52 protein-coding genes, 7 tRNA genes and 1 pseudogene (1 of these 60 running past the window's edge) are annotated in these 57671 nt (G+C 28.5%); 32 read left to right on the forward strand and 28 right to left on the reverse strand.

Features of this window, described 5'->3' with window-relative positions:
• Positions 1-313 precede the first annotated feature (313 nt).
• From NL43_RS01030 to sucC, 5 genes are read left to right on the forward strand one after another with little or no spacing between them, the layout of a single operon-like run.
• Positions 314-514: a ferredoxin family protein gene (locus NL43_RS01030; protein WP_069592124.1), complete on the forward strand. Its 201-nt coding sequence runs from the start codon at positions 314-316 to the stop codon at positions 512-514.
• 1 nt (position 515) lies between these two features.
• Positions 516-1643, forward strand: a complete 1128-nt coding sequence (locus NL43_RS01035) for a 2-oxoacid:acceptor oxidoreductase subunit alpha (protein WP_069592125.1) — start codon at positions 516-518, stop codon at positions 1641-1643.
• A gap of 3 nt (positions 1644-1646) precedes the next feature.
• Positions 1647-2516 (forward strand): 2-oxoacid:ferredoxin oxidoreductase subunit beta, encoded by an 870-nt coding sequence (locus tag NL43_RS01040; RefSeq protein WP_069592126.1) that lies wholly within the window; start codon positions 1647-1649, stop codon positions 2514-2516.
• Position 2517: 1 nt separating this feature from the next.
• On the forward strand, positions 2518-3075 hold the full coding sequence (locus NL43_RS01045) for a 2-oxoacid:ferredoxin oxidoreductase subunit gamma (RefSeq protein WP_069592127.1): 558 nt from the start codon (positions 2518-2520) through the stop codon (positions 3073-3075).
• Positions 3076-3086: 11 nt separating this feature from the next.
• On the forward strand, positions 3087-4196 hold the full coding sequence (gene sucC, locus NL43_RS01050; protein WP_069592128.1) for an ADP-forming succinate--CoA ligase subunit beta: 1110 nt from the start codon (positions 3087-3089) through the stop codon (positions 4194-4196).
• A gap of 189 nt (positions 4197-4385) precedes the next feature.
• On the opposite strand, the gene NL43_RS01055 is transcribed toward sucC, so the two are convergent.
• Positions 4386-5273, reverse strand: coding sequence for a DUF1002 domain-containing protein (locus NL43_RS01055; protein ID WP_069592129.1), 888 nt, complete (start codon positions 5271-5273; stop codon positions 4386-4388).
• Between the two features lie 29 nt (positions 5274-5302).
• The gene (twy1, locus tag NL43_RS01060; protein WP_069592130.1) at positions 5303-6250 is read right to left on the reverse strand and encodes a 4-demethylwyosine synthase TYW1; all 948 of its coding nucleotides are present in this window, start codon (positions 6248-6250) and stop codon (positions 5303-5305) included.
• A gap of 152 nt (positions 6251-6402) precedes the next feature.
• Between twy1 and tpiA the strand changes: the two genes are divergently transcribed.
• From tpiA to NL43_RS01165, 21 genes are all read left to right on the forward strand, one after another.
• Complete coding sequence (tpiA, locus tag NL43_RS01065; protein WP_069592132.1) at positions 6403-7080, forward strand: triose-phosphate isomerase; 678 nt, start codon at positions 6403-6405, stop codon at positions 7078-7080.
• Between the two features lie 32 nt (positions 7081-7112).
• A complete protein-coding gene (locus NL43_RS01070) occupies positions 7113-8336 on the forward strand; it encodes a phosphoglycerate kinase (RefSeq protein WP_069592134.1) in 1224 nt (407 codons plus the stop codon).
• Positions 8337-8509: 173 nt separating this feature from the next.
• Positions 8510-8583 (forward strand) — tRNA-Thr (locus NL43_RS01075).
• 21 nt (positions 8584-8604) lie between these two features.
• A tRNA-Pro gene (locus NL43_RS01080) sits at positions 8605-8679 on the forward strand.
• A 6-nt stretch (positions 8680-8685) separates the two neighbouring features.
• Positions 8686-8759: transfer RNA gene (locus tag NL43_RS01085), tRNA-Tyr, on the forward strand.
• 142 nt (positions 8760-8901) lie between these two features.
• Positions 8902-8973 (forward strand) — tRNA-Asp (locus tag NL43_RS01090).
• An 18-nt stretch (positions 8974-8991) separates the two neighbouring features.
• Positions 8992-9065: transfer RNA gene (locus tag NL43_RS01095), tRNA-Lys, on the forward strand.
• Positions 9066-9139: 74 nt separating this feature from the next.
• Positions 9140-9213, forward strand: a tRNA-Lys gene (locus NL43_RS01100).
• A 112-nt stretch (positions 9214-9325) separates the two neighbouring features.
• On the forward strand, positions 9326-9559 hold the full coding sequence (locus tag NL43_RS01105) for a DNA-directed RNA polymerase subunit H (protein WP_084790319.1): 234 nt from the start codon (positions 9326-9328) through the stop codon (positions 9557-9559).
• A 974-nt stretch (positions 9560-10533) separates the two neighbouring features.
• On the forward strand, positions 10534-12045 hold the full coding sequence (locus NL43_RS01110) for a DNA-directed RNA polymerase subunit B'' (protein ID WP_069592138.1): 1512 nt from the start codon (positions 10534-10536) through the stop codon (positions 12043-12045).
• Positions 12046-12060: 15 nt separating this feature from the next.
• On the forward strand, positions 12061-13872 hold the full coding sequence (gene rpoB / locus NL43_RS01115) for a DNA-directed RNA polymerase subunit B (RefSeq protein WP_069592139.1): 1812 nt from the start codon (positions 12061-12063) through the stop codon (positions 13870-13872).
• 22 nt (positions 13873-13894) lie between these two features.
• Positions 13895-16516, forward strand: a complete 2622-nt coding sequence (locus NL43_RS01120; RefSeq protein WP_069592141.1) for a DNA-directed RNA polymerase subunit A' — start codon at positions 13895-13897, stop codon at positions 16514-16516.
• 14 nt (positions 16517-16530) lie between these two features.
• Positions 16531-17700 carry a DNA-directed RNA polymerase subunit A'' gene (gene rpoA2 / locus NL43_RS01125; protein ID WP_069592143.1) on the forward strand — a complete coding sequence of 390 codons (1170 nt, stop codon included), beginning with the start codon at positions 16531-16533 and terminating at the stop codon, positions 17698-17700.
• Positions 17701-17710: 10 nt separating this feature from the next.
• Complete coding sequence (locus NL43_RS01130) at positions 17711-18007, forward strand: 50S ribosomal protein L30e (protein WP_069592145.1); 297 nt, start codon at positions 17711-17713, stop codon at positions 18005-18007.
• 9 nt (positions 18008-18016) lie between these two features.
• Positions 18017-18448, forward strand: a complete 432-nt coding sequence (locus tag NL43_RS01135; RefSeq protein ID WP_069592147.1) for a NusA-like transcription termination signal-binding factor — start codon at positions 18017-18019, stop codon at positions 18446-18448.
• 256 nt (positions 18449-18704) lie between these two features.
• On the forward strand, positions 18705-19130 hold the full coding sequence (locus NL43_RS01140; protein ID WP_011406944.1) for a 30S ribosomal protein S12: 426 nt from the start codon (positions 18705-18707) through the stop codon (positions 19128-19130).
• 29 nt (positions 19131-19159) lie between these two features.
• The gene (locus tag NL43_RS01145; RefSeq protein ID WP_069592149.1) at positions 19160-19723 is read left to right on the forward strand and encodes a 30S ribosomal protein S7; all 564 of its coding nucleotides are present in this window, start codon (positions 19160-19162) and stop codon (positions 19721-19723) included.
• 174 nt (positions 19724-19897) lie between these two features.
• Positions 19898-22090 (forward strand): elongation factor EF-2, encoded by a 2193-nt coding sequence (locus tag NL43_RS01150; RefSeq protein WP_069592151.1) that lies wholly within the window; start codon positions 19898-19900, stop codon positions 22088-22090.
• Positions 22091-22475: 385 nt separating this feature from the next.
• Positions 22476-23717, forward strand: a complete 1242-nt coding sequence (tuf, locus tag NL43_RS01155) for a translation elongation factor EF-1 subunit alpha (protein WP_069592153.1) — start codon at positions 22476-22478, stop codon at positions 23715-23717.
• A gap of 180 nt (positions 23718-23897) precedes the next feature.
• Complete coding sequence (gene rpsJ / locus NL43_RS01160; RefSeq protein ID WP_069592154.1) at positions 23898-24206, forward strand: 30S ribosomal protein S10; 309 nt, start codon at positions 23898-23900, stop codon at positions 24204-24206.
• A gap of 90 nt (positions 24207-24296) precedes the next feature.
• Positions 24297-24379: transfer RNA gene (locus tag NL43_RS01165), tRNA-Ser, on the forward strand.
• A 313-nt stretch (positions 24380-24692) separates the two neighbouring features.
• Here the strand turns inward: NL43_RS01165 and prf1 are convergent.
• Positions 24693-25928 (reverse strand): peptide chain release factor aRF-1, encoded by a 1236-nt coding sequence (gene prf1 / locus NL43_RS01170; protein ID WP_069592156.1) that lies wholly within the window; start codon positions 25926-25928, stop codon positions 24693-24695.
• A gap of 418 nt (positions 25929-26346) precedes the next feature.
• On the opposite strand from prf1, the gene pyrH reads away from it, so the two are divergent.
• Both pyrH and NL43_RS01180 read left to right on the forward strand, forming a co-directional pair.
• Positions 26347-27018, forward strand: a complete 672-nt coding sequence (gene pyrH, locus NL43_RS01175) for a UMP kinase (RefSeq protein WP_069592158.1) — start codon at positions 26347-26349, stop codon at positions 27016-27018.
• 16 nt (positions 27019-27034) lie between these two features.
• Positions 27035-27229: a DUF2116 family Zn-ribbon domain-containing protein gene (locus NL43_RS01180; RefSeq protein ID WP_069592160.1), complete on the forward strand. Its 195-nt coding sequence runs from the start codon at positions 27035-27037 to the stop codon at positions 27227-27229.
• A gap of 238 nt (positions 27230-27467) precedes the next feature.
• Here NL43_RS01180 and NL43_RS01185 read toward each other — a convergent pair whose 3' ends face one another.
• Entirely contained in the window at positions 27468-28403 is a 936-nt protein-coding gene (locus NL43_RS01185) for a transcription initiation factor IIB (protein WP_069592366.1), read from the reverse strand.
• Between the two features lie 271 nt (positions 28404-28674).
• On the opposite strand from NL43_RS01185, the gene NL43_RS08215 reads away from it, so the two are divergent.
• On the forward strand, positions 28675-29223 hold the full coding sequence (locus NL43_RS08215) for a hypothetical protein (protein ID WP_158005533.1): 549 nt from the start codon (positions 28675-28677) through the stop codon (positions 29221-29223).
• Here the strand turns inward: NL43_RS08215 and NL43_RS08120 are convergent.
• From NL43_RS08120 to NL43_RS01205, 3 genes are all read right to left on the reverse strand, one after another.
• Complete coding sequence (locus NL43_RS08120; protein WP_084790321.1) at positions 29173-29457, reverse strand: H/ACA ribonucleoprotein complex subunit GAR1; 285 nt, start codon at positions 29455-29457, stop codon at positions 29173-29175. The two genes, NL43_RS08215 and NL43_RS08120, sit on opposite strands and share 51 nt — an antisense overlap.
• A gap of 472 nt (positions 29458-29929) precedes the next feature.
• Positions 29930-30604, reverse strand: a complete 675-nt coding sequence (locus NL43_RS01200) for an RraA family protein (protein WP_158005534.1) — start codon at positions 30602-30604, stop codon at positions 29930-29932.
• An 80-nt stretch (positions 30605-30684) separates the two neighbouring features.
• Positions 30685-30975, reverse strand: a complete 291-nt coding sequence (locus tag NL43_RS01205; protein ID WP_069592167.1) for a DUF211 domain-containing protein — start codon at positions 30973-30975, stop codon at positions 30685-30687.
• A gap of 407 nt (positions 30976-31382) precedes the next feature.
• Here NL43_RS01205 and dnaG point away from each other — a divergent pair, with 407 nt between their 5' ends.
• Together dnaG and xerA are read left to right on the forward strand one after the other, a co-directional pair.
• A complete protein-coding gene (gene dnaG, locus NL43_RS01210; protein ID WP_069592367.1) occupies positions 31383-32765 on the forward strand; it encodes a DNA primase DnaG in 1383 nt (460 codons plus the stop codon).
• Positions 32766-32852: 87 nt separating this feature from the next.
• Positions 32853-33806, forward strand: coding sequence for a site-specific tyrosine recombinase/integron integrase (xerA, locus tag NL43_RS01215; RefSeq protein WP_069592168.1), 954 nt, complete (start codon positions 32853-32855; stop codon positions 33804-33806).
• A 98-nt stretch (positions 33807-33904) separates the two neighbouring features.
• Here the strand turns inward: xerA and NL43_RS01220 are convergent, their stop codons facing one another.
• On the reverse strand, positions 33905-34522 hold the full coding sequence (locus NL43_RS01220; protein WP_084790322.1) for a biotin transporter BioY: 618 nt from the start codon (positions 34520-34522) through the stop codon (positions 33905-33907).
• A gap of 1229 nt (positions 34523-35751) precedes the next feature.
• Here NL43_RS01220 and NL43_RS01225 point away from each other — a divergent pair.
• Positions 35752-36150, forward strand: coding sequence for a translation initiation factor IF-5A (locus NL43_RS01225; RefSeq protein WP_069592172.1), 399 nt, complete (start codon positions 35752-35754; stop codon positions 36148-36150).
• Positions 36151-36727: 577 nt separating this feature from the next.
• Here the strand turns inward: NL43_RS01225 and NL43_RS01230 are convergent.
• From NL43_RS01230 to lon, 20 genes and pseudogenes are all read right to left on the reverse strand, one after another.
• Positions 36728-37222 carry a GyrI-like domain-containing protein gene (locus NL43_RS01230; protein WP_241776193.1) on the reverse strand — a complete coding sequence of 165 codons (495 nt, stop codon included), beginning with the start codon at positions 37220-37222 and terminating at the stop codon, positions 36728-36730.
• A 288-nt stretch (positions 37223-37510) separates the two neighbouring features.
• The gene (locus NL43_RS01235) at positions 37511-40204 is read right to left on the reverse strand and encodes a hypothetical protein (RefSeq protein WP_069592173.1); all 2694 of its coding nucleotides are present in this window, start codon (positions 40202-40204) and stop codon (positions 37511-37513) included.
• Positions 40205-40389: 185 nt separating this feature from the next.
• Positions 40390-41322, reverse strand: a complete 933-nt coding sequence (locus tag NL43_RS01240) for a sodium:calcium antiporter (RefSeq protein WP_198923174.1) — start codon at positions 41320-41322, stop codon at positions 40390-40392.
• Positions 41323-41352: 30 nt separating this feature from the next.
• Complete coding sequence (locus NL43_RS01245) at positions 41353-42579, reverse strand: TIGR00300 family protein (RefSeq protein ID WP_069592176.1); 1227 nt, start codon at positions 42577-42579, stop codon at positions 41353-41355.
• A 293-nt stretch (positions 42580-42872) separates the two neighbouring features.
• Positions 42873-43886, reverse strand: coding sequence for a phosphorylating glyceraldehyde-3-phosphate dehydrogenase (locus NL43_RS01250; RefSeq protein WP_069592177.1), 1014 nt, complete (start codon positions 43884-43886; stop codon positions 42873-42875).
• A gap of 222 nt (positions 43887-44108) precedes the next feature.
• On the reverse strand, positions 44109-44471 hold the full coding sequence (locus NL43_RS01255) for a DUF5518 domain-containing protein (RefSeq protein WP_069592178.1): 363 nt from the start codon (positions 44469-44471) through the stop codon (positions 44109-44111).
• Between the two features lie 33 nt (positions 44472-44504).
• Positions 44505-44813 (reverse strand): hypothetical protein, encoded by a 309-nt coding sequence (locus NL43_RS01260; RefSeq protein ID WP_143741302.1) that lies wholly within the window; start codon positions 44811-44813, stop codon positions 44505-44507.
• A 110-nt stretch (positions 44814-44923) separates the two neighbouring features.
• Positions 44924-45994, reverse strand: coding sequence for a DNA topoisomerase IV subunit A (locus NL43_RS01265; protein ID WP_069592180.1), 1071 nt, complete (start codon positions 45992-45994; stop codon positions 44924-44926).
• A 26-nt stretch (positions 45995-46020) separates the two neighbouring features.
• Positions 46021-47685, reverse strand: coding sequence for a DNA topoisomerase VI subunit B (gene top6B / locus NL43_RS01270; protein WP_069592181.1), 1665 nt, complete (start codon positions 47683-47685; stop codon positions 46021-46023).
• Positions 47686-48313: 628 nt separating this feature from the next.
• Positions 48314-48925 (reverse strand): annotated as a pseudogene (locus tag NL43_RS01275) (KH domain-containing protein); the annotation flags it as partial.
• Positions 48926-49299: 374 nt separating this feature from the next.
• On the reverse strand, positions 49300-50079 hold the full coding sequence (locus NL43_RS01280; RefSeq protein WP_069592183.1) for a serine protein kinase RIO: 780 nt from the start codon (positions 50077-50079) through the stop codon (positions 49300-49302).
• Positions 50080-50358: 279 nt separating this feature from the next.
• Positions 50359-50694, reverse strand: a complete 336-nt coding sequence (gene eif1A, locus NL43_RS01285) for a translation initiation factor eIF-1A (protein WP_084790323.1) — start codon at positions 50692-50694, stop codon at positions 50359-50361.
• A gap of 448 nt (positions 50695-51142) precedes the next feature.
• Positions 51143-51733, reverse strand: coding sequence for an orotate phosphoribosyltransferase-like protein (locus tag NL43_RS01290; protein WP_069592185.1), 591 nt, complete (start codon positions 51731-51733; stop codon positions 51143-51145).
• Positions 51734-51741: 8 nt separating this feature from the next.
• On the reverse strand, positions 51742-52692 hold the full coding sequence (locus tag NL43_RS01295) for a Gfo/Idh/MocA family protein (protein WP_069592186.1): 951 nt from the start codon (positions 52690-52692) through the stop codon (positions 51742-51744).
• Positions 52689-53561 (reverse strand): hydroxymethylbilane synthase, encoded by an 873-nt coding sequence (gene hemC / locus NL43_RS01300; RefSeq protein ID WP_069592187.1) that lies wholly within the window; start codon positions 53559-53561, stop codon positions 52689-52691. Before hemC ends, NL43_RS01295 begins: the two co-directional genes overlap by 4 nt.
• 248 nt (positions 53562-53809) lie before the next feature.
• Positions 53810-54478, reverse strand: a complete 669-nt coding sequence (locus NL43_RS01305; protein ID WP_158005535.1) for a hypothetical protein — start codon at positions 54476-54478, stop codon at positions 53810-53812.
• A gap of 10 nt (positions 54479-54488) precedes the next feature.
• Complete coding sequence (locus NL43_RS01310) at positions 54489-55154, reverse strand: Mur ligase family protein (protein WP_069592189.1); 666 nt, start codon at positions 55152-55154, stop codon at positions 54489-54491.
• Between the two features lie 34 nt (positions 55155-55188).
• The gene (locus tag NL43_RS01315) at positions 55189-56016 is read right to left on the reverse strand and encodes an NAD(+) kinase (protein ID WP_069592190.1); all 828 of its coding nucleotides are present in this window, start codon (positions 56014-56016) and stop codon (positions 55189-55191) included.
• Between the two features lie 11 nt (positions 56017-56027).
• Positions 56028-56861, reverse strand: a complete 834-nt coding sequence (locus NL43_RS01320; RefSeq protein ID WP_069592192.1) for a bifunctional fructose-bisphosphatase/inositol-phosphate phosphatase — start codon at positions 56859-56861, stop codon at positions 56028-56030.
• A 110-nt stretch (positions 56862-56971) separates the two neighbouring features.
• A protein-coding gene (gene lon, locus NL43_RS01325; RefSeq protein ID WP_084790324.1) for an endopeptidase La crosses the window boundary here: on the reverse strand, positions 56972-57671 show its final stretch. It continues 1766 nt past the right edge of the window; 700 of the gene's 2466 nt are visible here — the last part of the coding sequence; the start codon falls outside the window, past its right edge; the stop codon is at positions 56972-56974.

Below are 57671 nucleotides of genomic sequence, written 5' to 3' on the forward strand. Positions count from 1 at the left end.
TATATTTATTTATAGTTAATATTAAATTATTTTGTATTTTTTCTTATTTTATAAGGATATATTATGTATATTCTAACATTATTATTAATAAGATAACAAACAAATATAATTAATATAGAATATGAGAAGCATGATGTTTAAGAAAATATTTTTTTTTCTTTATATTGGATCATGAATATTATGAAAATTATTTGATTATTATATTTAAGACTCACAAGTTAAGATATGATTATTTGATGGAATAATCTATGCTTTTTATGTTACAATATTTAAAATTGTAATTTTCTATTCAACAAGTTATAAAGGTAATATTATGTTATACTTAAATGAAGAATTATGTAAAGGATGCTATATTTGTGTTGACATTTGTCCATGTGGTGTATATACTCCTTCAGAAGAATTAAATTATAAAGGAATATGTATACCTATACCAGATAACACAAAATGTGTAAAATGTCAACTATGTACTTTAATGTGTCCTGATCAAGCAATTACTATAGAGGATGATGATTAATATGGCTGATAAAGAATATTTTGTACAAGGAAATGAAGCTTGTGCTCTAGGAGCATTAGCTGCTGGATGCCGATTTTTTGCAGGATATCCTATTACCCCATCAACTGAAATTGCTGAAATAATGTCTAAAAAATTACCTACATTGGGAGGTCATTTTATTCAAATGGAGGATGAAATCTCAGCTATAGGTGCAATAATAGGGGCAGCATGGGGAGGACAAAAAGTTGTTACTGCAACAAGTGGTCCTGGAATTTCTTTAATGCAAGAGAATATTGGATATGCTGCAATGACTGAAACACCCATTGTAATTATAAATATGCAAAGAGGTTCTCCTTCAACAGGTCAACCTACAAGATCTGCTCAAGCGGATATGATGCAAGCTAGATGGGGATCACATGGAGATTATGAAACAATTGCATTAACACCATCTTCAGTACAAGAATGTTTTGATTTCACAGTTCAAGCATTTAATTTAGCAGAAAAATATAGATGTCCTGTATTTGTGATGGCCGATGAAATTGTAGGACATATGAGAGAAAAAATAATAATACCTGAAAAAGTAGACATTATTCCAAGACAAATGCCTGAAAAAACAGATGATATTTATTTACCATATGATGCTCCTAAAAATGGAACAACGGATATGCCTTCATTTGGACAAGGATTCAATATTCATGTAACTGGATTAACTCATGATAAAAGGGGTTATCCAAGTACTGATGATCCTGAAGTACATAGTGATTTAGTCACACGATTATGTGATAAAATTCTTAAAAACAGTACTGAAATGTCAATGATAGAAACAGAATACTTGGATGATGCTGAAACTATTGTCTTGTCTTATGGAATACCTACACGTTCTGCATTAACTGCAGTTAAAAAAGCAAGAAATCATGGATTAAAAGTAGGTTATATTAAATTAGGTTTAGTATGGCCATTCCCTGAAGAAAAATTATTAGAATTAACCAAAAATGCTAAAAAAATAATAGTTCCTGAATTAAATTTAGGTCAAATATATTATGAAGTAGATCGTGTCTTAGGAAAACATGCAAAAGTAGAACTACTTTCAAAAATTGGTGGTGCATTACATACACCAACAGAAATATTAGATAAAATCATGGAGGACTAACTTATGAGTATTGAAAACAAGCCCAGTAGATTTATAAAATATTTACGTGAAGAAAGATTACCTCATATATTCTGTCCTGGTTGTGGAAATGGTATTGTTATGAATACATTTTTCAATGCTATAGAACAATCTGGAAAATCCTTAGACAATTTAAACATGGTTTCAGGTATAGGTTGTTCTTCAAGAATACCTGGATATGTAAAATGTGATTCATTACATACAACACATGGACGAGCAATAGCTTTTGCAACTGGACTTAAAATAGCTAATCCTCATAGGGATGTTGTTGTAGTAACAGGAGATGGTGATGCAACATCAATTGGTGGAAATCATTTAATTCATGCAGCACGAAGAAATATTAATTTAACAGTTATTTGTATAAATAATGATATATATGGGATGACTGGTGGACAAATAAGTCCAACAAGTCCTGAAGGAAGTTTTGCAACAACAGCTCCCTATGGATCAACAGATAAACCATTTAATATCTCTGAAGTTGTTAAAGCAGCGGGAGCATCATATGTTGCAAAGTACACGACTACTCAACCAATACAAGTAACAAATGCGATAAAAGAAGGATTAGAAAATAAAGGCTTTTCTTTTATAGAAGTTGTATCTCAATGTCCAACATATTATGGACGTAAAAATAAAATAAAATCACCTGTAGCTATGTTGGACTGGTTTAAGAAAAATATAGTTTCAATAGAATCTGCAAAAGAAATGTCTAATGAAGAATTACAAGGAAAAATCGTCACAGGAGTTTATGTGAACAAACCAAGAAAAGAATTTATAGAATCAATGGAAACTGTAATTAGAGAACATTCTGAAATTGATTGTGATGATAATATAAATAATGCATATAAGGTGAATTAAAATGAGAACTGATATAAGAATAGCTGGATTTGGAGGTCAGGGAGTAATAACCTGTGGTATAGTTCTTGCTAAAGCTGCATCATTATATGATCATATATATGCAGTACAAACCCAATCTTATGGTCCTGAAGCAAGAGGGGGTGCATCACGTACAGAGGTAGTAATAAGTGATGAAGAGATAGATTATCCTAAAGTAGAAAGTCCTGAAATATTTGTAGCAATGTCTCATGAAGCATTAGTAAAATATATTGGTGATATACAAGAAAAATCAACATTAATTATAGATCCTAATTTAGTAGATATAAGTGCTATTGAAGATATAATTAATACTAAAGAATTAATAGTTTACACAGCACCCGTAACAGAAACTGCAGAAAAAACGATTGGTAAAAAAATAGTAGCAAATATTGTCATGTTAGGATCATTTGTTAAAGTAACAGAAATAATTTCTGTAGAATCTGCTAAAAAAGCAATACTTGAAAGTGTACCTCCAAAAACTAAAGATATGAATATAGCAGCATTTGAAGAAGGTATGAAAATAGTTAAAAAATTAAATTAAGGTGGAAATTAATGAATATACATGAATATGTAGCAAAAGATATTTTTAGAAAAAGTAATATTAAAGTACCTGAGAGTTATTTAGCTCATTCTCCTGAAGAAGCAGCAGAAAAAGCAAAAATAATTGGAAAACCAGTAGCAGTAAAATCACAAGTATTATCTGGTGGACGTGGAAAAGCTGGAGGAATATTATTTGCAGATACTCCTGAAGAAGCAGCAAAACGTACTGAAGAATTATTCCTCAAAGTAATTAAAGATGAAAAAGTAACAAAAGTATTAATTGAAGAAAAAGTTGAAAATAAATTGGATGAATACTTTATCTCTATTATTCTTGACCGTGATTCTAAAAAACCATTAATAATGGCAAGTGTAGCTGGTGGAATGGATATTGAACAAGTAGCTAAGGAAACTCCTGAAAAAATAGTGAAACGATATGTTGAACCATTAAAAGAATTCATGCCTTATGAAGCACGTAATATTGCATTAGAAATGGGTGTAGAAACAAGTGAAGTTTCAAAAGTAGGTGCTGCTATTTGGAAATTATATCAAGTATTTTACGATTATGATGCAACTGTTGCTGAAATTAATCCTTTAATTAAAACACCTGATGGATTTATAGCAGCAGATGCAAAAATGGCTATTGATGATGATGCATTTTTTAGACATACTAAACTAAAAGAATTTGATGAATTTAAAGATGAACAATTTGCATATGTAAAACTTGATGGTAATATAGCTGTAATTGGAAATGGTGCTGGATTAACTTTAACAGGTATGGATCTTATACAATACTATGGTGAAAAACCTGCAACATTTTTAGATGTGGGTGGTGGAGCATCTGAATCAAATATTACTGATGCATTAGAATTAGTTCTTAAAAATCCAAATGTTAAAGTTATTTTCCTAAATATATTGGGTGGAATTACAAGAGCTGATGATGTAGCAAATGCTGTTGTAAATGTATCAAATTCAATGGAAACTAAAGTACCTATAGTTATTAGATTAACTGGAACTAATGAAGAAGAAGGTCAAAGAATTTTAACTGAACACAACATACCTTTCGAAACTTCAATGGAGAAAGCAGCTCAAAAAGCAGTTAATCTTATGAAATCTTTAGAATAAAAGTATAATACTTTTTTTATTTTTTTATTATTCTATTGGTTAATTTAATTACACTAAATATTCAATACAATTCTTATTTTATGTATTTCTTTTAATTAAATATAATTAGGAGTTATTTAATTATATAAGTAATTTAAACATGTTTTTAAATAAAAAAGTAAAAAAAAGAATTTTTTTTTAAAGGGATGTCTAATTAGAACTACTATTAGTTCTATTTAAAAAATCTTCTATCATATTCCATATTTGTGAAAATAGTGATTGAGCACTATTACTATCCATATACTCAGAAACTTGTTGTTTATAGTCTAATGCTTGATCTTGAACTGATTGACTTTGAGAAATACTATCTGCAAGATTATTAGCATCATTATCTGAGATATTTATATTATTATTGCTTGCAATATTATTTATGATAGTTATAATAGTCTGACTATCAGTTGTATTTTGTTTGGATACTTCTTCTTTAGCTTCTGATACTAAATCTGCGATATCATCTGAACTAGCATTTGTATTATTTACAATTTGACTTTCAGTATAAATTTCGTTATTTGCAGCATCTTTTAATTCATCTGGAATTTCAGTACCTGTCGCTGTTTCATATGATTTCATCACACCACTAAGGGCTGACTCACCTGTAGCGGGTGTTGGGGAAGTAACAATAACATGACCTTTAGTTATACCTGCAGAATTTAATGCAGATTTATACATATTTTCAGTAACTGTTGTTATTTTAGAAGTATCCACATCAACGGTAATGTCATTGTTGTTATTTAAATCAACCATAGCACAGGATAGTATTTGATTTGAATTATATGTTCTATTACTGATATCTCCCGAAATTTTATTAACATCATTAGCTGTTATTATTGTTTGATTTGCATTATTTAATTTTATATTTCCATTATTTTCAAAATATTCATCTACAATTTCTTTATAATTTTGATTATTATAAGTTGTTTCTCCATAGGTAACTGCAATAGCTGTTGTACTATTACTTTGAGTTATTGAACCTACAGGTACAAATAAACCACCGACAATAATAATTAAAATTATTGCACCAGCAACTTTGCCCCACATTTTTTCACCTCTATATAATAATTCATGTTCTAGTTATTATACTTTCCTGGTTTTTTATCACCTAGAAGTAAAACTCTACTTTTTTCTACTTCATCAATTATGTCAAAACTGGTTTTATCAGCAATATCTTGTGCAAATTGTTGGATATCTATAGTTTTAGGCATATTTTCCCATTCTAATCTATTTCTTGAGTCACCTACAAACATATATGCTTTGATTTCAACATAATCAATATCACTATTTTCAATAATTTTTGCATATTCTTCTGTATGTATCATGTTTAAGTCTTTTACTGATGTAATTCTAAGCACTTTTCTAGTATCAAGAGTGGATAATAAGTCTATACTTTCTTGTAATTTTTCCCAACCATTGTTTACTTGGGGTTTACATACTTTTTTATATACTTCTTTATTAGGTGCATCTAATGATAAGTATAGTTGTGTAGGTTCATGTTCTTGAAGAGCTTTTAATTTTTCAGGACTTTCACCATTACTAACAAGAAATGTTGTGAAGTCTTGTTTATGAAATTCTTCAATCAATTGATTAATTTCAGGATATAATAGAGGCTCACCTGCAAGACTTAGTGCAGCATTATTAGGTTTTACACATTCTTCTAATTTTTTAGGATTTGCTTTTTCATTTCCAAAAAAGCCACATAATAAGTTTGCTTGATTTTTAATACAATCTTCAATTATTGTCTTTGGGTCATCATAATCATCAGTATCCCATGATGTTTTTGTTATTTCAGTATCTCTCCAACAGAATAAACATTTATGTTGGCAATAAGGGATAGATGGTGACATTTGTAAACATCTATGGCTCTTTATACCATAAAATTGTTCTTTGTAACAAGTACCTTCATCAACTATACTTTTTCTAGTCCAGTGACATATCTTATTTGCAGCATGTACTTTTTCTCCTGCAAATCTATATCCTTTTTTTTCTAAATCTTTTTGTTTTGTTTCTGAAATTAACATATTGTTTATTTTTATGTAACTAATAAGTTAAAAAATTAATTTTTTTTATTAACAAATTATACTTAATTACTATAATAATAATTAAGATATAATATAATAACAAATGATTTTTTTTAAATAATAGAAAATTTTTGATTAGTAGGTAATTATTTATGACTAAAAATGAAACACCAATAATAATACTTAATTATAAAACATATGCAGAGTCATCTGGAAAAAATGCTGTGAAATTATCACAAAGTGTTCAAGAAGCAAGTGATGAAACAGGAATAAATATGGCTATTGCACCTCAAACAGTTGATTTATACCCAATTATGGATGTGGTGGATATACCAGTATATGCTCAACATATTGATCCTATTACTCCGGGAGGTCATACAGGTTCTACTTTACCGGAAGCACTTAAAGAAGCAAATATAAATGGGACTTTAATTAATCACTCTGAACAAAGATTAACTTTAGCAGACATCGACACAGTAGTTGAAAAAACTAAAGAATTAGATTTAACAAGTGTATTATGCACTAACAATGTTAAAACAAGTGCTGCTGTAGCATCATTTAATCCTGATTTCATAGCAATAGAACCACCAGAATTAATTGGTACTGGAATACCTGTATCTAAGGCAAGTCCTGAAGTTGTTGAAAATACTGTAACAGAAATTCATAAAATAAATTCTGAAATACCTGTTTTATGTGGAGCTGGAATTTCAACTGGTGAAGATATGAAAGCAGCATTAGAACTTGGTGCAGAAGGAGTTTTATTAGCTTCTGGAATAATCAAAGCAAAAGATCAAAAACAAGCATTAATAGATTTGGTTAGTCTAATTTAACTAGACTTAGTAATTACTTGGAGTAAGTTAATATGGATTATAAATTTAATACAATGGATGATTTTGATTTAGAAGGTAAAACTATATTATTAAGAGTAGATGTTAATTCGCCTGTAGATCCATTAAATGGTGATTTACTTGATGATACAAGAATGAGATTGCATTCAACAACTATTTCTGAATTATCTGAACGAGGTGCTAAAGTAGTTATTTTAGCACATCAGAGTAGACCGGGAAAATCAGATTTCACTCCACTTAAACAACATGCTTTAGCATTATCTAGTATTATTGGAACCGAAGTTCAATATGTTGATTCAATATTTTCAAAAGAAGCTAGGGATATTATAAGTAATCTTGTTGATGGTGAAATTGTATTGTTAGAAAATGTAAGGTTCTATTCTGAAGAAATGCCTAAACTATCACCTAAAGAACAAGCTAATACATACATGGTTAAAACTTTGGCTCCTTATGCTGATTATTTTATAAATGATGCTTTTGCTACAGCTCATAGATCTCAAACATCTATAATTGGTTTTTCACAAGTGCTTCCTTCAATTGCAGGAAGAGTCATGGAATTAGAATTGACTAGTTTGTTTGGTATATTAGATAATGCACAAGAACCAAGAGTATATGTACTTGGTGGAATTAAGGCTGATGATTCAATAAATGTTATGGCTAATGCATTAAAAACTAATCAAGCAGATTATATATTAACAACAGGATTGGTTGCTAATATTTTTCTAGTTGCAAGTGGTGTTGAGTTACAAGAATATAATAATAATTTCATTGTTGAAAGAGGTTATGAAGATTATATTGATATTGCTAAAGATTTATTAAAAGATTTTTCTGATAAAATTATATTACCTGTGGATCTTGCAATTCTTGAGGATGATAAAAGAGTTGAATATTCTGTTGATGAAATTCCTAATTTACCAATATATGATATAGGAACTAAAACTATTGAGATGTATAAAGAAAAAATATTACTTGCAAAAACATTGTTTGCTAATGGTCCTGCAGGTGTATTTGAAAAAGAAGGTTTTAATTTAGGTACAGAAGATTTATTAAATGCTATGGCTGAATCGAAAGGATTTTCTATTATTGGTGGTGGACATTTAGCTGCTGCTGCAAGTAATCTTGATTTGGATGATAAGATAACTCATATTAGTAGTGGTGGTGGGGCAAGTATAAATCTCATTGCTGGTAAGGAATTACCTGCTGTAAAAGCATTAATTGATTCAGCTAACAAAAAATAATTTTTTAAATTTTTAATAATTTTTTAAAGTAATTATAATTCTATAATTACTTTTTTAGTAATTTTTTGAAGAAAAAGAATAAGTACCATAACCTTTATATACTATGAGTTAGTTAAATAATTAATAGTTCTTAACGCATTATGGTATGATGTGTTATAAAAAAGTAATAGAGTGCCTCAGTAGCTCAGTCTGGTGGAGCGCTTGACTTGTAATCAAGCGGTCGGGGGTTCAATTCCCCCCTGGGGCTCTATAAAAAAATTTTTAAAATGGGACCATAGGGTAGCTTGGTCGATCCTTTGGGCTTTGGGAGCCTGAGACTCCGGTTCAAATCCGGGTGGTCCCACTATTACCCGTCTTAGCTCAATTTGGCAGAGCATCGGACTGTAGATCCGAATGTTGCTGGTTCAAGTCCGGCAGACGGGATATTCCTTTATATATTTCAAAAACAAAATAGTTTTTAATTATAAGAGTAACTAAGTTAATAGTAAACTTTAAATACTATGAATTATAAACTATTAATTACTGGTTTGTAATGTAATTACAATACTTATTATAAGTTATATGTGCCGTGGTAGTGTAGAGGCTATCATGCAGGCCTGTCGAGCCTGCGACTCGGGTTCAAATCCCGGCCACGGCGTTCAGTTCTTTTAAACGTGGGCTCGTAGCTCAGTCTGGGAGAGCGCCTGGCTTTTAACCAGGCGGTCGCGGGTTCAACTCCCGTCGGGCCCGTTTATATTTAACTTAATTTTAACTAATTTATTTTAATTTATTATTCATATGATATTATTAATATGGATTTATAGGGGCTCGTAGCTCAGTCTGGGAGAGCGCCTGGCTTTTAACCAGGCGGTCGCGGGTTCAACTCCCGTCGGGCCCGTTTATATTTAACTTAATTTTAACTAATTTATTTTAATTTATTGTATATTAAATATTTATATCATAAATTTTATACTAGTTATTAATGATAATATTATTTCGGAGGATATATTTTGAAAACTGATATTTTACAACATAATTTAGTTCCAGAACATACTATTTTATCAGATGAAGAAGCTCAAAAAGTTCTTGAAGATTTAAATGTTCGTAGGGATCAAATTCCTAAAATATTGCCTGATGATCCTGTAATAAAAGCAATAGATGCTAAATTAGGGGATATTATTAGAATCACAAGAAAAAGTGAGACTGCAGGTATTTTTGTTGCTTATAGGGTTGTTAGAGAATAAATTTAGATTAATTTATCATTTAACAATATTTACTGATTTTTTTTTATTAAAATAATTCTTTTTTTATACTAGTATTTAAAAGAAACCACTAGTATATAAAACTATATGTTTTTATTAGATGAAGTATATACATATGATATACGTATTAATTTATAGAATTAAATTTTAAATCATGTTTCCTTTATCAGATTTGAAATTCTATGTATATTATTTTAGATAGGATTAAATATTTTGTTCTAAAATTAATTATGACGAAAATTAACATTTTTAAGAAGATATTGTGTAATTGAATAGCAATTACTTCTTGAAATATTAAATGATATTTAATGTAATTATAAATTTGTAATGATGTCTAATAATACTATAAATGATTGTCATGCTTTTAATTTTATAAAATAATTTTTATAACGTTATATTTAAGTAATGGGTAATTATTTTATTTTTATTGGATAAGTGATGGGTTATTTATAAATTTAGGATTTGAATATTAAATTCATAAAAAAATAGGATATTTATATTAATTGTAGGGTATTTCTGTAAAATTATTTTTTTATAATACAGCTTATAATAGGGATTAGATGTTATCTTATTTTTGCGGTATGTTCTATAGGATATATTCTTTATTTAATAGAATCATCTTATTGTATTTTTCATATATGAATTTTTATAAATTCTTTTTTTTTATTAATCAAAACTTTCCAATGAATAAAACTTAGTATGATATGATATAGTTGTGATTAAATTCATGATATTAATGAATTCTCTTGTTGATTTATTGTATTACCATCACTTAAAAATAAATTAGTAATGTGGATTATTGGTCGTGTTTAATCAGTTATCATTTAAATTTTAAAATTATAATCCCTTGAGGATAAGATCTAGTAGTAAAAATTGAAAATTTAGAAAAGAATAAGAATAATGTAGTGTGTGTAAAATTATTCGTAATAATTTCTTTTCAACTGGGAGATGGATATATGACAAAAAATGCATGGTCTTTAGTTGATTCATTTTTTGATGAATATGATATAGTAGACCACCATATCCGATCATACAATGATTTTTTAGATAATAAAATTCAAGAAATTGTTGATATTACTGAACCAATAACATTGGATCATGGTGAATATACTATAAAAACTGGTGATGTAGAAATAGTTAAACCATTTATAAAAGAGGCTGATGGTTCTAAAAGTATAATTGAACCTTGCGAAGCTAGATTAAGAAATTTAAACTATTCTGCACATATGTATTTAGATATGGCTCTTGTTAAAGGAGACAGTGAAGATTATGAAATGGAGAAAGTCTATATAGGTGAGTTACCTGTCATGCTTAAATCTAAAGCATGTCACTTAAATGGCTTAAGCAATGAAGAATTGGAGAAAGTAGGTGAAGATCCTCAAGACCCTGGGGGTTATTTCATAGTAAATGGTTCCGAAAGGGCTATTGTTACAATGGAAGAAATCGCTCCAAATAAAATTATATTAGAACAAAGTGAAAAAGATAAAGCTGATAGAAGAGCAAGAGCTGTTGTAACTTCAATTAAAAGTGGTTTTAGAGCAAGAATTAATTTAGAGTATAGAAAACCTCATAAAAAAGGAGTATTCTTAAGAATATCATTCCCTTATGTGCCTGGAGAAATACCTCTTGTAATTCTTTTAAGAGCACTTGGATTTGAAAAAGATGTGGATCTTGTAAATAGTGTATCTGATGATATAAATACACAATTCTTATTAATAGATGATATTCAAACAACAGGTATCAATACAAAATATGATGCTATTAAATACATTGGTAATAGAGTAGCAAAAGGAATGACTGAGGAATACAGAGTTAAACGAGCTGAAGATGTAATTGATCGTTATTTATTACCTCATGTAGGTGTAGAACCTGAAGATCGTATTGATAAAGCAGTATATCTTGCAGAAATGACTGACATGCTTTTACAAGTAATTAATGGTGAACGTGAACCACACGATAAGGACCATTATGCTAATAAACGATTAAGAGTATCTGGAGATCTCATGGAAGATTTATTTAGAGTAGCTTTCACAAGTTTAACAAGAGATATGACTTATCAATTAGAACGTAGTTTATCTCGTGGAAAAGAACCATCAGTTAAACAAGCAGTAAGATCTGATGTAATAACTGAAAATATAAAACATGCAATAGCTACTGGTAATTGGGTTGGAGGAAGAGCTGGTGTAAGCCAACTTCTTGATAGAACTAGTTATATGGGTACATTATCACACCTTAAACGTGTTGTATCACCATTATCTAGAAGTCAACCTCACTTTGAAGCAAGAGATTTACATCCAACACAATTTGGAAAAATATGTCCAAACGAAACTCCAGAAGGACCGAACTGTGGTTTAGTAAAAAATTTAGCTGTAATCACTAAAATATCTGAAGGATATCCATTAAAAGATATTGAAAAAGATATTACATCAATGAATTATTTAAAACCATTAGATCATAACTTAGAATAAAAAAGGAGAATTATAATGCCAACAGTTAAAGTATATATAAATGGTAAATTAATTGGAACAACAGATGAACCTGATGCATTTGTAGCAGAAGTTAAATCTAGAAGAAGATCTAATGAATTAACTCATGAGTTAAATATAACATATTATGCTGAAAATAATGAAATATTTATATTTACAGATGCAGGAAGAGCAAGAAGACCATTAGTAATTGTTGAAAATGGAGTATCTCGACTTACTGATAAAATCATTGACCAAGTAATTAATGGGGAAATGAAATGGTTCGACCTTATTAATGGAGGAATTATAGAGTATATTGATGCTGAAGAAGAAGAAAATGCATATATTGCAATGTTTGAAGAAGAGATTACACCAGCACATACTCATTTAGAAATTGATCCTTCAACAATGCTTGGTATATGTGCAGGAATTATTCCATATGCAAACCATAATTCTTCACCTAGGAACACAATGGAAGCAGGTATGACAAAACAGGCATTAGGACTTTATGTATCTAACTATAATTTAAGAACAGATACAAGAGCACACTTATTACATCAACCACAAATGCCTGTAGTAAAAACAAAAAGTATGGTCTCAACAGAATATGATAAAAGACCGTCTGGTCAAAACTTTGTAGTAGCAATTTTATCATATCAAGGATGTAACATGGAAGATGCTCTTGTTATGAATAAATCTTCACTTGAAAGAGGATTAGGACGATCTTCATTCTTCAGATCCTATGAAGCATCTGAAAGAAGATATCCTGGAGGACAAGAAGATCATTTTGAATATCCTGAAAGTATGGTGAGAGGATATCGTTCTGAAGAAGTTTATAAAAACTTAGATGAAGATGGATTAATCAATCCTGAAGTACAAGTAACTAGTGGGGATGTATTAATTGGTAAAACATCACCTCCAAGATTCTTAGAAGATGTAGATGAATTTGGAACAGTTGCTGAAAGAAGACGAGAAACTAGTGTAACAGTAAGACATGGTGAACAAGGTATTGTAGATAAAGTTCTATTAACTGAAACTATTGAAGGAAGTAAACTAGCAAAAGTAAAAGTTAGAGATCATAGACAACCTGAATATGGTGATAAATTCGCATCAAGACACGGTCAAAAAGGAGTATTAGGACTGATAGTACCTCAAGAAAACATGCCATTCAATGAAGATGGAATGTGTCCTGATTTAATGATAAATCCTCATGCAATTCCATCTAGGATGTCTATTGGACAGATTATTGAAATGATTGCAGGTAAAGCTGGATGTATGGAAGGACAACGTATCGATGGAACACCTTTTACTGGAGTACCTGAAGATGAAATCAAACAACTCTTGAAAGAAAATGGATTTGAAACACATGGTCGTGAACAATTATATAATGGTATAACTGGGGAACGTTTCAAAGCAGAAATCTTTGTAGGTGTAGCATACTATCAAAAATTACATCACATGACATCTGATAAAGTATATGCAAGAAGTAGAGGTCCAGTTCAAGTGCTTACTCGTCAACCAACTGAGGGTAGAGCAAGAGAAGGTGGATTAAGATTTGGTGAAATGGAAAGGGATTGTTTAATAGCTCATGGAGCAGCATTATCCTTAAAAGAAAGATTACTTGATGAATCGGATAAATATGAAGCTCTTATCTGTGGAGATTGTGGAAGATTAGCAGTACGAGATAAAATACGTGATAGAACATATTGTGCAATTTGTGGGGAAACAGAAACATTCCCAATTGAAATATCATATGCATTTAAATTATTACTTGATGAATTAAAATCATTATGTATATCTCCAAATCTTGTATTAGAAGATAAAGCATAAAATTACTCAGGAGGATTAATAGTTGAAAGGAATACTAAAAAAAGTATCTGAAATAGATTTTGGTTTAATGTCACCAGAAACTATAAGAAAAATGTCTGTAACAAAAATAGTGACACCAGATACATATGATGAAGACGGTTATCCAATTGAAGCTGGATTAATGGATCCAAGACTTGGAGTAATTGACCCTGGTCTTAAATGTCGTACTTGTGGATCAAAAGGTGGGGATTGTCAAGGACACTTTGGACACATTAATTTTGCAAGACCAGTAATACATGTAGGATTTGCAGATACAATTCATAAAATCTTAAGATCTACTTGTAGAAAATGTGGACGTGTTCTTCTAACAGACACTGAAAAATTATCTTACCAAGATAAATTAGAAGAAAGAATAGAAAATGGGGAAGATATCTCAGGAATTCTTAAACAAATTCATCTTGTAGCTAAAAAAGAAAAATGTCCTCATTGTGAAGAAGAACAGGAAGAAATTAAAATAGATAAACCAATCTCTCTCGTGGAAGGTAATTATAAATTAACTGCAAGTGAAGTACGTGAAAGATTAGAAACTATTCCTGAAGAAGATTATATTTTCATAGGTATAAATCCAAAAGTAGCAAGACCTGAATGGATGGTATTAACAGTATTGCCTGTACCACCAGTAACAGTACGACCATCAATTACTCTTGAAACAGGAGAACGTTCAGAAGATGATTTAACACATAAACTTGTGGATATATTACGTATTAATCAAAGATTAAAAGAAAATATGGAAGCAGGTGCACCTCAACTCATTGTTGAAGATTTATGGGAATTATTACAATATCATGTAACTACTTACTTTGATAATGAAGCTTCTGGAGTACCACCAGCAAGACATAGATCTGGAAGACCTTTGAAAACATTAGCTCAACGTTTAAAAGGTAAAGAAGGAAGATTTAGAAGTAATCTTGCAGGTAAACGTGTAAACTTTTCAGCACGTACAGTAATATCACCAGACCCTACTTTAAGTATAAATGAAGTTGGTGTTCCTGAAATGATAGCTAAAGAAGTAACAGTACCTATATCTGTTACTGAATGGAATATGGATCAAATGAAGGAATATATTAGGAATGGACCTGATGTACATCCTGGTGCAAATTACATTATACGACCTGATGGTCGTAAAATTAGGGTTTATGATGAAACAAAAGAAACAGTTATAGAAAATCTTGAACCTGGATATATTGTAGAAAGACACATTATTGATGGTGATATAGTATTATTCAATCGTCAACCTTCACTTCACCGTATGTCAATGATGGCACACGAAGTAAGAGTTTTACCTTACAAAACATTCAGATTAAACTTATGTGTATGTCCACCATACAATGCGGATTTCGATGGGGATGAAATGAACATGCACGTATTCCAAACACCTGAAGCTCGTGCAGAAGCAAATGACATAATGAAAGTACAAGAACATATATTATCACCTCGTTATGGTGGACCAATTATTGGTGCATTACACGACCATATTACAGGAGCATACTTACTCACACACAAAGATACCGTATATTCTGAAGATAAAACATTGCAAATAATTAAAAGGTCTAAAATGGAATTACCGGAACATAAAGGAAGGGACTGGACAGGTAAAGAAATATTCAGTTTACTTTTACCAGACAAATTAAACTTAATATACAAAGCAGAAATTTGTAGAAATTGTGAAGAATGTAAACATGAAAACTGTGAATACGATGCTTATGTTGTAATAAGTAATGGGGAACTGTTACAAGGAGTAGTTGATGATAAAGGATATGGTTCTGGTAGTGGTAAAATACTAGATGCAATTGTAAAACAATTTGGTCCTAGTGAAGCACGTTACTTCTTAGATCATGCAACAAAACTTGCAGTATTTGGTGGTGTAATGCAAAGAGGTTTCACAACAGGTACTGCAGATGAAGAAATTCCAAAAGAAGCAGAAGATAGAATCACAGAATTACTTGAAAAATCTGATCGTAGAGTAGAACAATTAATTCAAGCATATGAAAATAATGAATTAGAAGCACTACCTGGACGTAGCTTACGTGAAACACTTGAAATGAAAATCATGCAAGTATTAGGAGAAGCAAGGGATAACACAGGGGTTATCGCAGAACGTTATTTCACAACAAGTAACAGTGCAGTAATTATGGCACTTACAGGTGCTCGTGGATCCATGCTTAACTTAACTCAGATTGCAACATGTGTAGGACAACAAGCTGTTCGTGGGGGTCGTATTAACAGAGGATATATCGACCGTACATTACCTCACTTCCGTAAAGGGGATGTAGGTGCAAAAGCAAGTGGTTTTGTAAATAGTAGTTATAAAAAAGGATTAGATCCATTAGAATTCTTCTTCCACGCTATGGGAGGACGTGAAGGATTAGTAGATACAGCTATTCGTACAGCACAAAGTGGTTATATGCAAAGACGTCTTGTAAATGCACTTCATGATTTAAGTGTACATGAAGATGGAACTGTACGTGATAATAGAGGAGCTATTATTCAATTTAAATATGGTGAAGATGGTATTAATCCTGCAAAAAGTGATTATGGACAAGTTGCAAACTTAGATAAACTCATTGAAGAAATGAGATTAGAAGCTAGTCAAGCAAGTAAATAGGGGAGTGAAATAAAATGGATATAGAACAAGTACAAAAAGTTATCACTGAAAATGGTGCTGATTATTTCCCTATTAAATTGGTTGAAGAAATAGCTCAAGCAAGTGAACGTAATAATTTAACTGATGATGAATTAGTAACATTAGTTCTTCGAGTTAAAGAAGCATATGAACGTGAAGAAGTTGAACCAGGAGAATCTGTAGGAACTATTGCAGCACAATCTGTAGGTGAACCAGGTACTCAGATGACAATGCGTACTTTTCACTATGCAGGGGTAGTAGAATTAAACGTAACTCTTGGGTTACCTCGTCTTATTGAAGTAGTAGATGCTCGTAAGAAAATAGCAACACCTACTATGGATATTTACTTTACAGATGAATATAAAAATGATGAAGACTTCATTCGAAAAATGGGTAATAAAATAGGTAAAATTACATTAAATGATGTAATTAAAAACTTCAATGTAGATTATATGGATAATACCATTACTGCTGAAATTGATATGGACATACTTGATGAACGTCGTCTTGAACTTTCAGAAGTTACAAGTGTAATTGAAAAAACTTTTAAACAGGTAACAATAAATAATAATTTACTGAGTTTTGAAACCACATTTTCTAAAGATGAAGAAAAAATTCAACAAGGTATTCGAGAATTAAGATTACTTGCTGATAAAATCAGAGATCTTCAAATTAGTGGTGTAAAAGGTATTGGTAAAGTAGTTATCCGTCATGAACATAATGAATGGGTAATTCATACAGAAGGTTCTAATATTGGAGCTATTCTTAAAATTGAAGGTGTTGACATAGTCAAAACTACTACAAACGATATCTTTGAGATTGAAAAAGTTCTTGGTATAGAAGCAGCACGTAATGCTATCATACATGAGTTATACACAACCATGGAAGAACAAGGGCTAAGTGTAGATATTAGACATATTATGTTAGTTGCTGATATGATGACTTCTGAAGGTATTGTAAAATCTATTGGAAGACATGGTATTAGTGGAGAAAAATCCAGTGTTCTTGCACGTGCAGCTTTCGAAGAAACTGGAAAACACTTATTAAATGCTAGTATACGTGGAGAAACTGATAAACTCACAGGTATAATTGAGAATGTTATTGTTGGTCAACCAATACCTCATGGAACGGGCTCTGTTGGTGTAGCAATGAAAGATAAAAATTAGGAGGCAGTAAATGGATATAGAAAGAGGGATACGTGTAGCCGTAGATACTGGTAAGGTTATATTAGGATCCAATAAATCAACTCAAGCAATAAAACTTGGAAATGGAGAATTAGTTGTAATTGCAGCAAATGCTCCAAAAGATGTAAAAGCAGATATTGAAGTTTATTCAAAATTATCTGAAATACCAGTGTACACATTTGAAGGTTCTAGTGTAGAACTTGGTTCTATCTGTGGTAAACCATTCACAGTAACAGTTTTAGTAATACAAGAACCTGGAGACTCTAATATATTAGAGATTAAGGAGTAAATAGATACTATGTCCGTCAAGTTTACAACCAATGAAATCAGATATATAGGCTTGTTTGAAACCATAACAAGTGCTGTGGTTAAGGACTGTATCATAGATGACGAACATAATAAAGTTACTTTTTTGGTAAAAAAAGGAGACATGGGATTAGCAATAGGAAAACGTGGAAGTACTATTGGTAAGATGCAAAAATCTGTTGATAAGAGTGTTGAAATTATTGAACATTCTGACGATCCCGGCGAATTTATAAAAAATTTATTATCTTCTGCAACAATTGATTCAATAGAATTTTCTAAAGATGCAAAAGGTAATAAAATCGCTACCTTGAATGTTGACTCAAAGAATAAACGTTCTATCATTGGTAAAAATGGTCAGAATATTCGGCGAGCTAGACAATTTGCTAAAAGACAATTTGAAATTAGTAATATTATCATAAAATAACCATATTTATGATTATCATGTTTAGGAATTAAAAAGTAAAATATTTTCATATATTTTACATCCTAAATTCTTAAAAAAACTCAGTTAATACTAAAAACTATAATGAAAAGTATGTGAATTATTTCACATAGTATTAAAATTAATAATACTATTACTAAAACAACATGTTTTCATCTCGTGTTATATAGGTATAGTGTTTTTAAAAAAACTTTGAATAGAAAAATAAACTTTATAAAGTATAAATGGAGGAATAAATTTGCCAGGATTATTCGCAGCAAAAAAATTAAAAGATAACAGACAAAATTTCCGATGGAAAGACACACAATACAAACGTAAAACCCTCGGATTAAACATTAAAGCAGATCCATTAGAAGGATCACCTCAAGCTAGAGGAATTGTAATTGAAAAAGTAGGTATAGAAGCAAAACAGCCTAACTCTGCAATCAGAAAATGTGTAAGAGTTCAATTAATTAAAAACGGTAAACAAATTACAGCTTTTGCACCAGGTGATGGGGCTATTGGTTTTATCGATGAACACGATGAAGTAATGATTGAAGGAATTGGTGGACCATCAGGTAGGTCTATGGGTGATATTCCTGGAGTAAGATGGAAAGTTACAAAAGTAAACAATGTAGCTTTATCTGAAATGGTAAGTGGTAAAATCGAAAAACCTGTAAGGTAAGTAATTTATTTAAAGGAGATTTAATTAATATGAGCTTCAAATTATTCGACAAATGGGATGTAACCGAAGTTACAGTAGAAGATATGGGATTACAAAATTACGTATGTTTAGATGAAATTGTAGTACCACACACAATGGGACGTCATGTAAAAAGACAATTCGCAAAATCAAAAGTATCAATCGTAGAAAGACTCATGAATAAAATCATGAGAACTGAAAGAAACAGTGGTAAAAAAAATAAAGCATATGCTATTGTAGAAGATGCTTTAGATATAATTAACACAAGAACTAAACAAAATCCTGTACAAATTTTAGTAAAAGCTGTAGAAAACACAGCACCTAGAGAAGAAACAACACGTATAAAATACGGTGGAATAGGTTATCAAATAGCAGTAGATATTGCACCACAAAGAAGAGTAGACCTTTCATTAGGTTTCATTACAAAAGGAGCAATGCAATCTGCATTCAAAAATAAAAAATCAGCAGCACAATGTTTAGCAGATGAAATCTTACTCGCATCCGAAGAAGATTCAAGAAGCTATGCTGTACAGAAAAAAGAAGAAAAAGAAAGAGTAGCAAGATCTGCACACTAGATCTTCATATTTCTTTTTTTTTAAACATTCTAAAGAGTATGATAAATTTTTTATTAAAGAATCTATATTTTCAAGTTTCTTTAATAATTTAATTAAATAATTAAAAAATAATAATTTAAGATTATAAAATAAATTAAGTAAAATTAATTTAATATTAACATTTAGGTGATTTTATTGAGTCGACGAGATCAAATGGTAAAAAAAATCAAAGAGTTGATGTATGAACCAGATTATATCAGAAACATTGGTATAGTAGCACATATTGACCACGGAAAAACAACATTATCAGATAACCTTCTTGCAGCAGCAGGAATGATATCCTCTGAATTAGCTGGAGATCAAAGATTCCTTGATTTTGATGAACAAGAACAAGAAAGAGGAATTACAATTGATGCAGCAAACGTATCTATGGTACACACCTATGAAGATAAAGAATACCTCATCAACCTTATTGATACACCAGGACACGTAGACTTTGGTGGAGATGTAACTCGTGCAATGAGAGCAGTAGATGGTGCTGTAGTAGTTGTATGTGCAGTAGAAGGTATCATGCCTCAAACAGAAACAGTATTAAGACAAGCATTAAAAGAAAATGTAAGACCTGTACTTTTCATTAACAAAGTAGATAGACTTATAAATGAATTAAAACTTGATGATTTAGAATTACAAAACAGATTCGTAAAAATCATTTCTGGAGTAAACAAACTTATTAAAAACATGGCTCCTGAACAATTCAAATCAGAATGGCAAGTTAAAATTGAAGATGGTACTGTAGCATTTGGTTCAGCATACCACAACTGGGCTATCAACGTACCAGAAATGTTAAAAACAAACATTACCTTCAAAGATATTATTCAATACTGTAACGAAGATAACCAAAAAGAATTAGCAAGTAAAATAAAAATCGAAGAAGTAATTCTTGGTATGGTAGTAGAACACTTACCTAGTCCAAAAATTGCACAAGCATACAGAGTACCTAAAATTTGGTCTGGAGACATTGAATCTGTTGAAGGACAAGGTATGATTGAAACTAGTTCAACATCACCATTAGCAGTTATGGTAACTGATGTAAGTATAGATAAACACGCAGGTGAAATCGCAACTGGTCGTGTATATGGTGGATCAATTGAAAAAGGTTCAGAAATCTTCTTCGTAGGTTCAATGAGTAAAGCAAGAACCCAACAAGTTGGAGTATATATGGGTCCTGAAAGAATCAACACAGACTCAGTTCCAGCAGGTAACATTGTAGCAATTACTGGTGCAAGAGGAGCTATTGCAGGGGAAACCATTACCGATGCAGATCACAACATAGCACCATTTGAAAGTTTAGAACACATATCTGAACCAGTAGTAACAGTAGCAGTAGAAGCTAAAAATACAAAAGATTTACCAAAACTTATTGAAGTATTAAGACAAGTTGGTAAAGAAGATCCTACATTAAGAGTAGAAATTAACGAAGAAACTGGTGAACACTTAATTGCAGGTATGGGTGAATTACACTTAGAAGTTATTATCTACAGAATTAATGATAAAGGATTAGAAGTAGAAACATCTGAACCTATTGTAGTATACAGAGAAACAATTGCTGGTACAGCAACAAATGTTGAAGGAAAATCACCTAACAAACATAACAGATTCTACATTGATATTGAACCATTATCTGATGAATTAATGGATGCTATTTCTGAAGGAAAAATCCAAGAAGGAAGAGTAAAAGGTAAAGAAGGAGCTAAAGTCTTCCAAGAATGTGGTCTTGATAAAGATGAAGCTAAAAAAGTATGGGATGTATATAAACACAGTATATTCATCAACAAAACTCGTGGTATCCAATACTTAGATGAAGTTAAAGAATTATTAATGGAAGGATTTGAAAGTGCATTAGATAATGGACCATTAGCAGATGAAAAAGCAATGGGACTTAAAATCAACCTCATAGATGCAAAATTACACGAAGATGCAGTACACAGAGGACCAGCACAAGTATTACCTGCTATAAGAAAAGCAGTATATGGTGCAATAATGTTAGCACAACCAACATTAATGGAACCAATGCAAAAAGTATACATCAGTGTACCTCAAGATTACATGGGTGCAGCAACTCGTGAAGTACAAAACAGAAGAGGACAAATTGTGGAAATGGGTCAAGAAGGAGATATGTCTACAATTGAATCTAAAGTACCTGTATCTGAAATGTTTGGATTTGCTGGAGATATAAGATCCGCAGCAGAAGGACGTTGTATTTGGTCTACTGAAAACTCTGGATTTGAAAGAATTCCTAGAGAATTACAAAATCAAATAGTAAAAGAAATCCGTCAAAGAAAAGGTCTTACTCCTGATCCATATGGACCTGATCACTACTTAGGATAAGTATACTTATTTCAAGTATACTTTTTTTTTAAATAAACTACTATAAAGTATATTAATAAAGAATTATAAATACAATAATTAATAAAAAATAATTTTATATCTAAATCTTATATTGGTTTAGGATATTATTGTAAAATTATTAAATGTAATTAAAGATTATAAAAGAATATATTTTTTACAAGGGAATATAACTATTCCCTGTTATATTTCTTTGTAGTACAGTTAGTACAATATATTTCTTTAATACATTGTTAGAGGACGTTCTCTAGATATTAAAATAAATCTAGCAATCGGCTTGCTAACAAGTATAAATCATACTATTATCTAATAGTTCCTGATTTATAAATTATATTCAAATACATGTTTTAAATATGGAGGATATATAATGGCAAAAGATAAAACACACATGAACTTAGCATTTATTGGTCACGTAGACCACGGAAAATCAACATTAGTAGGACACCTTTTATTATTAGAAGGAGCTATTGCTGAACAACAATTAGATGAAGGAGAAGACAAATTTAGATTTGTAATGGACAAACTCGGAGAAGAAAGAGAAAGAGGAGTAACCATTGACCTTGCTCACGCTAAATTCGAAACACAAAAATACGAATACACAGTAGTAGATTGTCCAGGTCACCGTGACTTTGTTAAAAACATGATTACTGGTGCATCACAAGCAGACGCAGCAGTTCTTGTAGTAGCAGCTAACGATGGTATCATGCCACAAACAAAAGAACACATCTTTTTATCAAGAACTCTCGGTATTAACCAATTAATCATTGCAATTAACAAAATGGATGTAGTAGACTACTCTGAAGATAAATTCAACGAACTCAAAGAAGAATTAGGTAAATTAATCTCTACAGTAGGATTCAAACCTTCAGAAGTTCCTTTCATACCAGTATCTGCATTTGAAGGAGATAACATAACTGAAAAAAGTTCAAACACCTCTTGGTACAAAGGAAACACCTTAGTACAAGAATTAGATGCATTAGATGAACCAGATAAACCAATCGACTTACCTTTAAGATTACCTATTCAAGATGTATACTCAATTACCGGAGTAGGTACAGTACCTGTAGGAAGAGTTGAAACTGGAGTATTACACACTGCAGAAAATATTGCATTTGAACCAGCTGGAGTAACTGGTGAAGTAAAATCTATTGAAATGCACCACGAAATTCTCGATAAAGCAGAACCTGGAGACAATGTTGGATTCAACGTAAGAGGTGTAGGTAAAAACGATATTAAAAGAGGAGACGTTGCTGGTACAACTCAAAACCCACCTAGCGTTGCTAAAGAATTCAAAGCACAAATCGTTGTATTACAACACCCTGGTGTAATGACTGTAGGATACACTCCTGTATTCCACGCACACACTGCACAAGTTGCATGTACTTTCTTATCCTTAGATGTAAAATTAGATCCTGCAACAGGACAACCTAAAGAAGAAAACCCTGACTTCCTTAAAACAGGAGATGCAGCTTTAGTTACCATTAAACCAACAAAACCTATGGTAATTGAAAACATCAAAGAAATCCCTCACATGGGAAGATTCGCTATCCGTGATATGGGTCAAACCGTAGCAGCAGGAATGTGTATTGACATTACTGACGCAAAATAAGTAAATTAATTTTTACTTATTATTTTTTTTCAATCAAAATCGGTTTCCTATAATAACTATTTTTAATAGATTTAATTACTGTTTATTTAAACATGGTTAATGTATATTCATGTGTTATTTGAATATAAATAGTAGTTGTTAGGATTTCGATGGGATATATTTTTATTAGGGAGAATATAAATGAATAAAGCAAGAATTAAATTAACAGGTACAGACCCAGAAAAAATAGCTGATGTATGTAACCAGCTTATTAAAATTGCTGAAAGAACTGGTGTAGATTTATCAGGTCCTATTCCTTTACCAACTAAAAAATTAGTTGTACCAACTAGAAAAAGTCCAGATGGTGAAGGTAAAGCAACATGGGAAAAATGGGAATTAAGAATTCATAAACGTCTTGTAGGAATTGAAGCTGATGAAAGAGCTATGAGACAAGTTATGAAAGTTAATGTTCCTGATAATGTAAGTATAGAAATAGAACTTAAAGCATAATTCACATAATAATGAAAAACTATATAAATTATTATTACTAAATATAGTAATAGATTTTAAATAGTTTTTTTAATTTATTTTTTTACAGATGCCGAGATAGCCTAGCCAGGTAAGGCGCGGGACTTGAGATCCCGTGGAGTTTCTCCTCATGGGTTCAAATCCCATTCTCGGCGTATTTTTACATTAAATTTAATTTTATCTTATTTTTAGAGTTTTTTTTATAGTTTATTTTCCTGTTTTATTTTATTTATTTTTAATATTGTTTTATTTTACATTATTTAATATATATATCATGTAGTTTTTATTTATTTAATTTAAGTATACTTATTTAATTTTAAAATAAGTGTAGTATTATTTTAATCATTTAGTTTATTTTTTATTAAATAATTGTAGTTAGTTTTAATTTAAATTAAGTTAATATCTTGTTTAAAATTAGTATTTTTTATATTTTAAAAAATAGAAAAAGAATGAGGGTGATTATTTTTTTTATTTTACTTTGTATCTGAGAATTCCAGCTATTCCACCAAATGCTTTGTCAAGTTGAGTACCCTCTTCTGTTTCAATTGAAATAACTTCTACACTACTGTTTACTTCTTCTGCTAATTCTATTAATTCTTCAGCTGTTTCTTTAGTTTCTGTAATTTTCATTATTTCATTACATTTAGGACATCTTTTTTCTGGTGGTTCTTGATGTTGTCTTGTTGTAATTACATCTATTGTATTACATGCAGGACAGGTGTATGTTTGTCTTTTGGTTTTAAGATTTTCTGAAATAAGTAGTGTTTCAACAGCACCCATTTGAAGGTTCTGTCTAACTTCTTTTTCACCATATGTTGATAATCCACTTTCAGATATGAGTCCAGTTAGGAATTTTCTCATGAGTTTTTTCTCTTGCATGATATCCATTTCATCAAGAGTATCTGCAGATTCATCAATTACTTCTCTTACTCCAAAATCTCCTGTATATGATGTGTCTACAATGTTGATGATTTTATCATGGATTTCATAGTGAATGTAATCTCCTTCTACAAAATCATTTTTTGTATGTCCTGGTCCTCCAATAAGAACTCCTTTAAGTTCATCTTTCAGGGGGAGGAATGCTTCATCAACATGTCTTCCTATACGTTTAAGGAATTCATGTGCTGCAAGTTCAATAACACGATCAAATCTTCTTTGTGACTGACCTCCTGCTTTATGTTTTCCAGGTACTCCACTTGTTAGATGTTTTAAAATATCAATTCTTTTTCCTCTTAAAACAGCAATTGTAGATTCTTTACGGTCAAGTACCACTACACCATATACTTCTTTATATTCAATAATTTGTCTTAATGGTTCTATGTAAAATTGACTGTCACAGTGGTATATGTATGTTTGTACTGTTTCAGGGGGTTGAAATACATATGTTTCCATTTTTTCTGTTCCTGGACCACCCTTTGGAATCATTCCTACAAATATTATTAATCCTTTTTCAGGTGCTTTTGGGAATAATTTCAATCGTTGTATAATAACTTCTATTGCAGATTGTACATTTTTTCTGGTTTGTTTACTTTTAATATTAGAACTTTGTCCAATTTCATCAACCATTTGTTTTCTAACATCACTTATCTGTTTTTCTGGTGGTATATATACACTTACAAGTTCTGTTCCTCTGCCTTTTTTATTTTCTAATTCTTTCAGAGTTTTTTTAACTTCATACATTTCTTTTGATGATACTTCACTCATTTTATCTAATTCCTTTAGTTAAATTAATGATTATATTAAATTAATGTAATTTTACTGGAATTATAAGAATACTGCTATTAATAGGGTGGTTATTCTCATGTGTATTCTTATGATTTGTTATATTTTCATTTTAATCGTAACCTATTTTTTTTGATTACATTTAATAATCCAATAAATTATTAGTATTTTATAAAATAATTAGTGTATTTTTTTAATATTCTTTTTGACACTGTTATTATATTTATGCCTTATCTTATTTTATTATTATGTTTTAAGTAACTCTTTTATTTTTAATTTTTTAGAGATAAATATAAGAATAATTTTAAAGAAATATATTAATAGTTAAATTATTAATTAAACTATTTTTATCAATATATTTAAATTAGTTTATAATATAAATTTTAGGAGAAGAGTATTAATGCGTATAGTAATTACAATTGGTGGTTCAATCCTACTTAAAGAATATGATAATAAAAAATTTGAAGCATATGCTGAAGTAATTAAAGAAATTAATGAAGAACATGAAATTTTCATAGTAGTAGGAGGAGGAAGACCTGCTCGTGACTATATAAGTGTAGTTAGGGATATGGGTGAAACAGAATCCATATGTGATGAAATAGGAATTGAAGTTACAAGAATAAATGCTAGATTATTACAACTAGCTCTAAAAGATGTATCTTATCCAGCAATACCGGTAAATTTCCAACAAGCACTTGAATACTCAGCTACTAATAAAATTGTAATAATGGGTGGAACTGAACCAGCACACAGTACTGATGCAGTAGGTAGTATATTGGCTGAGTATGTGGGAGCTGATTTAGTAATTAATGCTACAAGTGTTGATGGATTATATGATAAGGATCCTAATAAATTTGATGATGCAAAAATGTTTACAGAAGTAACTGCTGATAAACTAATGGAAATTGTATCAGATAATGATACAAAAGCAGGAACTTATGAATTCATTGATAAAACAGCAATTCAAATTATTAAACGTTCTGGAATAAAAACAGTAATTGTAAATGGAAATAATCCTGATAATGTGAAAACAGCAATAAATGAACCAATAGGTACACTCATAACAGAATAAAACAGGAGGTAGTATTATGGTAGTAGAAGCACATAGGCATTGTGCAATTTGTGGAAAACCAATTCCAATGACTGAGTCATTTTGTTCTGATAAATGTCAAGAACAATATCAGCTTAAACAAGAACAAGTTGCAAAACAAAGAAAAATATTATATGCAGTAGTACTTTTATTTGTAATTATATGGGCTGTAATGGTATTTAAACCATTCTGAATCCATATCTTTTTTTTTTAATAATTAATTATTAATTTTATCATAACTCTTTTTAAATCATCGTGGGATAATTTATTATTTTTTTGTTTATGGGTAGCAGTCAAAATTCAAAAATTACTTTTGATAAGTGTGAATAATGCTTCAATTGTAAAATAAAGAAAATTTCAAATTAATAAATTATATTTTTTGATAAATACTTGTTTTAAAAAAATAATAAAAGAAGGTTATTTTTAGTTAATTATAAGTTTACACCCATATCTAACTGTTCTGTTAGTTCTTTGTATCTGTTTCTTATAGTTACTTCAGTTACGCCAGCAATATCTGCAACATCCCGTTGAGTTTTTCTTTCATCAAGAATTACACTTGCAATATATAATGCAGCAGCAGCTACTCCGGTAGAACCTCTACCACTGGTTAAACCATTTTCCATTGCTTGATTAATGATTTCTATAGCTTTTGATTGAACAATTCCTGAAAGATTTAATTCACTAGCAAATCGAGGAACGTAATCAATTGGTGAAGTTGGAGGTAATCTTATGTGTAATTCTCTTGTTAAGAATCTGTAAGTTCTACCTACTTCTTTTTTACTTACACGAGACACGTCTGCTATTTCATCAAGTGTTCTTGGAACTTTACATCTTCTGCATGCAGCATATAATGAAGCAGCTACTACTCCTTCAATACTTCTTCCACGTATGAGTTTATTTTCCACTGCATTTCTATATACTACTGATGCAGATTCACGTACTGATCTTGGTAATCCTAGTCTTGAAGAGTCACGGTCAAGTTCACTTAGTGCAAATGCTAAGTTTCTTTCTGTTGCACCACTGATTCTTATTTTTCTTTGCCATTTTCTTAATCTGTACCATTGTGCACGATTTCTAGCAGGTATGTCTCTTCCATAGATATCTTTGTTACGCCAATCAATCATGGTTGATAAACCTTTATCGTGGATGGTGTATGTAATTGGAGCTCCTACTCTTGTTCTTTTGTCTCGTTGTTCGTGATCAAATGCTCTCCATTCTGGACCCATGTCTACAATATTATCATCAATTACAAGACCACAAGCACCACAGACAACTTCTCCACGTTCATGGTCATTAATTAATTTAGTTGATCCACATTCAGGACATTTTGTTTCTTTTTTCTCCATTTCAGCAACGTCTTCTTTCATTTGTTCTTTTTCACTTATGCCGTTGCTATTTTCAAATTCTTTTTCTAGTTCTTCAGAATCGGTGGTATCTATTTTAATGATTTCTTCTACATCTAAATCAGAATTTGACATTAATTCAATATCTGAATCTTCAGGTATTATAATATCTGCTTCACTCATTGGATCTGAAATAATTAAATCATTAAGTTCTGAATCTGTATTGGTGTCGTCATTAGAGTTATCTTTATCATCTTTGAAGTTGTCCATTATTTCAAGTAATGGGTTTGGTTTTTTGGTTGTTTCTTTTTTAGTTGAAGTTTTTTCTTCTTCATTTTCTGTTTTGTTTTTCTTTGGTCTTCCTGGTTTTCTTTTTGGTTTTGTACTTGTGGTATTGGTACTATTTTCTGTTTTGTTTTTCTTTGGTCTTCCTGGTTTTCTTTTTGGTTTTTCTGGAGTTTCTGTTGTTTCTTTTTTTGGTCTTCCTGGTTTTCGTTTGCTTTCTTTTTCTACTGTTTTTTTGTTTTTACTTTTTGGTGGTCTTCCAGGACCTCTTTTTTTAGGGGGTTCTTGTTTTTCAATAATTGTAGTGGTATGTTTTTCATTGTCTTCAATTTTTTCTTCAGTTTTCTTTGTTTTACGTGGTCTTCCTGGTTTTCTTTTTGGTTTTGTTGTTTTTTTATTTTCTGTTTCGTTATTAATTAGTTCTTTGGTTGTTTTTTCTTCAGTTTTTGTTTTTTGTTTTTATCGTTTTTTAAGGTTTTACGTGGTCTTCCGTATCTCCTTTTTCGTTTTAGTATGCTTGCCGTCGTTTCATCCTCCTTCTATTATTTTTTGGTGGTAAATATACTGTGTCACCTGGTTTGGCTTTTTTGAATTTATTGTTTGTTTTGATTGATATGTATGGTTTTTTAGTTGATCCAAATATGTCACTAATTTTACCAATTGGTTTTTGTTGTTTATTTACTAGTGTTGAACCAAGACGAGGCGTTTGTTTAGAGGGTACAATAAGCTTGTTTGTACTTGTGATATGGCTTATTATACCAATTTTTTTTAGTTTTTGATTCTTTTTTGACATTTTTCTGTTATTGAGGAATAATATTAATTTTAATTAATTAAATATGTTTTTTCATGTTCTTTTTGAATTAAATGTAGTATTTGATTTTAAAATTAGTTGTTATAGTATTATGTTTTTTGGGAGTGCATTGGTTTTTTATTGTTTTGAAATATTTTATTCGATTTATAAAATATATTTTATTCCTATTTTTTTTATTATATTTTGTATGTTTTATTTATAGTTATCTATAAATTATAATTATAATTTTAATTGTTTTAATATTTATACTTTTGGATAGATTTATATATACTTTTTTAATTTTTATGATTATTTTTTTAAATAATATTATTTCTTCAAATAATTTATAAAAATTTTTTTAAGTATTTTTATACTTTTTTTAAAGTTTTAAATAGTTTTTAAGGGATATATTTTGTAAATAAAATTTATTTTTTTTTAAAAAAAAGAAAAGGGGCTTATTTGATTATTTCTATTTTTATTTAATTTTTAAGATGGAATCTAAGTTTTCATTATTTTCTTCGATTCGTTTTAAACATTCTGATTCGAATTTTTTAATATTAGTTACTTCTTCAAGTACTTCTTCTAATTTTTCTTGTGGAATTATAACAACACCATCTCTATCACCTACAAGAATATCTCCAGTTATAATAGGTATATTTTCAATAATTAAACGTTCATTAATGGTACCCTTATTTGAGGGGAATCCTGCTCTTGATTTTATATCTTTAGAAAATACAGGATAATCTAATTTAATAATATCTTCCGTATCTCTTGTTGTTCCATAGATTACAGTAGCTTTTAAACCATGTGTTTGTGCTGCTTTAGAAGCCATTTCACCCCAAACAGCATAATCTAAGTCAGAACATTTTATAAGTAATATTTCATGGGGTTGTGAATCATATATTGCTTTAATACAGGTTCCCCAGTCTTTAGAATTAGTTTCTGCAGTTCTAATTTTTCCTACTATTTTAAAAGAAGATTTGATAGGTTTAACGTCTGTTAGAATATTATTTGTTCCATATAAATTTTTCATAGCATCGGATATTGTATCAGTACTTGCTTTTTCAAGTATATTTTCTAAATTTATTTTTTGGGGTTGTTTTTTGTTAAAATGTAATATATTTTTGGGTGTTATTTTTCCAGCTGACATTTTTTTTTCATCTCTAAAAAGTATAACTTTCATTTCTATAAAAAAATAAATAAAAAAAGGTGGTTATTATTAAAATTAATTTAATCTTGGTGTGTTGTTACTTCTTCAACTAATTTACGACCTGCAACAACTTCATCTACACTATGGATAGATGCACCGTAATGTTCTACAGCTTCTTTAATTTTTTCGTAATTAAGGTCGTTTCCTTCCATAGTTATTTTAATGTTTTCTGTATCTTTATCAATTTCAATTAATGTTATATTTACTCCATCTACACCCTCAAGACCACTTAAATAGATAGCAAATGAAGGTAATGATGGGGAATGTGGTTTTAATATGTCTAAAACTACTCTAATTAATGAATTTTCCATTTCTAATAAATCCTCCGATTTAAAATAATCATTGTATATAGTTATTTGTTTTTTGTTTAACATATATTCTTTTGTTATTTTTATTACATATTATTTAATTACCATAAGTATATTATAATGTTTTAAATATAGTATTATATGTATATTGATATAACGAAGTAGTAGTTATTGAGATATATTATATTAATATTATAAAATATAATTTAATAGAAAATTTAATTATTAAAATTGTCTATTAATATATTAAACTAATTTAAAACTGTTAAAATTATTTAACAAAATTATATATAAAGTATTAAATAATTCATCAACTTCGCTTAACCTGATTAATAACTATAAATTTAATAAAAGGCGATTAAATGACACATAAAAATGCCAAGTATCATGATGATGAAGATTATTATTACATGGTAAAAGATGAAATTACAACTACAAAATATTTAATACACTCACAAATTAATGCTAAAGGATTTGTAGAAAAACCTGATGTAGTAGGTGCAATATTCGGACAAACAGAAGGTCTACTAAGTGATAGTCTTGATTTACGAGAATTACAAAAAACTGGTAGAATTGGACGAATTAAGGTAGATATGACAAATAAATCAGGAAGAACAAAAGGTGAAATAATAATACCATCTAGTTTGGATAGAATAGAAACAACAATTTTAGCAGCATCACTAGAAACAATTAATAGAGTAGGACCTTGTGAAGCAAGTCTTAGAATAACAAAAATTGAAGATGTACGTGCTGTTAAAAGAAGAACTATTGTAGAAAGAGCAAAAGAATTATATCAAAACATGATGGAAGACTTTACACCAGAAAGTTCACGAATGATTGAAGAAGTTAAAGAATCAATTAGAATTCCTGAAATAATAGAATATGGTGAAGATCAATTACCTGCAGGCCCCAATACTCCAACATCTGATGCAATACTAATTGTAGAAGGAAGATCTGATGTATTAAACTTATTAAAATATGGAATTAAAAATACCATTGCAGTAGAAGGAGTAAATGTACCTAAAACAGTGGCAGATTTAACAAAAGAAAGAACTGTTACAGCGTTTTTAGATGGTGATAGGGGTGGAGACTTAATATTGAAAGAATTACTCCAAATTGGGGATATTGATTATGTAACTAGAGCGCCACGAGGTCAAGAAGTAGAATACTTGGATAAAGACCAAGTAATATATGCCTTAAAAAATAAAACTTCCGTTGATAAAATAAATAGTCATGCAAACTATAATCATAATCAACATAGGTATCATAATAAACCAAAAACATACAATAACAATTCAAATTCCCTCAATGGTTCAAAAACACATGGATTAAAACAAGTAGAATCTATATATAAACAAGATTATAAAAAACAGGTATTTAACAAACAAGAAAAACAAGAAATTTCCAAATATTCTGAGGAAAAAAATAAGAACAAAGATAAAACACAAGATAATAATATAATCAAAAAACAATCATCAGAAATTATTTCACAAGAAAAAGAAGAAGAACCAAAAACTGAAAACAAGTATAAAAAAATACTAAATGAACTTTCTGGAACAAATAATGGTAGATTATTTGATATGAACTTTAATTTAATTAAAGAAGTAGCAGTTGGAGAACTATTCAATGAAATAAAAAGTATAAATGATGATATTAAAACAGTAATATTTGATGGAATTATAAGTCAACGATTAGTTGACTTAGCTAAAGAAAAAAATATTGAATGTTTAGTAGCAGTAAAAATGAGTGAAGTTGTAAAAAAACCAGAAACCATTAAAATTATAATAAAATAATTTTTTTTAGAAGAATAATATTATTTTATTCTTCTAATATTTTTTCAAATATTATTTGACAATAAAAACTTAAAGGAGTATCATACTATGACATCAGAATATCTTGAAGAAATAGAATTTGAGTACCAATTAGAAGATTATATTTTAGAATTAGATATACAAAGTTATTCTGCAAATACATTAAAAACATATAAATCTATATTAAATAATTTTCATAACTTTTTATTGTCTGAAAAAAGAATTAAAGATGAAAAAGGTATCTTACGTTCTTTTAAAAAATATTTACAACATTTAAAAAGAGATAAAGAAGTATCTCAGAATTATCTTTATCTAGTAACAGTAGTTTTAAAAAAATTCTTTGAATTTGCAGAAATACCTATTTATGATGAAATTAAAGCACCAAAGAGAACAAAATCATTACCTAAATCATTAAATGAACAAGAAGTTTATGATTTAATTCATGCTAAGGATAATGAGTATGATCCTGAAAAATCAAATCCTCAAAATATCACGAGACTACGAAACAAACTAATATTAACCTTATTATATTCAACTGGACTACGTGTATCTGAATTAATAAAACTTAAAATAAGGACAATTGATGAAAAAGAACGAACTATTAGGGTTAGAGGAAAAGGAGAAAAGGATAGGATTGTAATCTTTGATGATAATACATTATATTTAATACATGAATATCTAGATAAACGAGGAGTAGAAAATGAATATCTTTTTGTAAGTCAAAAAAATCATACATTAAGTTCTAGATACATACAATTAATGATTAAGGATTATGCGAAAGCAGCAGGAATTACAAAAAAAGTAACACCTCACATATTAAGACACTCATTTGCAACACACTTACTTAAAAATGGTGTGGATATACGAGCAATTCAACAATTACTGGGACATAGTAATCTTAGTACTACTCAAATTTATACTAGTGTAGATATGCATACTCTTAAAAATGTTTACGATGATGCCTGGTTAAATAGAGAAAATAATGTACGTAAATCCCCACAAATAGATAGTGCTATTAATTAAGTAACTATTTTTTTAGCTTTTTTTTAATAATTCTTTTCTAAAACTATTCTAAATAAGTAAAGTATAGTAAATTCAAAATAAAAAAAATATTAGAAGATTTATTCTTCTTTTGGTAAAATGGATGTAGATATGCTGGATGCAAGTGCAATTTTGAGTAAATCTCCTATTATAAATGGAACAAGTCCAGTTAATAATAATTGACTTATTGTTAAAATTTTACCAGTACTTGCCATAAATGTGTATAAACCTACTAAACCAGGTATGTAAATCATAACAAAGTTTGCAAGTAACATTAATATGACTGTTTGAATAGGTTTTCTTGAAGTTGAAACATGATCAAACATGTACCCAAGGAATGTAGCAGCAAAAATAAATCCTACTATATATCCTCCACTAGCTGAGAAAATCCATGCTAAACCATGTTCCATGTTTGTAAACCAGGGCATTCCAATAATACCTAATACTGCATATAGTAACATACTAAATCCACCCCATTTTTCACCAAGGAATGAACCTGCAAGTAATACTGCAAATGTTTGGAATGTAATAAGAACAGGACTCCATGGTATTGCAATAGAAACTTGTGCAAGAAGTCCAGTAAAACATGCTACTAGGAATGATAAACCTACCATTGTAATAGTATTAGCATTATTTCTCCAATTATACCATGAAACTTGCATTTCATGAATTTTATTAATATTACTGTTTATTGACATAAACGAATTACCTCTTGTTGTTTATAATATTTTAATTAAATTATTAATTCTTGAATTTTTATAAATTTGAATAAATGTTATTGTAATTCTTTCAACAATTACCATTATATATATTGCATTTTGTAGTATATAAACTATAACTACAAGGGGGCTCTGTCAAAAATTAGGTAGTTTTAGTATGAAGGAAAGTTTACACTTGAAATGATTCAACTTCATTTTTTTTCATAGAATTCGTATGAAAATTTTCATTATAATCATTTTATTTTATTTAAAAATTAGTTTTTAAGGTTATTTTTGTATAATGTTCTTTTATAATTTACATTGGAAATAGTTCTCTTCTAATTTTTATTAAAATTAGAAAATAAAATAGTAAAATTAATATAAGAAGATAATCTTATATTTAAACATGATAATAACTAAACAAAGCTTCTCTAATAATATATTGTCGATGAACAATTTAAACTTCATGATTTTTTTGAAGAATTAAATAAAAATAGTTTTTCATACACTTATTTTACAATATAGATCATTTTATCATAAAAAAGTAATTCAAATATTTTATAAAGAAATTACATTATTTAAACAAGAACATGTTTTTTATCTAGAATATTTATTAAAATTATTAAAAATGGATTTACTACAAAAAATTTAATCTTATTAAAGAAAAGAAAAGAAAAATGTAAAATTCAAGATATGGATGTAAACATTGTGGTAAAGAATTTAACACAGATTTAACCGGACTTGTTGATGAAAATAAAAACATAACTAAATCAGTACTTGAAAAAATACTAAAATTATTTGTAATACATTGATTTAGCACTTATCTAACTTAACATATGCACTTGAAAATAAAAATATAGAAAAAATAAGTAATAAAATAGAAAAATATGTTCCAAAAACTATTTCCAAAACACATAAAAAGAAGAATGAAATCACGAAAAGGAATTTTAAGTAGATTTCAACTGAGAATTAATTATTGGGAAGAAAAATATGAAATAAAATAACGACCCATATAATTTTTGACAGAGCCTTGATTATTTAGAAACTTATATTAATTAGATTAAATATAAATTATATCATATCTATATTGTATATGAATATACAATTGAATTTTTTTAATATGATTAATACTTATAATAAAGTAACTGATTGTTCTATTGTTTATTGATTATAATTTAGGACAATATTGGATTTAAATCATAAAAATATATTTTTTCGAGGGAAATTTAATGGCAACAAAAGTAGCAGAAATTAAAACTTTAAAACAAGGAAAATACTTAGTATTAGATGGAGAAGCTTCAAAAATTATCAGTTTATCAACATCATCTCCAGGTAAACACGGAGCTGCAAAAGCTCGTATTGAAGCAGTAGGTTTATTTGATGGACAAAAAAGAAGTTTAGTAAAACCTGTAAATGCAAAAGTAGATATACCTATTATTGATAAAAGAGCAGGACAAGTTATTGCTTTAATGGGTTCAGAAGTACAATTAATGGATTTAGAAACCTATGAAACAATAGATTTACCTATACCTGAAGAATTAAAAGATGAAATTGTTGAAGGTAGAGAAGTAGAATATATTGAAGCTTTAGGAAATATGAAAATTATGAGAACTAAAGGAGGAAACTAATTTTTTTTCCTTTATTTTTCATTTTTAATAAAAAAACTTTTTTCTCAGTAAATGAATAATATTCTTTTTTTAATATGTGGAAAGGTATATAGTTTCACATGATATTTTAAAATAAATTTAAATAATTTTTATAAATTATATTAGCAGAATAAGTCTTATTTTTTTAATATTTTATTATTATAATTAATGATAAATAACCCATTTTTTTATATATGAGTATTAACAAAATATATAATTAGTTAATTAGCTATATAAGAATGAAATAGTATTTAAAGTTTAATAGAGAAAAACTCTCAAATAGTTTAATTAAAAGATATAGTATAATTTTCAAAATTTTTTTTAATAAAAGAGGATTGGAAATTTTTTATAATTTTAAATACTTTTAACATTCTTTTCAAAAGGGAAAAATCTACACAATTTGAACCCTGAGCTTTAATTGAAAATAGCTAATAATTAAATAGAATTGAATAAAAGTTCTATTAATACTACATAATTTTTTTCATTATTTTTGTTAAAGAAGTATATTTTTTTAAAAACTAATTTTATATTCAAATTCAATCTAAAAAATTAAGGGAATTTAGTCCCGTTTTGGACCCATATAAATTACGGGTAATTGTACTTCAGTTTCTGTTTCTTCTACAGGTGTATCGGGGTCTGCAGGGATATATATTTCAGTTATGGGACCAACAATATCGTACTGATTTTTTATAGAATAATCAACTATTGCTTTTATAGTTTTATCAAAGTTTTTATGGGATCCTTTATGTCTAGCTGCAAGGACTGTATGTTCTGCTACTTCCTTTAAACCTAATTTTCCTATACGTCCTGCTGGTTTTCCATCATTATAAAAATCTTTTATAGGCATACCTACTTCAAATATTTGGTCTGTTTCTGCATGTTCTTCAAGGTCATTATCATAGGATCCATATGGAAAGCCTATAGCTTCAAATTTATTTTCTGCAATTAAATCACCTACTTCTTTGATAAATTCAGGTAATTTGCTAAAACTATCTATATGTGGAACATAAGCTACTTTTTGGTCTGGAATTTTTTTTTCTATTACTTCTATCATTTTTATTCATTGCTCCTATTATGTAATTATATGTTATTTTTTTTATTTTGTATTTACTGTACATGCTTATATTGTTTTTTATAATTTATAAATAATATATTGTTTTTTGAGAATTGATATTTTTCATTCAATATTATACTCTATTTATATTAAAAAAATCTTTTATTAAATTAATTTTATTCTTTAAGTTTACATAATTAATTGAGATTATTTTGAAATAAATGGATATTCTTCTTAAATTTATTAAATAATTTAAGTACATATATATTTAAAAAAAGATAAGTTAATCTATGATAGATTAACTGCAGATGTGGGGTATGATTTGATTAAGCCATAACGGAATAATGAATAACCGTATGATCCAACACTCATAACTGCTTTAGCATCACCTTCGAGTTCTGATTTAGATAATTTACTAGAACTACTTGAATATGTTTGAAGTACAGTTACAACTTTGGAATATTTTGCTTGATTAACAACATATTTTGTTACTTTTTGTAGCCATGATCTATTAGCATTATAATCATATTTATAAGCCATAGGAAGCATTACATCTACATAAGGACTTAAAGCAGCATAATCTTGTCCATAATATGTTTTAGTACCTGCCATTTCTGCAAATACACATGCTGAAATTATCTTTTTATTGTCATATGTTTTCACAATAGAATGCACTGATTTAACAAAATTTGTTATTTTACTTGAATTAACAATACTTTTATTAGCACCACTATATCTAACATAATCTAAACAAACACCATCTACTCCACTAATTCTTATAATAGTATATATAAAGTTTTTAATCATAGTTTGCTGGCTAGAACCTATATTAAAACCATTGCTTGTTGAAAAGCAAATAACCCATGCATGAACTCTAATAGATGTATTTTTACATAATGTAATTACTTGTTTTAATTTAGTAGTGTTGTTAGTTGATGCTCTTGTTTGTACATAAACGTCAGTAATTCCTGCTTTAATCCATGAATTAACAGTACTACTAGTTACACTTGCACCTATTTGAACAAATAATGATGTAATTTTATCATGTGTAATTACAATAGATGTTTTTAGTTTCTGGTTATAAGTATAAGCAGTTATAGTTGCAATTCCAACACTATTAAATGTATTTGTAGCAGTATAACTTCCCTTTAAATTTTTATATGTTTTATTAACATTACAACCTACTATGGACATAGATAATTTTATAGTAGGTAGATATGAACTTGTATTATATGATGTTACAATCGTACCATTAAATATATTATTAATGGATATTGTTGTCTTTACTGATTGATTAACTGATGTTTTTGATGAAGTAACTGTTAAGTAAATCCAATTATTTATTGTTGAATTATATTGTCTTAAATTATTTAGTTTAGAGTTAGATCCCCACCAATTATAATTAGCAATAATAATTCCCTTTGCATTGTATAAATCTATATTGTCATTATTTATAATTATTGAATTTTTTATGATAATAGTTCCATTATAGGAGTATATTGCTCCTCCACTAACTTTTGCATGGTTTGATTTGATAGTTACTTTATTCAGTGTTATATTTGATTTTAAATTATATATTGCTCCACCATTTGTAGCATTATTTTCTATGAATGTTGAATTAGTTATGGTATTTATTTTTGTATTTGTTTTAAAGTATATTGCATGATTCTTATTTGCATTAAATATGGATTGTGCTATTATTAATTTAGCATAGCCTCCCTCATATATTGCTCCACCATAGGTTGCAATATTACTACTAAATTGGGAGTTGTTAATTGTTATTGGGTTAGAATATCTTGGTAAATTATATATTGCTCCTCCAATGTTACCACATTTATTTGATGTGAATTTTGTTGAATTAATGGATAAAATATGTGTATTGTATATTGCTCCACCATGAGAGCCAGCTTTGTTTATTTTAATAGAATTATTTTTTATATATAATTTATTTGTATTATATATTGCTCCACCATTTTCTTTCGCATAATTATGTGTATATGTGTTATTATAACTATTTAGGGTACCTTTATTATATATTGCTCCTCCATATTTTGTAGCAGTATTATTGTAAAAATATGTTTTATTTACTAATAATATGCCTAAGTTATGTATTGCTCCACCACATGTTCCAGTATTGTTTAAAAAATTACTTAGTTTTATAGTACTCGTAGTATTTTCTTTTAGGTAAATAGGACTATGATAATTATGGGTAATATTAGCTGAATATAATGTAAGTTTAGAAAGTGAATATATTACACTACCTAATTCAGCATTATTTTTATTAAATGTGGATTTAGTCACTGTTATTTGGTTTAAATTATATATTGCTCCCCCATATTTTGCATAATTGTTGGAAAATGATGTTTTCATAATATTTAACTTTCCTTTATTATATATTGCTCCACCATTATGTGTTGCATTAGATGATGATATTTTAACTCCATTTAATTCAAGTGTTCCTTTATTGTATATTGCTCCACCATTTGTATTTTTAGTATTTGTTATGGTAAGTGTTTTAAAAGTTACTTTAGAATTATCAGATATTGTGAAGCCATGTTTTCCATTACAATTAATAATTGTATTTTTAGCACCATTTCCAATTAGTGTTATATTTTTATTAATATATAGTTTATTTTCGTAAAATGTTCCAGAACTGATGTATATTGTTCCTCCATTAGATACTGTATTTAATGCACTGGTAATTGTTTTTTTAGGTGTATTTTTATTTCCATTATTATTATCATTTCCAGAATTACTGATATAAATTGTATTGGTGGATGTTTTTAGAGATTTGGTGGTAGATGTATTATTTATTGTTTTTTGTTGTATATTTGTTTGACTAATTAATGAGTTATTATTTATTATTTCTGTTTTTTCAATAGATTTGCTAGTATTTTGTGTTGTCTGATTCATGTCTGAAGCGGTCACTGTACTAACAAAAAGTAGTAATGTGAAAATTAGAATTGGAAATAATTTTTTCATGGTTAATTTATTTGATATAATGAATAATCATCTCCTTTTTCAATTTTAAATAATTTTAATTTTATATAACTAATGGTTATATTAAAAATAGTTATTAAATATTTGGAATATTGATAAAACTCAAATAATTTTTGTTTATTTAATGAATTCTATTATTTTTTTCTAAAAAAAAATTAAAATGGGGTTTAGTTACGAATTATGATATAAATCATGTATATGATAAATAATGTAACCATGATAAGGCCATCTTTTCTATCAAAATCTCTGTCATATGCTAAAAGATATGTTATAATAACAACTACTAACATGATAATTGTATCAATAACCATTATATTGGTTGTAATAATTGGGGTAATTGACGTTGTCAAACCAACAATAAATAAAATATTAAATAAACAACTCCCAATAGCATTTCCAAGTGCAATTTCTGTCTGCTTGTTATATGCTGCAGTTACACTAGTTATTAATTCAGGGAGTGATGTGCCTATTGAAACAATTGTTAAACCAACTAATGTTTCAGACATACCTAAACTTAAAGCTATATTTTTTGATGCATCAACAACAAGATCTCCTCCAAATATTATGAATGCAAGACCAAATATGATGTATAATATAATTCTTATGTTAGATAAGTGCGTGGTTCCCACAGGCATATTTTTACTTTCTTTTTTAGCTTTTGTTATAAGGTAGAGTACATATATTATTATAAGAATAAGGAATAATATTCCTTCAAATCTACTAATTATTTGACCAGTTATTATAGTTAGTAATAATAGTATTCCACTAACTAATAAAATTGGAAAGTCTTGTTTTACAGATACTTCTTGTATATCAATTTTATAAATTAATGCAGTTATACCAATAACTAATAGTAAATTAAATACATTACTTCCTAAAATGTTACTTATAGCAATAGCATTACTGTTTGTAAGTGCAGAAGTTATGGAAACTGATGCTTCAGGAGCACTTGTTCCAAAGGCAACAACAGTTAATCCAATAATCATTGCAGGAACTTTTAATTTTGTTGCAAGATCACTTGCTCCTTCAACAAATATATCTGCACCTTTAACAAGAAGTACAAAACCCACTAGTAATAAAACAATATCTATAATATTCATATAAATCATCAAAAAAAATTATTAGAAAAATTATTCTTCTAAAGAATATAATTCATTTTTAAGAATTGGTAAGAAAGAACCAATATCTGTTACAATACTAATAACTTGAGCACTACCTCTATCAGCAAGTTTAGTTACAGATGCATTACTAATATCTACACATACACTTTTAATTCTAGCAGGAATAAGATTACCTGTAGCAACACTATGGAGAAGAGTTGCAATCATAATTACCATATCAACATCCTGTACTTCTTCGCGCATTCTTTGCTGTGCTTCTTGGGAGTCAGTTATAACATCTGGAAGTGGGCCATCATCACGAATACTACCTGCTAATACATAAGGTGCATCTTTTTTAACACATTCGTACATAATACCACTAGTTAATATGCCCTGTTCTACAGCATTTTTAATACTTCCTGCTTTGTTTATAGTGTTAATTGCAGAAAGATGGTGTTTATGTCCATGTGCAACTAGTTCTCCTGATTTTAAATCTACTCCTAGAGATGTTCCATATAATGCATTTTCAATATCATGTGTAGCAAGAGCATTTCCAGCAAATATTTTATCAACATAACCTTCTCTTATAAGTTCTGCAAGTATTGGTGCACAGCCTGTATGGATAATTGCAGGTCCTCCAACAACAACAATTTTACCACCTTTGTCTTTAACTTCTTTCATTTCAGTAGCAACTTTATGAATAATACTTTGTGTAGGTTTTTCCGCGGAAGCTTCACTGTTCATAAATTCAAAAGTATTTTTTCCACGTGATCTTTCAATAGGTGTTACTTTAACTCCATTTCTTCCAACTACAATTTTATCTCCCTTTTTTATAGTATTTAATGGTTTACAAGTGGCAAAGTTATTTTCAGTATCTACAGTAATAACACAATCCATTTCAATGTTATCTATATTTAGCCATTCTCCATCATAACGTATTTTTGTGTTATAATTACTTGTAGAATAGAAGTTATCTGGCACGGTTTTATCTTTTTTAGATTCAACAAGAGTAACTTCTTCAATATCTTCTATAAGTTCTGCTCCACAATCGGTTAGCATGTCTAGTATTCTGTTGAATATTGTTTCATCTTCAGCTTTTACTATGATTTTTGCAGTACTTTTATCATTTTTTAGTTTTCCCATTTGTAATTCTTCTATTTCATAATCTCCACCTTGATCTAGAATGATATCCATAGCTTTAGGTAGTGTTAATGAATCAATAATATGTCCATGTAGTAAAATTCGTTGTGTGTACATTTATTCACATCCTATAATTCGTATTATCTGCTGTTTTTATTTATTTTATTTTATAAGGTACTATATATTTTTCTTAATAATATTATATGTTTTTTGTTAGTTTTTAAAAAATATTTTTTCTAGATAAATAATGATGTCCGTCAAAATTCAAAATTAAATTTTAATAAGAGAGAACATTGCTTCAATTGTAATATAAAAAAAATTTTACATTAATAAATTTATTTTGGGTAGACATTCAAATATTCATGTAAAAAAAGTTAATTAAGTGGAGATGAAGAAAAGAGGTGTATTATTTATAATATACCCATAGCTTTATTTGTTTTAAGTATAGATTTTTCACCATCTTCTTCTAATTCAAGCATTGCTCTTATTGCATCCACATTTTCTGGTACAACATCTGATTCTTGATGAACTGCTTGCATATAGTATAATTCTCCATTTTCTACATTAACTGATTCTTGCCATACTGGTATTTCATACATGTCTCCTCTAGAACGTCCAAGATCTTTTGCATATTCCATAAGTTCTGCTGTGGATCCTAATTTAAGACTTTTTTGAACTGGAAGTACACGATGTGCTTTTTCAAAAGCATCAAGTACATCATCTGTTGTGATGTTATCTTCTAATTCTACCATAATGTTATGTTGATGCATTAATGTTGTTGGGACAAGTAATGCCATGGTCATTACATTAATGTCATCAATAATTGTTTGTACATCAGGTCCATGATGTGATGGAACTTCGGTTGTTGGAACAATAGAATTAATAGGTCCTTTTTTAACATCATTAGGATCTGCTCCACGTCTTACCATTACAGCTCTAACTTTTTTAATACCAGCAATATCATTTATTGGTTTTAATGTACGGCATAATCCAGTAGTGTTACATGAAACTACACGCACATAATCTTTGCCAAGGTTACTTTCATAGTTAGCTTCAGCATTGAATGAGGAACCTATAGCATCATGATCTTCTCCACCTTCAAAAATAGCTTTTAAACCTATTTTTTCATAGATGTCTGTTTTATTTTGTGCACCTATTCCTCCAGGAGTACAATCAACAACTAGGTCTAATTTTTCAAATAATTCGTCAGCAGTACCTGATATTTCAATACCTGCTTCTTCAAATTGACTTTCTTTTTCAGGAGCACTTATGTATAAATCATATCCATTTTCAACAGCACTTTTAGCTTCAAAGTCAGGGGTTCTTTTAGTAACTCCTACAATTTTCATATCATCTTGAGCAGATACTGCATCTGCTACTCTTTTACCTATAGTTCCATATCCGTTTATTCCAATATTTTTCATAATATATACGCCCTATAAAAAATTTTTGAGTTTCAATATCTCTATTTTTTAGAACTAACTTTTTTTAATCAATATTATTCTTTTTGATATTGATTGAATTATTAAGTTTATATTATTATATAAGATAGTAATTTTTATTTAAATTTTTTCAAAAAAATAGTATAATCATTACAAATTAGGAGATAAACTTATTTTTAAAAGAAATGAAAAGGAATATTTTTTTTATATTCCTATTTCTTTAGATATATAATATCCTAGAACTCCGCCAATTGTACCTGCAATTAAATAAAATATAATTGACATTAATGAGTTGGATAACATATAATTTAAGTATGTTGATCCATATGATATGTATATAAGAACAACGGATATTATTGTAGTTATCACAGTTCCAAAAAGTGAAGTTATAAATGCAGCTACAGCTGATTCTGAAATATCATTATTTTTCATTATACCTACAAGTATTCCTGTGAATAATACAAATGGTAATATACTGGAACTACTTCCACTTAAAAGGTATGTGATAATTATTATTATAATTCCTAGAGGTATTGATTTACCTTTAGTAATATTGTTTAAGTCCATAATTATGTCTCCAATTATTTTTTTCCATGTATTCTAATTTAATTCAGATAATATGTAATGTCCAATCACATCTCCAATACAGCCTACAATAGTATAAATAATTATACTAAATAGAGAATACTGTATTACTGCTATTGCATATAATCCACCGTATGTGTAATATACTGTTATTAATGAAATAACAAATGCAATTATTGAACCGATAATAAATGCAATTAATGCTGTTAATATACTTTCAGTTAAATGGTCTTTTTTCATAATACCTGTTATTATTCCTATAAATAATAGGATTGGTAAAATAATAGTAGTATCACTTGTTAAAAGAGAACATGCGATTATCATTAATATAGTTAATGGAATTATTTTGTTTTTAAATAATTTTTTATATTAATAGTATCATACCTCTTTTTAAAATAAAATAATGATTTTTTTTAATCATTATTAAAGTTGATTTATTCTATTGATTGACCTTCAATAGCACTTATTTTATTTGGGAAATATGTATCTACGATATATTCAAGACCATATTTTGAGAAAGATTGCTGTTCTGCTTTTCTTCCTAATTTTATCATTTTCTTAATTTCATTTTGCCAGAACTCTCCTTTGTAACGGGGATCTGCAGCTAATTCTTTTAGACGTGTAACATCGATGTCTTTTAATTTATCTGTTGGTAAATCATAATTCACAATATCTGAAGCAGTTACTCCTAAGAATTTTGCATCTGGTGTAGCAAGATCATGGTTTACATGAGCTAATTTTGCACTGCCTGAAATAATTACCATTGCAATGTGGAATCCCCATGGGTCTCCGTCGTTACAAATGTATACAGGGACTTGTAATTCATCACTTGCTCTTCTGATAAATCTACGTGTTGCTCTTGCAGCTTGTCCTTTTAACCCAACAATTAATGTATTGAATCTATCATATGCTTTTTCTTGAACCATACGGTGATACATCCCCATGGTTTCTACAGCAATAATTCTTTCTACATTAGAATCAACAAATTCTACATCATCAATTGTAGGAGGTATAGTATAACCTGATTTTCCTAATTTCAAAGCATTAAATTCTACATCATCATCACGTAATGTTATATCTCCATATACTGATGCTCCATCTTCTTCTGGAAGTAAACCTAAGTTTTCACGAGATACACCTAATGTTACTTCTATATCTTCAGTAATGTTGTTTGATTCCTGTTGGTTGTCAAATCCAACATCCCATCCTTCAGATACATAATACATCTCCCTCATAGTAGCTGTTTTTTGAATGTTTACTAATTCTTTACAGAAGTTTCCTACACACATCATTTGAGCCATTTTCTTGATTTGTTTAACATTACCTAATGATCTTGTACCTTTACGGTCACCTAGTTCAAAATATCTTTTGTCTTGATTGTAGATGATGTTTCCTGTTCCTCTTGATGGAATTTTTAGACTAGGTACTTCTTCATCTAGTATTTTTTCGAGAACTTCATCACCCATTCCTCTAAGTTTATTTAAAGCAATTTCTTTATGTTTCATCATGGTATTTTCCCTTCTTTTATTGTTTAGTAGTCTTCATCATCTGAAAAATCTTCATCTATTTCTGTTTTTACACGCATAGTAGGTTCTTCAGTTTTTACTTGCATAGGTTCAATTTCGGGTTGTTTAAGACGATTTTTCATATCCATAATTTTAGCTTTATGAGTTACTTCATCCATAACTTTGTCATATTCAGGTACATCTTTTTCTGCAAGTAGTGCTGATTGTTTAATTACTACTGGAACTAAGTCTTCGAATACTTTAGCTCTCATTTCTTCGTTTTTAGCAGCTCTTTTAGTTCTTATATATTTTTCTAGTTTACGGGCTATTTTCATGGTTGCTTGTCTTATTTCACGTACAATTTCTGTTTCTGGTGCAACACTTTGTTTTCCAGTAGATAGGTAGGGTACATTTGTAGAGATAATATTTACAAATACTGATATTGGTGCATTATCTAAGTCACGAACACCATATCTTCTCCAATCTATACTTTTTAATGCTTCTGTTATAGCACAGCTTCCTTGATCGAAAGTTAATGGTACTCTGTTTGCAAATCTCATGATTTCTGCTTTTCTCTGATTTCCAATTAGTCTTCCTGATTTTCCACCATATGCAATACCTGCTTCTACAATAAATGATACTCCTCCACGATATGCTTGTGGTTTTCTTGTAATTGCTGTTGAAAATTCGGGTAGAAGTATTTCATTTATACCTTTTTCTATTTGTTCATCACCAATAGGTTTAAGTCCATTGGTAGGTGGTGCCATGAATTTCATTTGGTCAAATTGTTGAACTACTTGTTCTGCTTCTTTCCATGTGATACTTTTAGGTCTTTTGTTCATATCAATACCTGTAGCTGCTTCAATTTCCTTGATTTTTGCTACAGATACACGGGATAATGAATCCATGAGGAGGTTTTTAAATCGTTTTTTATTAGTACCTTTGCAAAGGTAAATTATGTCATCGGCTGTTACTCCTTTTGGATGTGGTAATACTTCTTTAGGTAGTGGTGGTATCTGATCTGTTGCACGTTCAAATGTATATTTTCGTCCTGTTGGGTCTTTAAATACAATTCTAGCATGAGGATTTCCTATTACAGTACGTCTAATATATTCATAAGCTCCTTGTTCACTCATAGAGTAAGATACATCTTTGAATTCTATTTCAATACCTGAACCAGTACGTTCTGTTTCAAATTCTTTTCTATCTAGAATAATACCTGTATTTTTTTTAACATCTAATTTTACAGTCATTTCAACTCCTTTGAGTTGTTCACCATCTTTATATCGTGATCTTATTTTCACAGGTTGTCCTGTGGTCATTTGGGATAATAGTACACATCCACTACATCCTAGTCCTTGTTGTCCACGGGATTGTATATTTCTGAATTTACTTCCTGCAAACATTTGACAATATACTTTGGTTATATAATTTTCAGGAATACCTGGTCCATTATCAGCATGTTTTAATAGGTAATGGTCTTTACCTAATCTTTTTAATTCTATTGTAATGTCAGGTAATATACCTGCTTCTTCACATGCATCTAAACTGTTTGTTATAAGTTCGTGGAATACAATTGTTAATGATCTGATTTTTCCAGAGAAACCAAGCATTTGTTTATTACGTCTGAAAAATTCTGATGCCGTTAATTCCTTAAATTCTTCAAATAATTCTGATGTATCACGTTCCAAGGATTTCATGCCCCCATATATTTATTTGAATATTAATATTACTAATTTTATAATAAGTATTAATATTGATTTTTATTTAGTTAATTGAATAATATTTTTTTTATTAAATTTTAGAATATATGTTATAAAGTTGTATGTTTTTATATAATTAATACATATGTTTTATTTTAAAAATATTATTTTTTTATATTATAATATATGTAAATTCCATAATATAAAATCATGGTATATATCCTATGTGAAAAATTTATTATAATTTAGGGGGGTCTTGAGAAGTAATCCATTTTATGCTAAAAATTTATATAAATTTTAAAAAAATAAATAAGTATATTTTCTAAAGATTAGTGGAAATATTAAAATATACTTTTTTTATAAAACAAGTCTTGTCAGAACTCCAAAAATTATTTTAAGAATCAATAATTTTTTTTGTAAGACATATGATTTTTTAATGTTATATGATGAAGACTAAATAAGCTATTTCTTTAATTATATAAATAAAATTAGATTTGGTCATTATTCAAAAAATAAAAAAAATTATTTATAAAGTTTCAGGAACTTCATCAAATATTTCTTCATTTTCTTCATTATCAATAGATGCTTGATTAAAATCTTCTTCAGCATCGGTGAAATCTTCATCAGTATCTAAATCTTCTCTTAAAATATCTTTACGATCTGGTTTACCATTAACCATTTCATCAAATTCTTTTCGTTTAAGTTTATCATGCATTTTTTCAAGGTAAGCATAAACACTTTTTTGTCTTGAACCTTCAAGTATCATTTCAATAGCTTCTCTAGCCATTTGTATATTTTCAATTTTTCCAATTAGTGAAACAGTTTTACCATAAATACTTATTTCAACATCAAGCATATCATGCATAATTTGTCTAGTTCTTCCATTTTTACCAATGATTCTTCCTTTTTGTCTTACTAATGCTTTTTTAGATTTTCCAACATAATCTTGGAGGTTTATAATTTCTAAAATTAGTTCATCATCTTCAAGAGTTAATGCTATGTCGGGGTTAAATCCTCTACCAATAGCTTTAATCATATATCTTGCTTTCCAGATTGCTAATGGATCATCAGTTTCATCAGTAGAACTTATTGAAATATTTCCAGTGTCACTATCTATTTTTAATTCAGTCTTGGTGATTATTTCTAATTGGTGTTTAATTTTACCGTTTTTTCCTATAGTTACTCCAACTCTATCTTTTGGTATTTTAAGGTATTCTGTATTAGCCATTTTAAAAAAACTCCTATTAATATTGTTATTTTTTTTAAAATATTATTGTTATAATGTATTGTTTATTGTAATAATAAATTATATTATTAATAAAGTTATAAATAGAAAATTTATATATTAATCGTTATTAAATAGTAATAATAAGTTTATTTGTTTTATTTAATTGGTGGTATTAATACATTCTAAGTATCTTTAAGTATAATTATGTATAATTTAAATAATATTTATTATTTTTGATTATTTTAATTTTAAATTTATTAATACTTATTTTATCATGAATTATTATTCCTGTCTTATTTTAATGTTTGTAAAATCTAATATAAAAAAGTATAGTTAAAATAAATAAGTTTAATCAAGTTATTTATTATCTTTTTTTAGTTTTCTTTGATAATTCTATTTTTTATATACTCATAACTTAAATTAACATTAAATTTTTTACTATCATATACTATATTTTTAATATCTCTTTCTAATAAACTCATACTTGATGGATGACTTGTTAAAGTTGCTTGAGATAAATCAATAATATATGGATGATTATAAGATAGGAGAATGTTATATCTAGATAAATCACCATGTACTAACTTAGCTTGGTTATATGAAATATCCATGAAATTAATTATTTCTTCAAATATTTTCTCTGCATTATCTAATTTTATCTTACTAAGGGGTGGTGCTGCACTAGCATCATTTTCGTCATGTTCCAGATATTCCATAACAAGAACATTTTCTAGAGCAGTGTAGGGTTCGGGTACACGTAAACCTAGTTTATGTAACCTACTTAAGTTTTTAAATTCCTTCTGAGTCCATGCAGTAATAATTTTTCTAGTGTTATTACCATATGTTTTAAATCTAGGATCACCTGCAATATATTCTTTAATTTTTTTGAAATCAAGGGTTACAACCCTGTATATTTTAACAGCCACGGAATTTCCATCATCATCAGTACCTAAAAATACATTAGCCTCTTTCCCAGTACTAATAACTCCATTTAAACTATTAATATATCCTTGTTTAGCAAGTTTATATAATACTTTCAATGTTTTATCATCAAAGACTTCACTTGAAACTTGTTTGTCTTCAACACTTTTAATTTTTTTGGTTTCTTCTAACTTTCGAATTTGATTATCTGCATCAATATAATGTTTTTTCAATTAAGAAACCTCCTTTTCTCATATTCTTCTACTATTTCATAATTTTTTTTTGTTTAGTTATTATTAAATAGGATTATTTTAAACTAATATATTAAATTTAAAAGTATTATTTTTTTGAATTCAGTCTTTTAAAAATAATCTTGGAAAATAATGGTTAATTAAAAAATACTTATTCTGTTTGGAGTTTATTATATTAAGAGAATAATTTCTTTAAAAATTAAATTTAATATAATAGTATAAATGAGAAAAATTTCTCAACTTTACTATTCAGATATCCTATTATATTTTTAAAAATCCTCTTCTTTCAAGGTAATTAGCTTCTGTACGAGTATATCTCCAAATTACATCTGCTTTTTCATTACTTTGGAAATCCCATGGTTTTACGAGTACAACATCTCCTTCACGAATCCATATTCGTTTTTTCATTTTACCAGGAATACGACATAATCGTATATTCTTATCATTACATCTTACTTTAAGTTTTCCATGTCCTAAAATTTGTTCAACAACACCTGGAATTTCTCCTTTTCTAGGTGATCTTACACGAATATTTTCTCCACCATTTGGGTTGTTATTATGATTATTCTTTTTATTGTTATTATTAGATTTTTTCAAATTATATATCCTCCATTATGTTCCTATTAGTTATATTTAGTAAAATTATATGATTGTGATTAAATTTTAATATAATTTATTATTTTAATAAATTATTACTATATCTTATGTTATAATATATGTTTTATAAACTATATATTTTTTAGGCTAACTATCTGGGGGAGAAAAAGTTTTGTTAAATTATTTTTTGGTAGTTTTACTTAAATTAGTTGTTTTTATAATACTTTTTTTAAATTGAATCTAATAGTATTCTTTATTTTTTAACTAATTTATAATAATACATTAAAATAGTTCTAAACTTATTATTTCTAAAAAAGAATTACAGTCATATTATTCGAAATTTTTTTTTCATATGTTTTGATGTATAAAATTAATTAATTAATTAATTAACTTTAAAAAATAAAATAAGTATAGTAATAGGAAAAGAATATAATAAAATAGGTTTGTATTATCCTACTTTATTGATTTTAATCAATGATTTTACAGGTACATTATTTAAATCATTAATTCCTTTTTTATCTACAAGAACTGTAACTGCTATAGGTTTTGCACCATGAGCTTTACAAACGGTTATAGCATCAGTCACTGTGGTTCCACTAGTTATAACATCATCTACAATAACAACTGTTTTATTTTTTATATTAGCAAAATTGTTACTTAGAGCGCCTTGTGCTGATTCATTTTTCATATGTTTAATTGGGTGGAATACTGATAATTCTGCATCAAGTAAATTTGCCATCATAGTCGCAAAGGGAACTCCACTAACAGAAATACCAACAACCACATCCACAGTTTCTTCTTCTAAAGCTAAATCAGCTAATGCTCCTGAAATATGTTGCATACGTGCTGAACTAGATCCAATTGTTCTCCAATTTATTGCAAAATCATCTGGTTTTTGTTTAGTTTTATTAACTGTTGTCATCTGCATTATTAACCATTGGGTTGTATCTTTAGATATATTTAATTCATCAGCAATTTCTCCAGTTGTTAATCCTTTGTTTCTAAGTTCTGTTGCTTTTTCAATTAATTTACTATTCATTTTAATCACTATAAGTATATTAATGTTTTATCTTTTGCTGATTTCATTGCAGCATCAACTATGCGTAATGCTTCATAACCATCAGTACCTGTTACTTCAGGTTGTTTTTTTGTTTGAACTGCATTAACAAAAGATCTTAGTTCTTCTTTAAGAGGTTCTTTATTTTCAACTTTAATGTGTTCTACATGATTATTTTCTTGGTATAAGGTCACTGTTTGATTTCCATAGTCTACACTAATTATTCCTTCAAGACCTGTGATATTTAGTTGTCGTTTTTTGTAGGGAGTTAACCAGTTTGTTTCTAATATACTAAGTACACCACTTTCATATTTTGTCATAATTTCTGCATGGTCTTCAAATTCACAATTTTTAAGTTTACTACTCATATTTGCATAAACTGTGTCGGCTTTACTTTCAAATAAATAATTGAATATGTCAATGTCATGAATTGCTAAATCTATTGCCACTCCAACATCTCTTATTCTTGGAGGGTATGGTCCTAATCTTTTTGAATTCGCAGTTACAACTTCTCCAATAGCACCTTCATCTAATAGTCTTTTCGCAACTCTTACAGCAGGATTAAATCGTTCTACATGTCCTGTTGCAAGAATTACTCCAGCATCTTCGGCAGCATTAATCATTTCTTCTGCTTCACTTAATTTTGAAGCTACAGGTTTTTCAACTAATACATTTTTTCCAGCTTCTATTGCTCTCATAACTACATCATGGTGAAATACTGTGGGAACACAAATATTCACTGCTTCTATATCATCAATTTGGAGTATGTTGTCAAAATCAACATATCCTATAGTATTAAATTCCTTGGATACATTATCTAGTGTGCCACGTACCATATCAGATATAGCTACTAAATTTGCATTTTCTAATTCAGAGTATATACGAACATGGTTATAACCCATAGATCCTACTCCTATTACTCCTACATTTGTCTGTTTCATAAAGTATCCTCTCTTAATTTTATTCCAATGGCCTTCGCAGTGTCTATAGCTTTATTTTTCTTTGTAGTTTCTTTAATATCTGCTAATAGTTCACCTTTTGGACTTAATAATTTACATTGGATGGTGATATTATTTCCATTAACTTTCGAAATTATACCTACTGGCCATTGACATCCTACACCTATAGTTTCAAGAATTGTTTTTTCAGCTAAAGCTTCTGTTCGTGAATCCTCATGATTTAATTTTGCAATAACATCATTATACTCTGAGTCTTTATGAGTCATAATAGCTAAAGCTCCTTGACCTGCAGGGGGTACAATATATGTTTCATCAAAAATTTCTTTCACATGGTCTTGTAATCCTAATCTATTAATTCCTGCTAGAGCCATTATTGTAGCATCATATTCTCCTTCTTCTACTTTACGAATACGTGTATCTACATTACCTCTCATAGGTTTTGTTTGGATTTTTTTTCCATGGTATTTACAGAAAGCTTCTCTTCTAACACTACTTGTACCTATTGTTGCATTTTCAGGTAATTCATCCCAACTATAATTAGAAATTAGAACTTCATTAATAGCTTCTCTTTTTGGAATTGCAGTTATAATGAGTTGGTCATTTAATTCACTAGGTAAATCTTTAAAACTATGTACTGAGAAATCTATTTCACCACTAATAAGTGCTTCATCTAATTCTTTTGTGAAAATACCTTTAGCATCAATATTATATAATTGTGAATCCTTAATTTTGTCGCCTGTTGTTTTAATGATTTTGGTTTCTATTTTTTTACCAGTAATTTCTTCCAGTGCATTTACCACAGTCTGAGTTTGTGTTGTGGCAAGTTTACTTCCTCGAGTACCAACTATCACTAAACATTCCCCCTATAGCTAATAATTTTTGTATCATAATTATTTTAATTATGTTATGAGAATAAATTTATATTCATTATTGTAAATGTAGTAAATTATTTTTTTACTCTTTATATCTATATATTCATTATATTTAATAAAGTTTTTAGCTTCTTTTTTTTATCATAGTGCATAGTTTTATTTTAAATATTTTTCAAATATTTATAGAATGTTTATTTATTTTAAATAGTTTTTTATTAATTTATTGTTTATTTCATTTTTTTATTATATTCACTTCTATAAATAATTTGAACAAGATCATAATCTAATTTAAGGGAATATGCTATAGCTTCTTCTAATTCTTCAAAATAATAACATGGCTTCTTGATATTATTATATAAATTATAACCAACACATCCTGTAAAAATGATACATGGTTCATCTAATGTTTTAATATATTTTAATAATTTATTTTCATTAATTTCCTCACAAGTTATACCATAATCACCACCGATAATTAGAATATAATTTGAGGAGTATTTTTTAATATTTGAAATGCATTTTTTTATAGATGTAGTGTTAAGTCCTGGATTAATATCCTCTAAAATAATTTTATTTTCAACAAACTTACATGATCCTCTGCCGGGTAGTGTTTTATTTTTATTTAAGTTTAATATAATTTCATTTAAAGGTATATTTAGAATTAAACCTGTCGCTATTGCAAAAAGAATGTTATGTACATAAAAATCAGTTAATGCAAAACAGGTTAATGTAATATCATTATTACAATGATGGAAATTAATTTCAGTATTTTTTATATCATAATTGATATAATTTGTATAAATATCTGATTTATTATCATTTAAACTAATAGTAGTTATTTCATTTTGTGTTATATCGGAATAATACATATCAAATGAAGTTTTATCACAAATCACATACTTTGAATTAAACACTGATTTTTTTTGCAATACTTGCTGTTTGAGTATTATGTGCTATTGGATAATTTTCAAGAATATTTGTTAAAATACCTATGTCTGTATTTGAAGTAACACCTAATGAAACTTCAAATATACAATAATCAATTTTATTTAATAAATTATACTCCTTTGCTTTATTAAGTGCAGTTATAATACTAGCGGGTGTAATGCTCAAAGAATCATCTAGAATAATACTTTCTTTGGGACTACTATATATTAAATTATGACTATTAAGAACAAGTATGTTTTTATTTCTTAAAACTTGTTTTATTAAATTTGTGGTAGTTGTTTTTCCTTTAACTCCTGTAACTTCAATTATTTTGGAATTCCAACCATATTTCATTTTATGCTTATTAAGTAAGTATCCAGTAAATTCATGATGTGTGTAATCACTATCAAATAATGAATTCATATGGATTGGGCTAATAATTGTAAACTCGGTTTGTTTATTATAAATATCTTGTTCTGATAAAAAAGTAACATGGTATTTTGATTCTAAATCTTTTTTTTCGTTATTATTAAGTTTATTATATGTATCATAGAAAAATAAGTTATTTTTAGTATATTTAGAATATTCTTTTAAAAGTATGAGACCACCATGATTTGCATCACTAATTAAAATATTTTGTTTCATGATTAAACACCTAAAAAAGAAAAAAGGATTTTTTTTATCCTACGATTAATTTATTGTTAACGGCATTATAGAAATTATTTTTAAATCTCACAAAATATGCTGCATTTTCTGATTTTTTAACAGTTATTTCATCTAAAAAATCAAATTCTTTGTTTAACATACCATCAAGAACTGCAACACCTTGTTTGTTTTCTTTCATAAATTTCACGGTTATAGTACTATTAGCAGGAACTATTTTTGGTCTAGTATTGAGTTTAAATGGGCATATGGGTATAATAATAGCTGCATCAACACGTGGATCAACAATTGGACCACCTGCTGACATAGCATAAGCTGTAGATCCACTAGGTGTTGAGATTATTAAGCCATCTGCACGAACTTCATCAACAAGTTCTTCATCAACTGAAATACGTAAATCTAACATTTTCGCTGGTTGACTAGTCATTATAACTAATTCATTTAAAACGGTGATTTGTTCATTATCAAAGAAAACATCTAATTGTAGGCGTTCTTCAATAAAGAAATCATAGTTTAGTAACTGGTCAAGACATTCAAAAATATCTTCTGGATCCACTTCAGTTAAAAAACCTACTGTACCCATATTGATGCTAAGTAGAGGTATCTTTTTTGGGGAAAGGATATGTTGTGCATGTAGTACAGTTCCATCTCCACCAACACATAATACGATATCTGAAGTCATATTATCAATAGAAACTTCATATTCTGAAAATTCATTAAGTTCTTTAACTAACATTGAATCAATTTCAATTTCAATATTATTTTCTAATAAATATTTGACAATACTTCTATCAAGTTCTACTGCCTCTTTTTTATCTGTACGTGAGACAATTCCTATTTTCATTTTATCACAACTTAATTTAATAATTTTATTAGATCTTCATGTATTTCTGGATTTGCTGCAGCTATAATTGATGTTGTTTCCATTAAATCAAGTTGGCTTTCTAATAGATTAGCATTAACATCAGTTACAATACCTTCATTTTCTTTAATAATTAATTGTGCTGCTGCAATATCAAATACTCTAACAGCACCAATATCTAAAAATACATCATAAGTTCCATCAGCAACATAACACATTTCGATTGCAATAGCACCCATTAGACGCATACGTCTAACAGAAGTGCATAATTTATCTAATTCACCTTCTTTTGCTCTGTAAACATAAGTACTCACTGTTGCTTCGGATACTTTAGGTATTGATGATATTGTCATTGCTTCACCATTTTTTGTAGAACCTTTGCCTTTAATTGAAATATATTCATCACCTGTTGGGAAATTTTTAATAAAACCAATTTCAACATCACCTAAAGTCACATGTTCTAGTTCTGTTTCATCGCTGATTTTAGCTATTGCTATTGATATTCCATAACAAGGAATATTTTTCAGAGCATTACTAGTACCATCAAGTGGATCCATAATTAGTACAGCTTCTGCTTTATTGTCACCAATTTTTATAGTTCCTATTTCTTCACTTATCAAAATTAGTGATTTTTCACAGTTTTCAATAACAGATATAGCAGCATCTTCAGCATATTCATCTATTTTATGGGTGGGAGTTCCATCTGCTCCTATTTTGGTTACATTATTTAATTCAGGATCATTTCTTGCTTTATTTATTGCTTTTTCCACTTCTTTTGAGATTTCCTGTGATAAATCTAACCAAAAATTTATCTCATTATCATTCATAATTACACTTCATTTTCTTAATTCTCAATGTTTAATTATATAGTTAATATTATTAGCTTATTTTTATTGTTAAGAATTAAATTATTTTTATAAAATGGGGGAGGGAAAGGTTAAGAGTTTCTTAACGCATCTAAATTAATGTCTAATATTTCAGATTCGGGTAATTTTAAGCCAAGAGCTTCATATAATACATCATCAACTGTTTTCATAGGTTTAAATGTAATTTCATTTTTTACTTCTTCTGGAACATCATCTAGATTTTTCATATTCTTTTCTGGAAGTAATATTGTTTTAATTCCTGATCGATGGGCTGCAATTACTTTTTCTTTTATTCCACCTACGGGCAGTACTTTACCTTGAAGTGATATTTCACCAGTCATAGCAATAGTTGAATCCACAGGTATGTTTGTTATTAAAGAGGCCATTGTAGTTACTAATGTTACTCCAGCAGATGGTCCATCTTTTGGAATAGCACCTTCGGGGAAGTGAATATGTATGTCTTTATTTTCAAAGTCAGTATCCTTAAGTAACGGACCAAATCTTGATTTTATTAAACTTTGAGCAATTTGTGCAGATTCTTTCATAACATCTCCTAGTTGTCCTGTAAGTTGTAATTTTTCTTCACCAGGTAACATGATTGCTTCTACATATAATATATCTCCTCCAATAGGAGTCCATGCTAGTCCAGTAACAACACCAGCAGGATTTTTCTCAGGAACCATATCATAGTGGGTGGTTTCATGTCCTAAAATATCATAAAGCATATCTTCTGTTACAACATAGGGTCTTTTAATATCATCCACTACTATT

Origin of the sequence: Methanosphaera sp. WGK6, from assembly GCF_001729965.1 — an archaeon.
In the GTDB taxonomy this organism is placed as follows: domain Archaea; phylum Methanobacteriota; class Methanobacteria; order Methanobacteriales; family Methanobacteriaceae; genus Methanosphaera.

Coding starts and splice junctions, on each gene's coding strand:
- pyrH (WP_069592158.1), top strand. CDS start 26,347: ATGCGTATAGTAATTACAATTGGTGGTTCAATCCTACTTAAAGAATAT.
- NL43_RS01135 (WP_069592147.1), top strand. CDS start 18,017: ATGTCCGTCAAGTTTACAACCAATGAAATCAGATATATAGGCTTGTTT.
- NL43_RS01245 (WP_069592176.1), bottom strand. CDS start 42,579: ATGTACACACAACGAATTTTACTACATGGACATATTATTGATTCATTA.
- NL43_RS01130 (WP_069592145.1), top strand. CDS start 17,711: ATGGATATAGAAAGAGGGATACGTGTAGCCGTAGATACTGGTAAGGTT.
- tpiA (WP_069592132.1), top strand. CDS start 6,403: ATGACTAAAAATGAAACACCAATAATAATACTTAATTATAAAACATAT.
- NL43_RS01295 (WP_069592186.1), bottom strand. CDS start 52,692: ATGAAACAGACAAATGTAGGAGTAATAGGAGTAGGATCTATGGGTTAT.
- NL43_RS01290 (WP_069592185.1), bottom strand. CDS start 51,733: ATGAATAGTAAATTAATTGAAAAAGCAACAGAACTTAGAAACAAAGGA.
- rpoB (WP_069592139.1), top strand. CDS start 12,061: ATGCCAACAGTTAAAGTATATATAAATGGTAAATTAATTGGAACAACA.
- NL43_RS01260 (WP_143741302.1), bottom strand. CDS start 44,813: ATGATAATCGCATGTTCTCTTTTAACAAGTGATACTACTATTATTTTA.
- NL43_RS01035 (WP_069592125.1), top strand. CDS start 516: ATGGCTGATAAAGAATATTTTGTACAAGGAAATGAAGCTTGTGCTCTA.
- NL43_RS01320 (WP_069592192.1), bottom strand. CDS start 56,861: ATGAATGATAATGAGATAAATTTTTGGTTAGATTTATCACAGGAAATC.
- NL43_RS01235 (WP_069592173.1), bottom strand. CDS start 40,204: ATGAAAAAATTATTTCCAATTCTAATTTTCACATTACTACTTTTTGTT.
- NL43_RS01225 (WP_069592172.1), top strand. CDS start 35,752: ATGGCAACAAAAGTAGCAGAAATTAAAACTTTAAAACAAGGAAAATAC.
- rpoA2 (WP_069592143.1), top strand. CDS start 16,531: ATGGATATAGAACAAGTACAAAAAGTTATCACTGAAAATGGTGCTGAT.
- NL43_RS01185 (WP_069592366.1), bottom strand. CDS start 28,403: ATGAAAGAAGACGTTGCTGAAATGGAGAAAAAAGAAACAAAATGTCCT.
- NL43_RS01030 (WP_069592124.1), top strand. CDS start 314: ATGTTATACTTAAATGAAGAATTATGTAAAGGATGCTATATTTGTGTT.
- NL43_RS01255 (WP_069592178.1), bottom strand. CDS start 44,471: ATGGACTTAAACAATATTACTAAAGGTAAATCAATACCTCTAGGAATT.
- NL43_RS08120 (WP_084790321.1), bottom strand. CDS start 29,457: ATGTCAAAAAAGAATCAAAAACTAAAAAAAATTGGTATAATAAGCCAT.
- NL43_RS01310 (WP_069592189.1), bottom strand. CDS start 55,154: ATGAAACAAAATATTTTAATTAGTGATGCAAATCATGGTGGTCTCATA.
- twy1 (WP_069592130.1), bottom strand. CDS start 6,250: ATGTTAATTTCAGAAACAAAACAAAAAGATTTAGAAAAAAAAGGATAT.
- NL43_RS01250 (WP_069592177.1), bottom strand. CDS start 43,886: ATGAAAAATATTGGAATAAACGGATATGGAACTATAGGTAAAAGAGTA.
- NL43_RS01265 (WP_069592180.1), bottom strand. CDS start 45,994: ATGAAACATAAAGAAATTGCTTTAAATAAACTTAGAGGAATGGGTGAT.
- tuf (WP_069592153.1), top strand. CDS start 22,476: ATGGCAAAAGATAAAACACACATGAACTTAGCATTTATTGGTCACGTA.
- NL43_RS01205 (WP_069592167.1), bottom strand. CDS start 30,975: ATGGAAAATTCATTAATTAGAGTAGTTTTAGACATATTAAAACCACAT.
- prf1 (WP_069592156.1), bottom strand. CDS start 25,928: ATGAGTGAAGTATCATCAAAAGAAATGTATGAAGTTAAAAAAACTCTG.
- NL43_RS01110 (WP_069592138.1), top strand. CDS start 10,534: ATGACAAAAAATGCATGGTCTTTAGTTGATTCATTTTTTGATGAATAT.
- NL43_RS01045 (WP_069592127.1), top strand. CDS start 2,518: ATGAGAACTGATATAAGAATAGCTGGATTTGGAGGTCAGGGAGTAATA.
- NL43_RS01145 (WP_069592149.1), top strand. CDS start 19,160: ATGAGCTTCAAATTATTCGACAAATGGGATGTAACCGAAGTTACAGTA.
- NL43_RS01220 (WP_084790322.1), bottom strand. CDS start 34,522: ATGTCAATAAACAGTAATATTAATAAAATTCATGAAATGCAAGTTTCA.
- NL43_RS01230 (WP_241776193.1), bottom strand. CDS start 37,222: ATGATAGAAGTAATAGAAAAAAAAATTCCAGACCAAAAAGTAGCTTAT.
- NL43_RS01040 (WP_069592126.1), top strand. CDS start 1,647: ATGAGTATTGAAAACAAGCCCAGTAGATTTATAAAATATTTACGTGAA.
- dnaG (WP_069592367.1), top strand. CDS start 31,383: ATGGTAAAAGATGAAATTACAACTACAAAATATTTAATACACTCACAA.
- rpsJ (WP_069592154.1), top strand. CDS start 23,898: ATGAATAAAGCAAGAATTAAATTAACAGGTACAGACCCAGAAAAAATA.
- NL43_RS01200 (WP_158005534.1), bottom strand. CDS start 30,604: ATGTCAGCTGGAAAAATAACACCCAAAAATATATTACATTTTAACAAA.
- NL43_RS01180 (WP_069592160.1), top strand. CDS start 27,035: ATGGTAGTAGAAGCACATAGGCATTGTGCAATTTGTGGAAAACCAATT.
- NL43_RS01055 (WP_069592129.1), bottom strand. CDS start 5,273: ATGTGGGGCAAAGTTGCTGGTGCAATAATTTTAATTATTATTGTCGGT.
- NL43_RS01240 (WP_198923174.1), bottom strand. CDS start 41,322: ATGAATATTATAGATATTGTTTTATTACTAGTGGGTTTTGTACTTCTT.
- NL43_RS01315 (WP_069592190.1), bottom strand. CDS start 56,016: ATGAAAATAGGAATTGTCTCACGTACAGATAAAAAAGAGGCAGTAGAA.
- sucC (WP_069592128.1), top strand. CDS start 3,087: ATGAATATACATGAATATGTAGCAAAAGATATTTTTAGAAAAAGTAAT.
- NL43_RS01070 (WP_069592134.1), top strand. CDS start 7,113: ATGGATTATAAATTTAATACAATGGATGATTTTGATTTAGAAGGTAAA.
- xerA (WP_069592168.1), top strand. CDS start 32,853: ATGACATCAGAATATCTTGAAGAAATAGAATTTGAGTACCAATTAGAA.